Annotated in this window: 50 protein-coding genes and 1 other RNA gene (1 of these 51 cut by a window edge); 9 read left to right on the forward strand and 42 right to left on the reverse strand. The window is 40.8% G+C overall.

The window, feature by feature from the left end; translation table 11 throughout:
* Window positions 1-45 precede the first annotated feature (45 nt).
* Complete coding sequence (locus tag M3182_RS05675; protein ID WP_251557348.1) at window positions 46-1,374, forward strand: hypothetical protein; 1,329 nt, start codon at window positions 46-48, stop codon at window positions 1,372-1,374.
* 62 nt (window positions 1,375-1,436) lie between these two features.
* Here the strand turns inward: M3182_RS05675 and hutG are convergent, their stop codons facing one another.
* The 4 genes from hutG to M3182_RS05695 form a co-directional block, all read right to left on the reverse strand.
* On the reverse strand, window positions 1,437-2,399 hold the full coding sequence (hutG, locus tag M3182_RS05680; RefSeq protein WP_251557349.1) for a formimidoylglutamase: 963 nt from the start codon (window positions 2,397-2,399) through the stop codon (window positions 1,437-1,439).
* 825 nt (window positions 2,400-3,224) lie between these two features.
* Window positions 3,225-3,542: an antibiotic biosynthesis monooxygenase family protein gene (locus tag M3182_RS05685; RefSeq protein ID WP_251426331.1), complete on the reverse strand. Its 318-nt coding sequence runs from the start codon at window positions 3,540-3,542 to the stop codon at window positions 3,225-3,227.
* Between the two features lie 257 nt (window positions 3,543-3,799).
* Window positions 3,800-4,312 (reverse strand): DoxX family membrane protein, encoded by a 513-nt coding sequence (locus M3182_RS05690; protein ID WP_251557350.1) that lies wholly within the window; start codon window positions 4,310-4,312, stop codon window positions 3,800-3,802.
* Between the two features lie 248 nt (window positions 4,313-4,560).
* The gene (locus M3182_RS05695; protein ID WP_251557351.1) at window positions 4,561-5,067 is read right to left on the reverse strand and encodes a DoxX family membrane protein; all 507 of its coding nucleotides are present in this window, start codon (window positions 5,065-5,067) and stop codon (window positions 4,561-4,563) included.
* A gap of 308 nt (window positions 5,068-5,375) precedes the next feature.
* Between M3182_RS05695 and M3182_RS05700 the strand changes: the two genes are divergently transcribed.
* Window positions 5,376-6,371, forward strand: a complete 996-nt coding sequence (locus tag M3182_RS05700) for a zinc-binding dehydrogenase (RefSeq protein WP_251557352.1) — start codon at window positions 5,376-5,378, stop codon at window positions 6,369-6,371.
* Between the two features lie 216 nt (window positions 6,372-6,587).
* Here the strand turns inward: M3182_RS05700 and M3182_RS05705 are convergent, their stop codons facing one another.
* From M3182_RS05705 to M3182_RS05725, 5 genes are all read right to left on the reverse strand, one after another.
* Window positions 6,588-7,157 (reverse strand): transposase, encoded by a 570-nt coding sequence (locus tag M3182_RS05705; RefSeq protein WP_251557353.1) that lies wholly within the window; start codon window positions 7,155-7,157, stop codon window positions 6,588-6,590.
* 394 nt (window positions 7,158-7,551) lie between these two features.
* Window positions 7,552-8,313 (reverse strand): ABC transporter permease, encoded by a 762-nt coding sequence (locus M3182_RS05710; protein WP_251426336.1) that lies wholly within the window; start codon window positions 8,311-8,313, stop codon window positions 7,552-7,554.
* The gene (locus M3182_RS05715) at window positions 8,310-9,041 is read right to left on the reverse strand and encodes an ABC transporter ATP-binding protein (protein ID WP_251557354.1); all 732 of its coding nucleotides are present in this window, start codon (window positions 9,039-9,041) and stop codon (window positions 8,310-8,312) included. Before M3182_RS05715 ends, M3182_RS05710 begins: the two co-directional genes overlap by 4 nt.
* Window positions 9,042-9,335: 294 nt before the next feature.
* Entirely contained in the window at window positions 9,336-9,848 is a 513-nt protein-coding gene (locus tag M3182_RS05720) for a DoxX family protein (protein WP_251426338.1), read from the reverse strand.
* Between the two features lie 257 nt (window positions 9,849-10,105).
* The gene (locus M3182_RS05725; protein WP_251426339.1) at window positions 10,106-11,629 is read right to left on the reverse strand and encodes a DHA2 family efflux MFS transporter permease subunit; all 1,524 of its coding nucleotides are present in this window, start codon (window positions 11,627-11,629) and stop codon (window positions 10,106-10,108) included.
* A 188-nt stretch (window positions 11,630-11,817) separates the two neighbouring features.
* Between M3182_RS05725 and M3182_RS05730 the strand changes: the two genes are divergently transcribed.
* Window positions 11,818-12,699 (forward strand): TetR/AcrR family transcriptional regulator, encoded by an 882-nt coding sequence (locus tag M3182_RS05730; RefSeq protein WP_251557355.1) that lies wholly within the window; start codon window positions 11,818-11,820, stop codon window positions 12,697-12,699.
* A 51-nt stretch (window positions 12,700-12,750) separates the two neighbouring features.
* Here the strand turns inward: M3182_RS05730 and wecB are convergent, their stop codons facing one another.
* Entirely contained in the window at window positions 12,751-13,893 is a 1,143-nt protein-coding gene (gene wecB / locus M3182_RS05735; RefSeq protein WP_251557356.1) for a non-hydrolyzing UDP-N-acetylglucosamine 2-epimerase, read from the reverse strand.
* Between the two features lie 201 nt (window positions 13,894-14,094).
* Here wecB and M3182_RS05740 point away from each other — a divergent pair, with 201 nt between their 5' ends.
* The 4 genes from M3182_RS05740 to M3182_RS05755 all read left to right on the forward strand — a co-directional run bounded on the left by M3182_RS05740 (window position 14,095) and on the right by M3182_RS05755 (window position 16,529).
* On the forward strand, window positions 14,095-14,757 hold the full coding sequence (locus M3182_RS05740) for a spore coat protein (protein ID WP_251557357.1): 663 nt from the start codon (window positions 14,095-14,097) through the stop codon (window positions 14,755-14,757).
* A 215-nt stretch (window positions 14,758-14,972) separates the two neighbouring features.
* Complete coding sequence (locus tag M3182_RS05745; protein WP_251557358.1) at window positions 14,973-15,458, forward strand: YndM family protein; 486 nt, start codon at window positions 14,973-14,975, stop codon at window positions 15,456-15,458.
* A 15-nt stretch (window positions 15,459-15,473) separates the two neighbouring features.
* The gene (locus M3182_RS05750) at window positions 15,474-15,635 is read left to right on the forward strand and encodes a hypothetical protein (protein WP_251557359.1); all 162 of its coding nucleotides are present in this window, start codon (window positions 15,474-15,476) and stop codon (window positions 15,633-15,635) included.
* Window positions 15,636-15,863: 228 nt separating this feature from the next.
* Entirely contained in the window at window positions 15,864-16,529 is a 666-nt protein-coding gene (locus M3182_RS05755) for an oxidoreductase (RefSeq protein ID WP_251557360.1), read from the forward strand.
* Between the two features lie 116 nt (window positions 16,530-16,645).
* Here the strand turns inward: M3182_RS05755 and M3182_RS05760 are convergent, their stop codons facing one another.
* The 28 genes from M3182_RS05760 to M3182_RS05895 all read right to left on the reverse strand — a co-directional run bounded on the left by M3182_RS05760 (window position 16,646) and on the right by M3182_RS05895 (window position 52,217).
* Window positions 16,646-17,056, reverse strand: coding sequence for a hypothetical protein (locus tag M3182_RS05760; RefSeq protein ID WP_251557361.1), 411 nt, complete (start codon window positions 17,054-17,056; stop codon window positions 16,646-16,648).
* Between the two features lie 603 nt (window positions 17,057-17,659).
* Window positions 17,660-17,971: a hypothetical protein gene (locus tag M3182_RS05765; RefSeq protein ID WP_251557362.1), complete on the reverse strand. Its 312-nt coding sequence runs from the start codon at window positions 17,969-17,971 to the stop codon at window positions 17,660-17,662.
* On the reverse strand, window positions 17,968-18,177 hold the full coding sequence (locus tag M3182_RS05770) for a hypothetical protein (protein ID WP_251557363.1): 210 nt from the start codon (window positions 18,175-18,177) through the stop codon (window positions 17,968-17,970). Before M3182_RS05770 ends, M3182_RS05765 begins: the two co-directional genes overlap by 4 nt.
* Before the next feature lie 281 nt (window positions 18,178-18,458).
* Window positions 18,459-19,634 (reverse strand): teichuronic acid biosynthesis protein TuaH, encoded by a 1,176-nt coding sequence (gene tuaH, locus M3182_RS05775; RefSeq protein ID WP_251426563.1) that lies wholly within the window; start codon window positions 19,632-19,634, stop codon window positions 18,459-18,461.
* A 111-nt stretch (window positions 19,635-19,745) separates the two neighbouring features.
* On the reverse strand, window positions 19,746-20,504 hold the full coding sequence (gene tuaG / locus M3182_RS05780) for a teichuronic acid biosynthesis protein TuaG (protein WP_251426347.1): 759 nt from the start codon (window positions 20,502-20,504) through the stop codon (window positions 19,746-19,748).
* Window positions 20,505-20,716: 212 nt separating this feature from the next.
* The gene (locus M3182_RS05785) at window positions 20,717-21,403 is read right to left on the reverse strand and encodes a hypothetical protein (protein ID WP_251557364.1); all 687 of its coding nucleotides are present in this window, start codon (window positions 21,401-21,403) and stop codon (window positions 20,717-20,719) included.
* Between the two features lie 23 nt (window positions 21,404-21,426).
* Entirely contained in the window at window positions 21,427-22,701 is a 1,275-nt protein-coding gene (gene tuaE / locus M3182_RS05790; RefSeq protein ID WP_251557365.1) for a teichuronic acid biosynthesis protein TuaE, read from the reverse strand.
* Between the two features lie 32 nt (window positions 22,702-22,733).
* On the reverse strand, window positions 22,734-23,687 hold the full coding sequence (locus M3182_RS05795) for an NAD-dependent epimerase/dehydratase family protein (protein ID WP_251557366.1): 954 nt from the start codon (window positions 23,685-23,687) through the stop codon (window positions 22,734-22,736).
* A 65-nt stretch (window positions 23,688-23,752) separates the two neighbouring features.
* On the reverse strand, window positions 23,753-25,081 hold the full coding sequence (gene tuaD, locus M3182_RS05800) for a UDP-glucose 6-dehydrogenase TuaD (protein WP_251557367.1): 1,329 nt from the start codon (window positions 25,079-25,081) through the stop codon (window positions 23,753-23,755).
* Between the two features lie 108 nt (window positions 25,082-25,189).
* On the reverse strand, window positions 25,190-26,383 hold the full coding sequence (tuaC, locus tag M3182_RS05805) for a teichuronic acid biosynthesis protein TuaC (RefSeq protein ID WP_349775426.1): 1,194 nt from the start codon (window positions 26,381-26,383) through the stop codon (window positions 25,190-25,192).
* A 90-nt stretch (window positions 26,384-26,473) separates the two neighbouring features.
* The gene (gene tuaB, locus M3182_RS05810) at window positions 26,474-27,922 is read right to left on the reverse strand and encodes a teichuronic acid biosynthesis protein TuaB (RefSeq protein WP_251557369.1); all 1,449 of its coding nucleotides are present in this window, start codon (window positions 27,920-27,922) and stop codon (window positions 26,474-26,476) included.
* Between the two features lie 19 nt (window positions 27,923-27,941).
* Window positions 27,942-28,610, reverse strand: coding sequence for a sugar transferase (locus M3182_RS05815; protein ID WP_251426565.1), 669 nt, complete (start codon window positions 28,608-28,610; stop codon window positions 27,942-27,944).
* A gap of 459 nt (window positions 28,611-29,069) precedes the next feature.
* A complete protein-coding gene (locus M3182_RS05820) occupies window positions 29,070-29,801 on the reverse strand; it encodes a DUF421 domain-containing protein (protein WP_251557370.1) in 732 nt (243 codons plus the stop codon).
* Between the two features lie 30 nt (window positions 29,802-29,831).
* Window positions 29,832-30,554: a DUF421 domain-containing protein gene (locus M3182_RS05825; protein ID WP_251557371.1), complete on the reverse strand. Its 723-nt coding sequence runs from the start codon at window positions 30,552-30,554 to the stop codon at window positions 29,832-29,834.
* Window positions 30,555-30,672: 118 nt separating this feature from the next.
* Entirely contained in the window at window positions 30,673-32,145 is a 1,473-nt protein-coding gene (locus M3182_RS05830; RefSeq protein WP_251426356.1) for an alkaline phosphatase, read from the reverse strand.
* 218 nt (window positions 32,146-32,363) lie between these two features.
* Window positions 32,364-37,487 (reverse strand): Ig-like domain-containing protein, encoded by a 5,124-nt coding sequence (locus M3182_RS05835; protein ID WP_251557372.1) that lies wholly within the window; start codon window positions 37,485-37,487, stop codon window positions 32,364-32,366.
* A gap of 14 nt (window positions 37,488-37,501) precedes the next feature.
* The gene (locus M3182_RS05840; protein WP_251557373.1) at window positions 37,502-37,975 is read right to left on the reverse strand and encodes a hypothetical protein; all 474 of its coding nucleotides are present in this window, start codon (window positions 37,973-37,975) and stop codon (window positions 37,502-37,504) included.
* Window positions 37,976-38,919: 944 nt separating this feature from the next.
* Window positions 38,920-40,869: a serine/threonine-protein kinase gene (locus tag M3182_RS05845; protein ID WP_251557374.1), complete on the reverse strand. Its 1,950-nt coding sequence runs from the start codon at window positions 40,867-40,869 to the stop codon at window positions 38,920-38,922.
* A gap of 18 nt (window positions 40,870-40,887) precedes the next feature.
* Complete coding sequence (locus M3182_RS05850; RefSeq protein ID WP_251557375.1) at window positions 40,888-41,655, reverse strand: PP2C family protein-serine/threonine phosphatase; 768 nt, start codon at window positions 41,653-41,655, stop codon at window positions 40,888-40,890.
* 32 nt (window positions 41,656-41,687) lie between these two features.
* Entirely contained in the window at window positions 41,688-42,944 is a 1,257-nt protein-coding gene (locus M3182_RS05855) for an FHA domain-containing protein (protein ID WP_251557376.1), read from the reverse strand.
* A 160-nt stretch (window positions 42,945-43,104) separates the two neighbouring features.
* Window positions 43,105-43,407 (reverse strand): pore-forming ESAT-6 family protein, encoded by a 303-nt coding sequence (locus M3182_RS05860; RefSeq protein WP_251426362.1) that lies wholly within the window; start codon window positions 43,405-43,407, stop codon window positions 43,105-43,107.
* Window positions 43,408-43,444: 37 nt separating this feature from the next.
* Window positions 43,445-43,747, reverse strand: a complete 303-nt coding sequence (locus tag M3182_RS05865) for a WXG100 family type VII secretion target (protein WP_251426363.1) — start codon at window positions 43,745-43,747, stop codon at window positions 43,445-43,447.
* Window positions 43,748-43,877: 130 nt separating this feature from the next.
* A complete protein-coding gene (locus M3182_RS05870) occupies window positions 43,878-44,069 on the reverse strand; it encodes a hypothetical protein (RefSeq protein WP_251426364.1) in 192 nt (63 codons plus the stop codon).
* A gap of 20 nt (window positions 44,070-44,089) precedes the next feature.
* Entirely contained in the window at window positions 44,090-45,505 is a 1,416-nt protein-coding gene (locus tag M3182_RS05875) for an Mbeg1-like protein (protein ID WP_251557377.1), read from the reverse strand.
* A 7-nt stretch (window positions 45,506-45,512) separates the two neighbouring features.
* Window positions 45,513-46,298, reverse strand: coding sequence for a hypothetical protein (locus M3182_RS05880; RefSeq protein ID WP_251557378.1), 786 nt, complete (start codon window positions 46,296-46,298; stop codon window positions 45,513-45,515).
* A 118-nt stretch (window positions 46,299-46,416) separates the two neighbouring features.
* On the reverse strand, window positions 46,417-46,668 hold the full coding sequence (locus tag M3182_RS05885; RefSeq protein ID WP_251557379.1) for a methyltransferase: 252 nt from the start codon (window positions 46,666-46,668) through the stop codon (window positions 46,417-46,419).
* A complete protein-coding gene (gene essC, locus M3182_RS05890; protein ID WP_251557380.1) occupies window positions 46,661-51,361 on the reverse strand; it encodes a type VII secretion protein EssC in 4,701 nt (1,566 codons plus the stop codon). The genes M3182_RS05885 and essC overlap by 8 nt, the downstream gene beginning before the upstream one ends.
* 505 nt (window positions 51,362-51,866) lie before the next feature.
* Window positions 51,867-52,217 carry a WXG100 family type VII secretion target gene (locus M3182_RS05895; protein WP_251426369.1) on the reverse strand — a complete coding sequence of 117 codons (351 nt, stop codon included), beginning with the start codon at window positions 52,215-52,217 and terminating at the stop codon, window positions 51,867-51,869.
* Window positions 52,218-52,788: 571 nt separating this feature from the next.
* Here M3182_RS05895 and M3182_RS05900 point away from each other — a divergent pair.
* Window positions 52,789-54,234: an alkaline phosphatase PhoX gene (locus M3182_RS05900; RefSeq protein ID WP_251426370.1), complete on the forward strand. Its 1,446-nt coding sequence runs from the start codon at window positions 52,789-52,791 to the stop codon at window positions 54,232-54,234.
* A 108-nt stretch (window positions 54,235-54,342) separates the two neighbouring features.
* On the forward strand, window positions 54,343-54,570 hold the full coding sequence (locus tag M3182_RS05905) for a twin-arginine translocase TatA/TatE family subunit (RefSeq protein ID WP_251426371.1): 228 nt from the start codon (window positions 54,343-54,345) through the stop codon (window positions 54,568-54,570).
* A 588-nt stretch (window positions 54,571-55,158) separates the two neighbouring features.
* Here M3182_RS05905 and ssrS read toward each other — a convergent pair.
* The 4 genes from ssrS to pxpB form a co-directional block, all read right to left on the reverse strand.
* A non-coding RNA gene (ssrS, locus tag M3182_RS05910) (6S RNA) lies at window positions 55,159-55,355 on the reverse strand.
* 51 nt (window positions 55,356-55,406) lie between these two features.
* A complete protein-coding gene (locus M3182_RS05915) occupies window positions 55,407-56,279 on the reverse strand; it encodes a 5-oxoprolinase subunit C family protein (RefSeq protein ID WP_251557381.1) in 873 nt (290 codons plus the stop codon).
* 1 nt (window position 56,280) lies between these two features.
* Complete coding sequence (locus tag M3182_RS05920) at window positions 56,281-57,039, reverse strand: LamB/YcsF family protein (protein ID WP_251557382.1); 759 nt, start codon at window positions 57,037-57,039, stop codon at window positions 56,281-56,283.
* Between the two features lie 47 nt (window positions 57,040-57,086).
* Window positions 57,087-57,671 carry the 3' portion of a 5-oxoprolinase subunit PxpB gene (gene pxpB / locus M3182_RS05925; RefSeq protein ID WP_251426374.1) on the reverse strand. 183 nt of this gene lie beyond the right edge of the window, so 585 of the gene's 768 nt are visible here — the last part of the coding sequence; its start codon lies beyond the right edge, outside the window; the stop codon is at window positions 57,087-57,089.

Consider the following 57,671-nt stretch of genomic DNA (forward strand, 5'->3'; position numbering starts at 1 on the left):
TTACAAAATTATTACGATAACCGTTAAAAGGAGGGAAATATCTTAATGAAAAAAACAGTCTTAGCCGTTACATTAGGTGTGTCATTAATCTTTTCAGGAACCACTAGTTTTGCTGCACCATCGTCGAATGGATCTCTAAAAGCTCAAAACCAGTCGACTATCCCCTATTACGTGGATGAGTCAAAACTCCCTTTTGAAGCTTTACCAGGCTATGAAACCGATCGTTTTTGGGGTGTACTTAAGGGCGCAGGATATCGGATAGAGGTACCAAAAAACTGGAATGGAGAACTAGTGTTATACGCGCACGGTTTTCGTGGCACTGGGCTTGAGCTGACTGTAAGTAATCCTACTAATCTAAGAGAATATTTACTAGACAATGGGTATGCTTGGGCCGCTTCAAGTTATAGCACGAATGGTTATGATGTAGCTCAGGGAGCTAAGGATACTCATGCGCTGGGTTCTCTTTTTAATGGCAAGGTTGGAAAGCCCTCGCGCACTTATGTTACTGGACACTCAATGGGTGGTCATATTACAGCGGTTATGGCTGAACAGTATAAAAATTCGTATGATGGCGCCATGCCAATGTGTGGTGTAACGGGTGATACAGAGTTGTTTGATTTCTTTACGGACTACAATGTTGTTGCGCAATCCCTAATCGGAATTGAGAAGGATAAACAGAAGACCCTTTCAGATGAGGAGTATACTTCTAAAACTGTTCCGCAAATTATTTCTCAACTTGGGATTAACGGGAAATTAACCGAAAAAGGGGAAACTCTGAAAAGCGTAACCAAGAATCTAACTGGTGGCGAACGACCTTTATTTGACGCTGCCTTTGATAGCTACAAAACTTTCCTTTTAGGTCAGCTTCCAGATCGGAGTGATTATGGTGTAGCGGCCGGAAATGTTGTTAACACGACCGACTCAGTTTACCAGTTTGATGATGACATGAGTACATTATCAGCTGAAGAAAAGGCTCTGAATGATGCGGTTGTACGTGTCACTAGTGACCCGCAGACAAAACAACAAGGCTTAACAGGTGTGCCAAAGGTCAATGGAACACATAAGATCCCAATGGTGTCCTTGCATAATGTCGGAGATTTATTTGTTCCTTTTCATATGCAGCAGCTTCATGCTGAAAGAGCTGAAGAAAACGGCAATGGCGAGTTACTGGTTACCCGGGTTATTCGAGACGTTCAGCATTGTGGATTTAATCCTGCCGAAGAAAGTGAAGCCTTCGCTGACCTCGTTCAATGGGTAAAAGAAGGGAACAGACCAGAAGGAGATGATATTTTAAATCCTGAGGTTGTTGCGGGTAAGGAATTTGGTACGAAGTTTACTCGTGGTTATCGAAGCTATGACACAGAGATGAACTAGAAAGTCGTAGAAAAAGATGAAAGCTCCCTTCCTACGTCGGTTGGGAGCTCTTATTTTATATGTTAATTTGAATGAAAGTTCAATAATGCATCATGAATGAGATAAGCGGCTAGCTGAACAGTCTTGTTATTTTCATCGTAAAGCGGATTGACTTCTGAAACATCAAAGGACATAAGTTTCTTATTTGAAACAATGTAGCGAATTAAAGCTCGAACAAGCTTTGGTTCCAGTCCAAATGGAGACGGAGCACTGACGCCCGGTGCATAGGCAGAACTAAATGCATCCATACATAATGTGAGTATGATGTAGTCATGCCTTGCCGCAAATGCACAGATTTGACCCTTTATTCGTTCAAGTTCCGTCATCGATAACTCTTCTTCTAATAAAAATTGAACTCGGTGTTTTTTCGCCGTTTCAAAAAGAGCCAATGTATTTCCCTGATGTTGAATGCCAACCACCAAATATCCACAGTTTGAATCCTGCTCTAATATCTGTCTAAACATCGTACCAGAAGAGGATTGCTTATCGTATGGCCGTAGATCGAAGTGTGCATCAAGATTGATGATCCCAATTTTAGCTTCTGAACCTACCGCTTTCCTTCCCCCAAGATAGTGGCCGTAAAATGTTTCGTGCCCCCCACCAAGAATGACTGGGGTTGCATTATTTTTAAGTAGATGCTGAACAGCGTTCCCTAACTCTGCTTGAGCCTCTTCCATTCTCTCGTTCTCACATTTAATGTTTCCCACATCGTAAACCGTCGTGTTTTCAGGGAATGCCCATGGAAGCTTAGCTAAAGCGGAGCGAATTTTATCAGGAGCATCTGCTGCCCCCATTCGACCATTGTTGCGACGGACCCCTTCATCGCATTGAAAACCAAGGATTCCAAATGCTTTTGATGTATTTTTATCAGTGTTTAAATGAGGGATTTCTGCCAGGTTAACCTTTTGATGATACCGAAAAGAAAAGAAATCTGTATCTGAGTCAACTCTTCCTCGCCAATTCTTTTTAGATGGATGAATATACATGGCTCCTCCTTCACTAATCGGAGTTTTATCTTAAGTATAATCATGCGAAAAGGTTTTACCAATACCCTCATTACCCTGAATTTTATTTAATCAAACGTTTGATTAAATTCTTTTTATCATGCTTTTTTATCGCTTAAACACAAATTTGAAGTTTGGAGTGACTTTTTTAGCTTAGTCATCCTAATACTTTTGGCGATACTCGCTAGAGGTTTCACTTGTCCCCCTGCCCCTACATGGTGCTGTAATCTTTTTACTACTCAAATTGTTTGGTTTCAAAGTTACACTTACCGTATTTTATTGATCAGGAATCTTTAGAAGACAGCCTTTAGGTCAATTATGGTTTCTGGCATTTCACTGGGTTTCAGGTTATTTGTATTGTGAGCAAATTTTTATAACACCGAAAAAATAAATTAAACGCTAAAGTTTGTCCAGCTTTTCCAACCGTCACCAAAAATTCATTCCTGTATAAACTGGAATAAAGGTGTTAAAGGAGTGGAAGTGATGCTACTTGAGTTAACCCTTTATTTACTGATAGGTTTCGTTGTTTTGTTGTTTAAAGAAGCAACAACCCTCAGGGAAGTTGGGAGAAATACCTTATACGTTGTATTCTGGCCCTATTTTCTTCTATTAAAATATGTTTCCTATATTGACCAAGCTAAACAAAATAGTCGAAGGAGATGAACCCACGCCCCATGAATTCATTCCAAAGACAAAAAAAGAACACAATCTAATCAACATTAGGTCGTGTTCTTTTTATGCTCTGATTTAGCTCTATTTCTTAAGTCCTGGCTGGAAATTTATTGGATGGTGCCTGGCACCTGGAAATTACTTAGGAAGTTTTACGGCTTTTACTTCGTATTTAGCTCCTTCAGAACTAATAAGGTATTCTGGTTTTGGTTGACCCAATTTTGCTTTATGTCCTGCAATATGGGCGTCACTCTTCTCCCACTGCTTCCAATGCTCTTCAGACTCCCAGCGAGTTAATACAACAACTTCCTCATCGCCACGTCGAACCTTTTTCACCATTACAGTGGAATCAATAAATCCCTCTTGTTGCTGAACTAAGCCTTTCCCACTGAAACGTTCTACCACTTGATCTGAGAAGCCTTCTTTAACAACCATTTTTCTCATTTGAACAAACATTTTTGTTTTCGCTCCCTGTATATCTATTTTTAATAAGGTTCATTTCATTTTGCTATATTCCCAGTTTAAATGATATTGATTCTCATTACCAACTATTTTTTTAGATATTTACATCATTTACATTATCGCACGTCGCTTCATTTATATCCTCTTCCCTTTCCTATAAATAAAAGCCGAAATTAGTGGGGGAACTAACTTCGGCTTTATTGATATTTACAAATCCTGGATGGTGCCTGGCACCTGGTAATATTTAGGGGTTAAGCAGTTTCGCTTACAGTTTTGTCTAGCTTTTTATTGAATGTTTTGCGTAGGAATGGGATCACCCAGCGGTCTAAACCATAGCGGCCTGCGTTGTAACCTGCAAACAAGATGATGGCTCCTAAGAAGATGTCTGTTGGGTTATGAGATACTGTTCCTGCTAAGAAGAAGCTGAAGTTCATGACAAGTCCGAAGAACATTGCCGCTGTTGTTAAGCAACCTAGTAATAAGCCTAAACCTACTAGAAACTCACCTAATGGAACAATAAAGTTAAACAACTCAATGTTTGGTAACGCAAAGCTTTCTAGGAAATTAACGTACCAGCTGTAAACCGGCGCACCATCTGGACCCATTACAGGGTTAGCAATCGCATTTTGCAAAAAGCCTGATGCATCAAATCCTCCAGTTAATTTTCCCCAACCTGCTGTCATCCAGTTATATCCAAGCCAGATTCGAATAACGGCCAATAACCCTGCTACAATTTTGTTTTCTCTTAATAATGTTGCGAACATAACGATCGCTTCCTTCCATCTTCAATTTTTAAATGAATAAGTTCTTTAGTACATTTTGAATATATCAGATTCTTTTATATAAAAAGTGTTAGTGTGACAAAGTTCACATTTTGTTAAAAACATTATGGCTATTGTGTGAATGTAGCAAAGTAATCCACTTATGGAAATTTATTGGATGGTGCCTGGCACCTGGTAAGGAACTGGGAAAACCACAGGTGTTAAAGCCTCCAGGTGCCTTGGAACCACGTTTAGTTATTTATTGTTGCGTTTGTTTTCTTTTTGAAAGTTTTGTTTAGGAATGGGACTACCCAACGGTCTAAGCCGTAGCGACCTGCGTTGTATCCTGCGAACAGGATGATCCCGCCTAGGAAAATATCTGTTGGGTTATGAGATACTGTTCCAGCTAAGAAGAAGCTGAAGTTCATGACAAGTCCGAAGAACATTGCGGCTGTTGTTAAGCAACCTAGTAATAAGCCTAGACCTACGAGAAATTCACCTAGCGGAACGATGACATTAAACAACTCGATGTTTGGCAATGCAAAGCTTTCAAGGAAGTTAACATACCAGCTGTAAACAGGCGCACCATCTGGACCCATCACCGGGTTCGCAATGGCATTTTGTAAAAAGCCTGATGCATCGAATCCTCCCGTTAGTTTTCCCCAACCTGCTGTCATCCAGTTATATCCAAGCCATATCCGTATTACGGCTAAAAATCCGGCTGCAATTTTATTTTCTCTTAATACTGTTGCGAACATATTGATCGCTTCCTTTCAATCTCTTATTAAATTTGTTTTGTTTGTTTACACTCATAATATATCAGTTTCCAACTTAAAAATGGTGCTTATGTGAATAAGTTCACAATTTGTTAAAATCATTTTGTCTAAATTATGTCAAAGCATCATTTTGAGAGGATTTCCCCATCAAAATAGGTGTTATCAACCACATCGTGCCAACCTTCTAATGTAAAAAATCACTAAGAACGAATCATGTTTTAAGGCAGAATGGTTTTTTTATCAAAAAATTCAAAGTATGATGGAGATATACATAATTTAGGAGTGATTGGATGAAAGCATTGTTTCATGCAGAAAAGGCAGGAATTGAAGGATTATCCTATGGAGAATTGCCGGAAAGCGTTCCTGGTCCTGGTGAAGTACGTGTTAAATTGAAGACAGCAGGGTTAAACCATCGAGATTTATTTACCCTAAACCGCCATCAACCAACAGATCCTCCACTGATCATCGGATCAGATGGGGCTGGAATTATTGAGGCAGTTGGCGATGGTGTAACAGGTGTTACGATTGGTGACGAGGTGATTATTAATCCTGGGCTTGGTTGGAAGGAATTGAGTGATGCTCCTCCAGAAGGTTTTGAAATTGTCGGGTTACCCGATCATGGCACCTTTGCGGAAAAAATCATTGTACCTGCCGAAAATGCAGTCGCTAAACCTGCCCATTTATCTTGGGATGAAGCTGGAGTTTTATCTTTGGCGGCCTTAACTGCTTATCGAGCATTATTCACTAGAGGCAAGCTTCAATCAGGTATGAAGGTGCTGATCCCAGGTATCGGTGGCGGAGTTGCAACATTTTTATTACAGTTTGCTCTTGCTGCCGGGGCGGATGTTTATGTTACTTCACGTTCTGAAGAAAAACGTGCGAAGGCTCTTGACCTAGGGGCTAAAATGGCAATTGACAGCAGTGAGAATTGGGAACAAGCACTAGGCGGTGTGAAAATGGACCTTGTCATTGAATCCGTCGGAGCTGCTACAATTAATCAATCTTTAAAGCAACTCCGTAAAGGCGGTACCATCGTCACATTTGGCTCGTCTACTGGGGACATGGTAAATCTGAATTTACGGGAGTTTTTCTACGGCCAATTTAATTTGCTAGGTTCTACTATGGGAAGTGCTGAAGAATTTGAGGAAATGATTCAATTTATTAGCAAACATGAAATCAAGCCTGTTATGGATCAAATGTATTCACTTGACCAATACCAAGAAGCCTTTCAGCGACTTGACGAGGCTAAGCAATTAGGTAAAATCGGATTTTATATTGAAGAATAGTTAATTGTGCCATTGTGGCCATCATAAATAAGGCATCACCCGTTAATACTGGGTGATGCCTTCCCACTTTCCTTGGAATTATGTCCTTCCTAATTACTAGAAAAAGTCACTTTCCAATTTTCTGGATGGTGCCTGGCACCTTCCAGTTAACTTCCAAACCCGCCTATCCGCACGCCAGCTGAATCTGCTGTGCTTACACTGCTATATGAATTGGAGCTACCACGAAAGTTTAAATCCCCTGTCTGGGCTTTCTGCGTATTCGCAATAATATTGGAGGTTTGCGCCTGGTAGGAGTTCAGCAATGGAGTGAAGGTTGATGAAGTCATATGGTGGTACAGTTCCGGTTTTATAAAATTGATAACTGCTATATGGATAGTCTTCCATTTTTTTGACCATTGGATATTTGGTGTTGATTGGGTTTTGGTGAATGTAACGGCTAACTTGAAGAAGTCCAAACGTATCGTCTATTGGGGAACTGTTAAATCGTTGCTGAAACACATGTCCAATGCAATCATATCTACGATTATAATAATCTGTATAACGTTTATTAAAGGCTCCCATCACCTTAGAAATGGTTTCATTCTCGGATTTTATCATAAAATGGTAATGGTTGGACATAAAGCAGTATGCGGCAAGATCAATCGGGGTTTCGTTGTGGATCATGTTCAATAAGCGATAGGCTTGGCTGATATCTGTTTCATCGTAGAAAATCTGTTTGCGATTGTTCCCTCTGGCATACACATGATGATAAGCATTAGGAACATTTTCTCTTCGTTTTCGTCCCAAGGAAAACCATCCTTCCTTATTTTGTTGAGGAGAATTTGAGGCAATCATTCAATTCTCGGGGTTAAGTACTACGTTTGGGTTAATTGTTTTAAATTTAATTAAAGCTCGCCGTGGACTTTCATCTAACGATCTTAAAATAAGTGTACAAAACAAGAGAACGGTACTGTAAATCAATCGAACAGGTAAACGACCGTAGTGTGGGATAAAGATTTAAAGCGCATTATTTGAAGGGTTGAGAGAAGAAGTAGGATTGAAGCTAATACAAATTTTTCTGGCTCACCTCCTATGAATGGGTACAATCCTCCGTCCACTTTCTATTATAACCTAGCATCTATAAGTAGAGTTAGTATAAACCTAGATGGAAAATAAATGGATGGTGCCAGGCACCATCCATTTATTTTCCATTTTTCGTCTTAAGTACTTGCATGCGTTCGTTGAAGAGAGTCGGATAGGATAGATATCCGAGCATTACGCTGGTAACTGCGGCATTTGTTAAGATTAGAAATAAGATGAGCAACTGGAATTGGACGGCTTGTACTGGGGAAGCCCCCGCAATGATTTGTCCGCTCATCATCCCAGGCAATTGGACAAGCCCTACTGTTTTCTGACTCTCAATCGTAGGAATCATGCTCGCCTTTATTGCTTGTGTCAGCTGGTTATGAATTGCTTGCTTCGGTGTCCCCCCAAGAGAGAGAATCAGTTCTGTCTCCTCTCCCCTAGCCTCCACCTCTGATGTAAAGCGGTTCAGGAATAGAATCGCTAGGACCATCGAGTTCCCTATCACCATCCCACTGATGGAAATGATGTATTGTGCTGTCGGCGGGGTGATTCCAAACCCTAATAATATGCCTTGTGTGAGAAGCTCGACAAAAATAAGGGTGACAGCTACCTTCCAAGTGATCCCCCGGATAGCTGCTCCTTTTTTACGCACATTCAATGTCGCGGTGACAATCATAAGCGTAACCATTAAAAAAATGAAAAGGTAGTTCTCTGTATCAAAAACAAATTGAAGAACATAACCAATCGCGAGCAACTGAACGATTGAACGAACAGTGGCAATCATTGTGTCTTTTTCTAACCCTAGCTTCAGTGTCTTTGATAAGACAAGTGGAATCAGAACAAAAATTAAGGTGATAGATAAGGATAGGTAAGTCATTCTCCTTCCCCCTTTACAAAGCGCTGAACCCTTTCATTCTCTGGCGTTTTTAGCAGTTCGCTCTCTCCAGTTTCAACCACTTCCCCTTCCATCATGACCCACGTATAATCGCCTACATCAATTGCTTGTTTAAGGTTATGAGTAATCCAAATCATGGTTGTCCCATATTTGCGATTAATTTTTACAATCAACTCTTCAATATCTTGGGTCGACGTCCGGTCTAGTGACGAGGTGATTTCATCAAGTAATAAGATTGGCGGACGATTCACGAGCGTACGCGCAATTGAGACCTTTTGACGTTGCCCTCCAGATAAATCCTGTGTGTTCCGATGTAAAAGTTCTTTTTTAAGTCCAACATCTTCTAATAAATCAGCTGCTTCAGCCTCAGATAAGGTTTTTCCTTGAAGACTCATCGGCAATGAAAGATTTTGAAAAATAGTGCCTCTCACCATTGGAGCACTTTGAAGAGCAATTCCAACTTTTCTCCTTAGCTCAACCGGTTCATATTCGTTAATATTTTTATCTTGGATAAAAATATCCCCTGAATCAGCTGACAATAACCCATTACAAAGCTTTAACAACGTAGATTTACCCGCCCCCGAAGGCCCTACTAAAGTGGTAATTCTCCCTTCAGGGAACGAGCCAGTGACATTTTTTAGAATATGTAAATTCTCCACCGAGTACTGTACTTGGTGAAAGTGAATCGCTGGCTTATAATGTTCATTCAATTTAATAACACATCCTTTTTGCAAAACCCTTTTTTTACAAAATTCTCCGGCTTATAGCTACATTACACTGTGAGAAGCTTGCAAAATCATTTACATGACGACTAAAATTTTTTAACGGATTAACAATCCATTCTTACAAACATCCTTATCTTTAAAAACTAAATAGCACACCTGGTACCCAGTGTGCTGGAGTATGTTCTTTCTTATTCTAATTTCCCCCTCGTTAGGATGCAAACTTAAGCTCAACAGAAAAAGCTTGCAGATTTTTATGTCTGCAAGCTTTTCTTATTTTCTTTAAGCAGCTGTGTTTGCTTCCGGTGCTGTTTTTTTATTGAAAGTTTTACGTAAGAACGGAATCACCCAACGATCTAAGCCATAGCGGCCTGCATTGTAGCCCGCAAACAAGATGATGAATCCAAAGAAAATGTCAGTAGGGTTATGAGATACCGTTCCAGCTAAGAAGAAACTGAAGTTCATGACAAGTCCGAAGAACATCGCGGCAGTTGTTAAGCATCCAAGGATTAGGCCAAGACCTACAAGGAACTCACCAAGTGGAACGATGAAGTTGAATAACTCGATGTTTGGTAACGCAAAACTTTCAAGGAAGTTCACGTACCAGCTGTAAACAGCTGCTCCATCTGGACCTGTAACAGGATTTGCTATCGCATTTTGTAAGTACCCTGAAGCATCGAATCCTCCCGTTAATTTTCCCCAACCTGCCGTCATCCAAGCATATCCAAGCCAAATTCGTAAAACAGCTAAAATTCCTGCTACAATTTTGTTTTCTCTTAAAAATGTGGCGAACATAGACGATCGCTCCCTTTCACTTTTAAAATTTTTATAAGTTATTTAGTACACTTAAAATATAGCAGAAATCCCCTAAGAAGGATTATCATTGTGAATGAATTCACAATTTGTTAAAAACATTATGGCAAACATGTGAATCGGATATAGATGGGAAATCGAAAGACGGGAAAGTCGCCGTCTTTCGTATCTTTTTGGTAAACCGTGGTTGGGGATATTAACCAAAAAATGGATGGTGCCAGGCACCATCCATTTTTTACCTATACCAATTTAGCTGTGGTTACTTTTTTTTTCACTTGCTTTTCTTCTAACGGGTCTTCAGCTTGTGTTGCCCGTTTAATAAAGAAGGCAAGGATTAGAGCCACTGCCGCGATAAATGTTGCGACAAAGAAGGAGTCGTTAATTCCAGCTAGCATGGCCTGCATTTGAATTTGTTGTTCCATTTCTGCCATGGCCGCAGCTGTTGGTTGCGCTGTTGCATTTTTCATTGCTTCTGCAGCCAACTCTGTGGCATGTGTTTCCGTACGCATTGACATTACGGTTACCAATAAGGCCGTACCAATTGCACCAGAAACTTGGTTTAATGTATTGTTCATAGCCGTACCATGAGGGTAAAAACGTCTTGGCAATTGATTTAAACCATTTGTTGAAACGGGCATCATGACCATCGACATTCCAAACATCCGCACCGAATATAAAACCATTAAGTGACCATACGTCGTTTCCAACGTTAATTGACTAAATAGGTAAGTGGTAATCACTGTAATCGATAACCCAATGATGGCAAGAATTCGACCACCAAATTTGTCGAACAATTTCCCCGTTATTGGTGACATCACAGCCATCAATAAAGCACCTGGTAGCATTAATATTCCAGCTTCAAGCGGAGAAATCCCCCTAATGGTCTGAACATAGATTGGCAAGAGCAACATTCCTGAAAACAACGCCATGTTGACAACCATTGTGATCGTAGCTGATAAAGCAAACATTGGGAAGCGAAAGACTCCAAAGTTTAACATTGGTCGTTCCGCCTTATTCTGGCGAGTGATAAAAATAACTAATCCAATGACTCCAATGATAATTGGCAAATAAACATGTGGACTTCCCCACCCTTTATCCCCCGCAGAACTAAACCCGTAAAGCAAACCACCAAAACCAATTGTTGATAGCAACAAGGATGCAAAATCAAGACGGATATCGACTTTTGCTTTCTTATCCTTAAGCAAGAAGAAACCGAGCACAAAAACCGTCACAGCGATTGGAGTTACAAAATGAAAGAGCATACGCCAATCATAATGTTCCACAATCCAACCTGATAACGTCGGCCCAATTGATGGTGCGGCCATCATGATCAAGCCAAAGAATCCCATTGCCGTTCCACGTTTTTCAATCGGGAAACTGACCAACATGACGTTCATCAATAACGGCATCATGATCGCCGTACCAGCTGCCTGAACCATTCGACCGGAGAGAAGGAGCGGAAATACATGTGCTGTTCCCGCAAGTATGGTTCCCAGTGTAAATAATCCCATCGCTGCTAAAAACAGACGCCGAACAGAATACTTTTCAATAAGAAAAGCAGTTGCTGGGATCAAAACCCCACTAACCAACTGGAATCCTGTAGTCATCCACTGAACAGTAGACGCCCCAACATGTAAATCCTCCATAATAGAAGGAAGTGCAATATTTAATAACGTATTATTCAAAAATGCAATAAAAGCTCCGACCATGAGAACCGCTATAATCCCATAAGGCGGTTTCGTCGCATCGATCTTTTGGTCCATTATTTTTCCCCCTTAGACGTTGAGTTCAAATTAATGAACTCCCATTTCACATAAACAATATCTTATACTACAGGTTCAAATTTTGCAATTCTAAAATATCCCTATTTTTAATGCATGTTTGTAACAAAAATAAATTTCAGGTACTATGAAATTAGACTGATAGTCCAAACCAAAACATAGGTGATGAAATGAACGATAGAAAGCAACAGGTCCTTCACAAGGCCCATGAATTGTTTATCAATAAAGGATTTCAGAATACATCCATTCAAGACATATTGGATTATAGTAGAATATCCAAAGGAACGTTTTATAATTATTTTTCATCTAAAAACGAACTTTTAATCGCCATCTTTAAATCCATTTACTTAAAAATGGAAAAAGAACGCAACGAGTTACTAATTGGGCAAAATCCAGCCAATCTGGATATCTTTATTAAACAAGTTGAATTGCAGTTAATAACAAATCGAACAAATAACTTATTGGCTTTATTTGAAGAAGTCATTGTATCCAATGACACTGATCTAAAAGAATTCATTCAAAAAGGGCAGCTTCGTTATATTCATTGGGTTTACCAACGGTTTGTTCAGCTATTCGGCGAAGAGCGTGAGCCTTTTCTATTGGATTGTGCCATCATGTTTTCGGCTATCCTACAACAAAACTTAAAGTTTCGATCTTTAGCCTCTCCATCAAGCAATAGCTTACATGAAGTTGTTCAATACTGTACCAACCGAATTGTAAAAATGGTAGAAGAGGTATCACTAACTGGTGAACAACTGATTCATCCGAAACAATTTGCTGAGTGGCTCCCTGAACAGAAAGGGCAAGATAAACAAGCTGTTGACCAACTACAAACATTCATTTTAAAAATGAAACAAACTTTGTCGAATCAAGAGGAATCAATGAAATACAATGAATTGCTGGACTTCCTCTTAGAAGAACTCCATCATCCAAAAGGTCCGCGGAAATATCTCATCAAAAGTACCGTAGAGACATTAGAAAAAGAACCTGGTCCATTCCAAAGTGAGGAAGTCAACGACCTCAAAAAACTTATTACAGCAATAATCAATTAAAAGAGGTGCCAGGCAACATCCAAAAACTGGATGGTGCCTGGCACCTGTCATTTATTTTCCAAATTCAGTTGGTCGTTGGTTGGTTATCTCGTAAAAATGCAAAATCGCTTGAACGATTCGCTGAGATGCTTTCCCATCTCCATACGGATTTGAGGCTTTTGACATTTTTTCATATTCTTCGGCATCAGTGAGTAATTGTTTCGCCAAACTGTAAATGGTTTCTTCATCGGTACCGGCCAGTTTTAATGTGCCTGCTTCAATTCCCTCTGGTCTCTCAGTTGTATCCCGCAGGACGAGGACCGGTACTCCTAACGACGGCGCCTCTTCTTGAACTCCCCCTGAATCAGTTAGAATGAGATAGGCTCTTGAAGCAAAGTTATGAAAATCAACTACTCCAAGCGGTTCAATTAAATGGATTCGTGGATTTTTTCCAAGAATTTCGTCAGCCACTTCTCGAACAGCTGGGTTTAAGTGTACAGGATAAACGACTTGAACATCTTCGTGTTCACTAACCAAGCGCTTAATGGCTTTAAACATCTGACGCATTGGCTCACCGAGGTTTTCACGTCGATGAGCTGTAAGTAAAATCAATTTACTATCTCCTAATTTTTCAAATATAGGATGATGGTATGTATCATCGACGGTTGTTTTTAGTGCGTCAATCGCTGTATTTCCGGTAACGAAGATGGTATCTGGGTGTTTATTTTCATCTAGTAAGTTTTGTTTGGATTGAACGGTTGGTGAAAAATGAAGATCCGCAATTACACCGGTTAACTGTCGGTTCATTTCTTCTGGAAATGGTGAGTACTTATTCCATGTCCGCAATCCAGCTTCTACATGACCTACAGAAATTTGGTTGTAATAAGCAGCAAGACTTGCGACAAAGGTCGTTGAAGTGTCTCCATGAACAAGCACTAAATCAGGTTTCACTTCTTTCATGATTTTATCCAAGCCTTCTAATGCCCGTGTTGTTACATCGACTAACGTCTGACGACTTTTCATGATATTTAAATCATGATCTGGAGTTACTTTGAACACTTTTAAAACTTGATCAAGCATTTCCCGGTGCTGAGCTGTGACAGTCACGACTGATTCAATTTGTGCAGAATGTTTTTCTAATTCTAAAACTAACGGAGCCATTTTAATTGCCTCGGGTCTTGTGCCAAAGATGGTCATGACTTTAATTTTCCCCATGCTAACGCCTCGTTTCTTTCGATTTCCTATTCCTTCGACCATTTTATCATGAGAGCACTGTTTCTCCATAATTTTCCGTGTATAACCACTTGTTTAAGTCTCTTACTTTTAAAAAACTCATCTGCATGAAACGAACTTAGTCGCAAATACTACCACAGGGGCAAATCCCAAATCCTAACTATAATAACGGAGGTTATATTAATGAACCTTGCAGCACATGAACTTTTAGAATCCGCTGAAGCTCTTAGAACCAAGGCAGCAGAAATTGAACAGCATTCTTTATTCGCAACCATGTGTAAGGACCCTCAGCTCAAAACCATCCTAACAAAGCATCAACAAACTATGATGGCCGCTTATCAACAAGGGATATCTTTTCTACAAGGTAAAGGAGTTCAGGTGACGCACCAAGCACCTACATTCCATGATCATCAAGCCAATTTCAACCTGAGTGAACAAGCACCAATGGCACCCACTCAATCTAGAAATAGCCTTTCAGATCAAACAATTGCGACTTTAGCGCTAAACGCTCACAAAACAGGTAGTATGATGGCAATGCAGTGGGCGAATGAGTGTGCGGACCATAATCTAAGAATGTATCATGTAAATGGTGCTAATCTTTGTCAAGAAATGGCCTATGAAATTTGGGGCTGGATGAACTATAACGGATATTATCAGCCGCCAACCTTTACTTCTCAACAAATGACTCAAATGAGCGGAATGTTCCAACCAATGAACCAAACTGGGAACATGGGAATGGTCGGTAAACCAATGCCATCGATGGGACAAATGCAACATACCATGAACCAATCCCCACCTCCAGTGCAGCAAATGAATCCATACCAAGGAAATCACAATCTTCAATAAAAACCTTAAACCTAGTCCGCCAACCAGCGACTAGGTTTTTTCCAAATTCCTGGATGGTGCCTGGCACCTGGAAATTAATTTACTGAAAAATTACTGGGTGGTGCCTGGCACCTTACTTTTTTTGGATGGTGTGGTGGGAGAGCTTTATGGGCAATTTATGAGTGAACCTTCCTGTTTATAGGATGGGGGATTTTGGATTATTGGAGGGAACGGAAATGAAGCACGTTTGGGCATTATTGATTAAATTCACTGCGATTGGAACGATGCTGTTTCCTTTTTTAAGTATTTTCAATAACGCCTCCTTGATGACGATCTTGTTTATCACGGTGGTTACCACTGTTGTTTCCTATTTTTTAGGTGATTTGTACCTACTCCCAAAGCTCGGGAACTTCAAATCCACTCTAGCGGACTTTGGTTTAAGTTTCTTACTGATTTGGATTATCAGTGCCGTTTTCATAAATTCAACATCAGACATGCTCCTTACCACCCTCTTCTCTGCTTTACTAGTAGCCGGTGTGGAACCGCTGTTTCATCTTTATATGAAGACTCACATTTTTTCTGATTCTGCGGAAAGTGTGATTCCAGGGGTTTATAAGGGAGACCTAATGATGACAGAGTACTCAGAGGAACTTGATGATCAAAACTTCAAAAAAGAAGCAAAGAATCCTGATAACCAGGGAGAATCGAATCAGTCGAAATAAGGAGGTCGTTCAAGTATGCCGCGTGGAAAGGAACTCGAACAGTTGCCAATGGCCAATACGCTACCTGGAATGGGAGAAGATCGAAGTAAGTACAATCGGACAGTACTTGGAAGCATCGTATCAGGAGAGCAACCTCAACCTGCTAAAGTAAAGAATGAAAAGAATCAACAGAAATAAATGCTGAAAGCACCCTAATCTTTGGGTGCTTTTCTCTGCGATATCCTTGTCCCAAAGTAGTTAAGGTTCTTCAAATAATTTGTAACACAGCGTTAATCTATTTTTAGAATAAGAACTGACATCCTTATTGGCCACTAATATTACGAAAACTTCCTAATCTAAAAATAGAGTTCTTTCTCTCCCTACGTTAAAATAGTAGGAAATGTGGAATAAGGACAGGTGGCAAAAATGCAGAATACCGCTTTAGTGGTGGGAGCAACTGGCTTGGTTGGAAATGAACTAGTAACTCTCTTACTTACTGAATCAAAGTATGAAAAAGTAAAAGTACTCACTCGAAGGACACTCCCTCTTACCCATCCGAAACTTGAGCAATTTGTTGTAGATTTTGATCAATTAGCTAGTTATCAAGATGAAATGCAGGTTGAAGATGTTTATTGTTGTTTAGGGACAACCATCAAGAAAGCTGGAACCCAGGAGGCTTTCAAAAAAGTGGATTTTACATATCCTGTTGAACTCGCGAAGCTAACTCGAGAAAAAGGAGCACAAAAGTTCTTTATCATAACGGCCATGGGGGCGACAAAAGATACTAAGGTATTTTATAGTCGTGTCAAAGGAGAAGTCGAGGAAGATGTGAAAAAGCTTGGATTCCACTCCCTTCATATTTTCCGGCCATCGCTCTTACTCGGAGAGCGCAAAGAGTTTCGCTTTGGTGAAAAAATAGGCGTCCTTTTAAGCCCGTTATTCTCATTCTTGCTTGTAGGTTCTTTAAAAAAATTCAAACCGATTCATGCGAGAGACGTGGCAAAAGCAATGTATCAGGCAAGTTTAACCGCTCAACATGGTCAATTTATTCACGAAAACGATGAAATACATCAAATGAGTCAAAAATTATAAGCTCCTCACCTATTGGAAATAAATATCCAGGTACCAGGCACTTGGAAGTATACTGGAAACTTCCGAACAAAAAAGGAACCCATCAAGGTTCCTTTTTTGTTGCTATTTATTTAAAATCAGTGCTCATGGTCATGGTCTTCATCAATGGGAAAAACTTCTCCTGAATATTGCATTTCTCCCATTATATTGAAGAATGCCGCGCCTTGTAGACTGCCATCTTGATCTACAAATACTACTTGGTACACTAATACTGCGGCAGGGTATCCTTCAACCTCTCCGAAATCGCGCACCTCAATCGCGCCGGCACCTGCCCATGTATATCCTTCTTCCTTCATTAACTGCTTCTTAGCTGCCTTAAATTCATCACTCTTTAATAAATCTGCTACGAGTTTATTTCTTTCGGCACCGGTAATGACTGTACCAGGGCATTGACAATCATTTTCTTCTGCCAGTACCGCATTCCCAGGCACTACAAACATCATCAATAAAACAAGACATCCACAAACAATTGAAACCAAACGCTTCATTTTCCTCCGCCTCCTCATGACTGATAACCTCTAATCTATTCGAATAGGTGACGACATTTTCCTGCAAAATTTTTAAAAGTCTATTTATTTGTCAAAAAAATTTTTTAGTGAGGGTAAAACTTGGGGAGAAACAATGGGGACCAAAAAAGGGGGACTACCTTTTCTCTTTTCGTTCCTTGAAAAAAGAGTAATAAAAAATGGAGATAAACGCGTAGGTTATTCCGATTAAATAGATTGTATTAAGAATACTGTCCATGCCATTTCCCTCCAAAATCGTTTTGACTTTTCAATGCCGAAGATGACCGAGCAGCTTTTATTCTCCTTTATCTTAACTGGCAAATACTAAGCCAAGATAAAGTGATTATAATATTTTTGTAAAATTCCTATTTGTATTAAATTTATTCAAGTATTATACCCATGATTTTTGATTAACAATTTTCAGATCCGGGCCTGCTATTTTCAAAAAACCCTTCCTATTTTCACTTTCGGCAGTTCTATTTTCACATCGAATTTCTATTATCATATTTCTTTTTTCTATTTTCAGATTTGGCCCTGCTATTTTCAAAAAACCTCTTCCTATTTTCACTCTCGACGGTTCTATTTTCACGCCACTCCTCTATTATCAAATTTCTTATTTCTATTTTCAGATCTGGCCCTGCTATTTTCAAAAAACCCCTTCCTATTTTCACTTTCGGCAGTTCTATTTTCACATCGAATTTCTATTATCATATTTCTTTTTTCTATTTTCAGATCCTGACCTGCTATTTTCAAAAAACCCCTTCCTATTTCACTTTCGACAGTTCTATTTTCACATCGAATTTCTATTATCATATTTCTTTTTTCTATTTTCAGATTTGGCCCTGCTATTTTCAAAAAACCTCTTCCTATTTTCACTTTCGACAGTTCTATTTTCATATCGAACCTCTATTATCATATTTCTTTTTTCTATTTTCAGTTCCGGCCCTGCTATTTTCAAAAAACCCCTTCCTATTTTCACTTTCGACAGTTCTATTTTCATATCGAATTTCTATTATCATATTTCTTTTTTCTATTTTCAGATCTGGCCCTGCTATTTTCAAAAAACCCCTTCCTATTTTCACTTTCGACAGTTCTATTTTCACATCGAACCTCTATTATCAAATACCCTTTTTCTATTTTCAGATCCGGCTCTGCTATTTTCAGAAAACCCCTTACTATTTTCACTTTCGACAGTTCTATTTTCTCGCCGAACCTCTATTATCGAATTTCTTTTTTCTATTTTCAGATCCGGCTCTGCTATTTTCAGAAAACCCCTTACTATTTTCACTTTCTACCATTCTATTTTCACGCGGCCCCTCTCCTTCTATTATCAGAATCACCAAATCCCACCAAAAAAGAAACGTCGGCCCTACCAAGGTCATCTTCAACCTCTAGCCGACGTGTCTCTCTCCTCCCCATATTGGTGGGACGTTTCCATCATTCTCGTAAAAATCACATGCCAATCTCTTTCTCTAGCAATGTTTTGACGCTCGACAATCCGCTTTGGTTCGTTCTCTTTTTCAAATTGGTCACATGCTTCCACAAACTCAACCGCCTGATTTCCTTCTAGATGGGTATAGATGCCTTCCGCTATACAGTTCTTAGTCGAAGGCAGATTACTTCCTACAACTGGCTTTCCCGCAGCAAGAAACTCAAATAATTTCAATGGGAATACTGCTTCATTATAGGGGGAATCTTTATAAGGCATGATGCCAATGTCGATCGTATTCATATATTTGGGAACTTCCGCCGAGGGTACGCTGCCAATCCAAAGAACATTTTTATTGGATAATAGCTCTTGAAATTCACTGCTTTGTCCCGTACCATCTGGCCCTACAAATAAAAGCAACCAATCTGGGCGGAGGCGCGCTACTTCTGAAACCAACTCGAAGTCTAGTTTGGGTTTAATCCCGCCGATAAATCCTACTATCTTGCCGGTAAAATCAACCGGGCGAATGCCTACTGCCGTTTCTGTTTCTTCAGCAAAACTCAGGTACTCCACCCCATTTTCAAACACATACACATGCTCTGCATTGCCACGCATTTCAACCACTTTATCCCGCAAATAAGTAGACGTACAAAAGACAACATCTGCATTCTCTATAATCCGCTTTTCCGCGTTTGCAATTAAGGTTTGACGAATGGAAGATAATACTGTTTTCTTCCCATCAATCGGGGAGGACCATAAATCACTGCAATCGTAAATAACTTGATCCCACGGGAAAAGGTCAGCGAGTAACGGAAAACCAGGAAAGGTAAACCATAACTGAATTCGATGCTCCAGCTGTTCTTTTTTTAAATAAAACAGCAATGAACGAAGTTTGCTTTGATAAAACAAATCCATATACCGACCGAACCGGAAGAGTTTATGCGGCATAATATCCGTGATTGGAAACTGTCGGATCCCGTTTGGCAAACTCGAATACGCATCTTCGGTTATATGCGGAGTCGGGCATAACCAGATGACTTCTGCCGTTTCAGGTTGATTTTTCAAAAACTCCGCCAAGCGGTGGCGCCGATACCTGAGACCATCCATTCCCCATTCACTTGCGGCCACCATCACATGCACCGTTTTCTTAATTGGGTTTGGAGCTATCCGCTCCTCCCGATTGATTTCTTCATTCTTCCTATAAGCAGCGTTCATCTCCCATACCCCCTTTATTGATTGTGTTCAAAGCCGTTTGGCAACTGCATGAACGGCATAGTGTGAAAAACACCAAAACGCCTTAACCAAATTTAATTTTTCAACCTTCCGATAAACAAACCAGTTCATTTTAAGTGCTTTCCATTTATTTTTCGAAATGGAAGGATTTCCAGTTCTATATTCTGCTAGCTCCTCGTTTAATCCGTACGCGGTAAACCCTTTTTTCAACAGCAACAGCCAAGTGGCTAGATCTTGGCGGGTACGAATATTGGGCATCTGGAAAGAACCGGTCTGTTGTCGGTCAACCATGACCGTCAAACAACCAATGATCGTATTTTTTAACAAGTCGTGATACTGTATTTTTGCTGGGGCAGCCACAATTTTGTTTAACCTCTTTCCTTCATGGCTCATCAACTCGTAAGCGGTAAACGTAAAAGCATAGCCGTTTTCTTGCATAAACTGAAGCTGTTTTTCCAATTTTTCAGGTTTCCAACAATCATCGCTATCCAAGAATGCGACGAACCTTCCTGTCGCAAAGTCGAGCGCATGGTTCCTTGCGACCGCAGCCCCACTGTTTTCCTCGAGCTCGAGTAAATGAATTCGCCCGTCTTTGGCTGCATGACTTTTTACTCTTTCACGGGTATCATCTGTTGAACAGTCGTCGACAATAACCATCTCCCAATTTTGAAACGTTTGACTCATCACAGATTCAATGGTTCGGTCGATGTAGGGCCCTGCATTAAAACACGGAGTTATGATGGAAACTAGGGGCTGCTGTTGATCCATAATGCTATCTCCTCCATTTTTATTAGGCTCTTTTCTCAAACTTTGTTGCTTCTGATAGATATAAATAGAAAAGTATAAGCTGTGTTTTCACTGATTAGCATCTTTACATCAGGAGAAAAGAGCCAGTAGCCTTAGTACGAACGCACAAAATGGCTTATCCACGTTAAAATCGGCTTTAGGATTTTAACAACAAACTTTACGAAAATAGCCTTTTAGTATGAACGTTTGTGATTGCTTACGAGCTTAGGCAAGATCAGCCATAAAAACGAAAGACTCACTCCAATCAGTCCGCCTACAATCGCTCGCTCCTTTGAACCAAGTGTCTTCTGTTCGATTGCCACTTCGTCGACGTTCGCAGCTTCTAAAAGCACTGCTGGCTCCATACTGAATTGCAATGTTTTTAATTCATTTAGTAAACGTACTTGCTCTACTTTTGCCTCCGGGCTTACTTCCTCATCTTCCAATGCAGTAATCGAATCCTGAACGATGCGCTCTTTTTTATCAAATTTCTCCTGGTCCATTTGAAGAAAAGCAGAGGCGACATCATTCACCACTTGAGAAGCTTCCTCACTTGAACTACTTGAATAGGCGAGTCTTACCGTCGTTTCATTGATAGCGGTAACCGTTAATTCTGGAGGTACCATATTTTCAACTAATACGGACGGCAAATGTTCCTCATAAAAAGGAGCATGGGATAGCATCTTCACTACATGATTTGCATGATTAAGCTTTTGATGTTGATAATTCCCGAGAGAAATCGTTGCTTCTGCGGTAACAATCGAAGGTTCTTTTCCAACTGGTAAAACCCAACCGATTCCAGCTAAAAGAACGGGAAGGATTAGCAGAAGCAGCCAGTGCTTGCTCCGTTTCTCCGGCTTCCTTTGTGTCATGACTTCCATACAACTAAGTTCTCCTTCATCTGTTAATAGGGTTTTTCTTGAATTCCCTGCATCTCTTCTCTTTTAAAAACAGATACGGCAGAGAGAACGAACCCTAGGTATACCCAGTGAAAATAAAGATTGCTCACTGAACTTGGACTGATACTCGCTACTAAGAAAGCAATCAATGTGATCATTAGTCCTTCTAAAAGTGCTTTATGCTGCGTACGATTGCGATATATTCGATATAAAGAGCTGAAAAGATAGCCATACATGGTGACATATCCTAACAGCACGAGAATCCCGAAGTTCCCGGCGATTTCTGCAAGCCAATTGTGAACTTCAAGAATCGCGTGTGTTTCATAAACTGGTTGATATTCTAAATAGACTGGGAGATTCCCAGCGCCAACTCCAAATCCATAGGTATTAACCACATAATGAAACGTATTTTTTAACAAGTTGAGTCGGACGGCATTTGATGAAGCATCAATAGGCTCATTTCCGATTATGCTCGGTACAATAAGTACCGCTGCCCCAATCACCGCGATTGTCCCAGTCGCTAGCATAATTTTTTTTATGATTGGTGGTACTAACAAAAACAGATAAGATAAGAGGCCAACAACGACTGCCAACACCCCTGCTCGTGACTCCGTCAGACTAATAATGTAGAAAGTTAACCCGCTTAACACAAGACAAATTGTTTTTAGCCACATTTGTTTGCCGTTTCTCGCGACGGCAAGGTAAAAGAAGAATGAGATCGTTAAAAACGTGGCAAAATCATTTTGATTAAAAAAAACCGCTGTTGGATACCCAAGTTTATGATCAGATGCTCCGTATAAGCTAGAAGTAGGCAGCTGAAATTGCAGATAATGGTTAATCAGTCCAATTCCTAGTAAAAGAAGTGTCATCCCCATCCAAATCGCGTAAAAGAAATACAACCGTGGCATAGTTGTAAACGTAAAGACTGCCAAAAAAACGAATACAACGCCTAGCCCTAGTAAAAAGAGGTATTTGATTGCATCCACAAACGAATAGGCCCAAACAAGTGAAGCGAATCCGTAACTTAGCCAGAGTAATAGAAAAATCAACGGTCCTTTTACATGCACATGTTCCCAGTAGTCTGCGAGATTTCGATTTGCGACTAAGTGGACAAGGAATACAGTCGCTGCCAAAATCAACATGATTCTGTATAAAAACAAGCTAAAGAAGCCAATATCCAACTGTATAACAGATTGATTTAGAAACGTAGTTACCACTAACACATACACCATTACGTGAAAGCGGCGATCACTATTTTGTAAAAGTGTTATGAACCCCATAACCATCTAACCCCATCGTTGTCATAAAATTTCTATTGATTTGAGACCATATCAAACGTATGGTTCTTCACTTTCGCCGCATGATGAAACGTTTCTTGCAAGCCTTCATGGAGGTCATAAACCGGTTCCCAATTGATTTCTGTTTTTGCTTCATCATTGTTTAATAAACTATCGCGTATATCTCCTAACCGCTCTGGTCGATAAATCACTTGTACATGCGAGTGCGCAACTTTTCTCATCGCTTCAAAAAGTTGATTGATGGTAATGGAGGTACCAGAAGAAATATTGACACAAAGATTCTGCTCCGCAAGCATTGCTTTTACATTGGCTTTCGCGACGTCTTTTACATAAACAAAATCACGTGTCTGCTCCCCATCTCCGAAAATGACTGGCGCTACCTGATTGATGAGCTTGTCGGTGAAAATCGCCACCACTCCGCCTTCGCCGTTTGCATCTTGCCTTGGTCCATACACATTGCTATAACGTAAAATACTGTACGGCAGTTGGTTCAGTTGACTGTTAAGCTTCAAGTAGTTCTCAACCGTTAACTTTGTTAGCCCATACGGAGAGGTTGGTCGAGTCGGATGATGAATCGAGATCGGCAAGCTCAATGGATTTCCATAAACAGCAGCAGATGACGCGAACACCAACTTTTTCACTCTTGCTTTTACAGCGGCTTCGATAACATGAAGCGATCCTTTGATATTGATGTGTTCATCATGTACAGGGTTCTTTACCGATTCGGCCACACTTACTTGAGCTGCTTGGTGAATAATATAATCCGGGCATAAAGAAGTAATCATCTCTACCACATTTGGATCCGTGATATCCCATTGATGTACTTCAATATGGCGATGTCGAACATTTTCTACCTTTCCAGTTGAAAGATTATCAAGCACGACCACATGGAAGTTTTGTTTGACTAGTTCATCAACAATATGGGAACCAATAAATCCTGCTCCTCCGGTAACGAGCACTCGTTTCATTCGAAATCCTCCTCTTGTATCTAAAAATACAGCTGTTGTTTCACTGAAAAATCTTTGCTTCGTACTTACATCGCTCGCGGCGAAAAGCTTGGTTGATTCACCATAGGGCGTCCCACAGAAAGATACGTAAACCCTGCTTGCTTCATTGTTTCTAAATCAAAAAGATTACGGCCGTCGACTACTATTGGGTGCTTCATCAGCTCTTTCATTTTTCCGAAATCTAGTTTTTTCACTTGCTGCCAATCAGTGAGAATAAGGCAAGCATCCGCATTTTCAATCGTTTGATAGAGGTCTGTAGAATAAGTGCATTTATACCCAAGTTTTTTCTTCGCTTCTTGTATTGCTATTGGGTCATAAGCGCGAACATTGGCCCCTAGATTGACAAGATGTGGAATGATATCTAAAGCCGGAGCTGAGCGAACATCATCGGTGTCTGGTTTAAACGCCAACCCGAGTATGCTGATGGTTTTACCATCCAAATCCCCGAGTACTGAAGTTAATTTTCCGACCATTTGTAAGCGTTGCTGTTCATTTGTCTCCATAACGGCCTCAATCAACTTAAAGTCATAGCCGACTTCTTTCGAAATGTGAAGCAGTGCAGCTGTATCTTTTGGAAAACAAGAGCCACCAAAGCCAACTCCCGCTTGTAAAAAGCGCGGTCCAATCCGACTATCGAGTCCAATTCCTTCTGATACTTTTGTGACATCGGCTCCGACTCGCTCACAAATATTGGCGATATCATTAATAAACGAGATTTTTGTTGCCAAAAAGGCATTAGCGGCATACTTGATCATTTCCGCTGTCTCGACGGACGTTTTGACCATTTTCGTTGTAAACGGTTTGTACAGCTCGGCGATGACTTGATAAGCTGTTTCGCTTGTTGCCCCAATGACCGCCCGCTCCATATTCATGCAATCTTTGATTGCGACTCCTTCTCGTAAAAACTCTGGATTGGACACAAGATCAAACTTGGTTGCTGTCTGCTCTTTGATAATCGAACTGATGATTTTACCGGTTCCAACTGGGACCGTACTTTTCGTGACAATGATTTTATAACTGTTTAAATTCTCGCCAATTGTTTTGGCCACTTGTTTGATATACATTAAATCCGCTTCACCCGTGACCGTCATCGGAGTGCCGACCGCAATATAAATGATTTCTGCTTGTTGAATAGCGTTAGGAATATCTGTTGAAAATTGAAGAGTTTCTCGTTTTTGATTTTTAGCAACAAGCTCTTCTAAACCTGGTTCATAAATCGGCATAACTCCGTTAAGAAGGTTGGTAATTTTCTGGCTATCAATATCACAGCAAATCACTCGATTTCCTGTCTCCGCAAAACATGTGCCAGTTACAAGTCCAACATATCCGGTTCCAATTACGGCGATTTTCCTCATGTTCTCCACTCCTTTTTCAATTGGTGCTCTCTCGTTACATTTTGCTATTATTTAGTGCTTCTAGTATTTATCGTTCTGTTTAGTCCGTGCTTCTTCGTTTACGACTCGCTATCCTAATACACTCTTTTTCTCTTGAATGAACTGATAATATCGCAGCAACTCGCGCGCGTTTTGGTCGACATGATAGTTTTGCTGTATTCGCTGATAGAGTTCTTGTCTTACGTTTTCGGGATAAGTGTTTTCATATAAAACCTCATGTACTCTTTTGGCGAGCTGTGAAACGGATTTCGGCTCAATCAGCAAGTTTTGATGATTGCCGAATAAATCTGGGACACTGCCGACATTTGTACAAATTACGGGAAGTTTCAATGCTAGTGCTTCGATAACTACCGTCGGCATCCCCTCGGTATAAGATGGAAGTACAAAAGCATCGCTCGCTCCCAAGTAATCTTTGACTCTCGCATTTTCAATTGCCCCAGGTAAAAATAACCGGACATTCAGCTCAGGATGCTGCTTTAGTTTTTCCTTTGCTGGACCATCGCCGACGAATACGACACCGACCTCTTCTGGTAAGTGCTGAAGAGCTTCCGCTAATTCAAACACGCCTTTTGCTTCTGTTAACCTGCCAACAAACGTGAGCAGTTTTTTCTCTTGAGGAAGCTCCAGAAGTTTTCGCAGCAATCTTTTAGACTGTTCTGGTGGTCGAAATTTGGACAAGTCCACTCCAATTGGAAGAACGGTGGGCACTCTTCCGGTCATGGTATTTGTTTGGCTGGCTAGCGATTTTCCTACCGCAAACACTTGATCAGCTGCCTGTACGGATTGGAGAAAAGAACGCTTCGCCATTGGACTGTAGTGTGGATACACATTTACATCGCTTCCATGCAGTGTTAATACCCACGGCAAATTTTTTTCTTTTGCTACCCTTTTCGCCGCTCCTCCTGAGGGCATTGCAAAATGGGCATGAAGCAAATCAGTCTGTATGTTTTCCTTCTCCATTGTCTCGAGGACAACGGCAGCAATGCGTTTATCTGGTTGGAACCACCTTAGTTGTCCAGGCAGTGCCGTGTAACGTGGTCGATGGACAACGACTCCTTTTCGGTTGTAGCGTAGGGGCAGATCCTCTTGGAGTTGGTATTGTTTTTTTAACGTTCGAAACAAAGCTGGATTACGCGGTACTGGGCAAATCACGGTCACTTCTACTCCCAAACGTTTTAAGGCGTGAACTTGCGTCTCGTGAAACACGCCGTTACTCGGCTGAAGCTCACTTGGATAAGCACTCGTGATCCAGACCACTCGCAACTTGTCATCTTTGATTGTCGTATTTTCCATGTTCCGAACCTGAGCGTGCATAGCATCGTTGCCCCTTTGCTGTTTAGTTATAAGTTTCAATTAAGCTAGTTTCCTAAGCCCTTTTTTGACTAGCAGCGGGTAAGCGAGACTTACTAACCCTAGATAAACGACCGCTCCTCCTCCAACTGAAAGCAACATCGTCCAAAACGCTTCATCTGTTAGATAGCGAGCGCTGATTTCTTTTATCCAAAACGCGCCCACCATCATTGTGATGGAGAGAATAAACGGCTTGGATAACGCTTGTAGATAGTCTTTAAGTGATAACTGAATCAACCAAGCAAGCAGCCATCTGCCGATGAAGAAGTTCACTAAGCTGACGGTGACATAAGTCCAGGTAACAGTCTCGAGATTCTGACTTTGGACCGCAACCCATAACGCCAATCCGTATAAAAGAAGAACGCCCGTGTCCCAGTAAAAGCTGAGATTAGCCTTTCCTTTCGCAAGGAGAACCGAGCCGTTGGGATTCATCAGAACGCGCAGCAGCCCAACGATTGCCATAATTTGCAGAATTTCCGTAGCTGGTAACCATTGCTTACCAAACACCGTGACAATGAAAACGTCAGCGACCGCAATGACCCCCAATAACAACGGAAAGCTAACCAGCGCCAGCAATTTGGACATATGGAGAAAGCCTTCTTTTAACGAGTTGTGGTCATGTTGATTTTTTGAAAATAACGGAAATGCCACGCGCGTTAAAATTGGGTTGATTTTCAACACTGGAATGGTGACCACTTGGTAAGCTAAATGGTAGAAACCTAGTGCTTCCGCTCCCATAAACCGACCAATAAGCAGGACATCTAGATTGGAACCAATGCGATTGACCAGTCTAGATGCAAGCTGAAAGCCTCCAAAAGAAAGGATTTCTTTGCATTCGGCTAACCGAAAAACAAAACCTGGCCGCCATGTTTTTAGATAAACACTGAAATAAAGAACTCCTTTTAATGCATAAAATAAAACTTGAGAAATGACGTATGCATAAATTGGACTCATCACAAACAAAAGTCCAATTAAGGTAAAAAACGATAAGAACGTGGCGATGATTTCAACAACAGCGAGTGCATTGAATCGCAGTTCTTTTTGAAGCATGTATTGGCTTTGTTGGCCAATTGGTGCAATAAGAAACATGATGGCTAATAGGCGAACCAACGGCACGAGCTCTTCTTCATGGAAGAAACTTGCGATCAAAGGGCTCGCTACCATTAGGACTACAAAAAGAAGGATCCCAACGAGCATATTCAGCCAAAATAGTGTGGACAACATTCTGTTTGTCACCCGCTCTTTTTGAATAACAGCCGAGCCTAATCCTAGATCAATCAGGATTTGTGCAAAAACAACGATCGTTGTAATCATGCCAACGAGGCCAAATTCAGCTGCCCCCATCACATTTGCAAGAAGCGCAAATTGGACAATTTGAATGATGGTAATGAACAGCGACGATGCTCCTGTCCACTTCACTCCTTTATGTAATTGGTTTCGAATGGTTGACACAAAATTTCCCTGCCTTTTGTTAACGAGCTCCTTCTCCGGTTAACACCACTTTTACTGTTTTAAGTAAGATTTTTACTTCCAATAAAAATGAAAGATTTTCGATATATCGAAGGTCGTATTTCAATTTTTCTGCTGGTGTAATATCATAACCGCCACTCACTTGTGCTAATCCAGTCAAACCTGGTTTTACAAGGAGTCGGTTTTTAAATCCTTGAATTTCTTTATCAAATTGCTCGGTAAACATCGGTCTTTCCGGTCTCGGACCGATGATTGACATGTCTCCTTTCAAGACCGATATAAATTGTGGTAACTCATCAATTCTTGTTTTCCGAATAAATGCTCCTACTCTTGTCACCCGAGAATCATTCACTTCCGCCCATTTGGCTCCACCCTTCTCGGCATCCTGCCTCATGGAGCGAAGTTTAACGATTCGAAAACAAACGCCATTTTTCCCGACCCTCTCCTGAACATAAAACGGGGATCCAGGGGTCTCTATCACAATCAAACATGCAAACACCAATATAATTGGGGCCGCAAACAGAAGTCCGATACAGGACAATAAAAGGTCCATCATTCTTTTGAAAAAGAGATATTGCTCTGCTTGCTTCGAAAGTGTAAGGGTAGTGGGTTTGGTAGCCTTGACAATCGGGTAATCCTGGTAGAAATTCGCGCTCTTTCCAGCATTCAGAACAAACCACCTCCTAGGTTGTAGTATAAGGACGAACTTTGAAGGCTGTGTTGAAGTACCATAAAGAAAACGTTAACTTTATGAAGGTTCAGTAAATTTAGTTAATTATTGTAAACTTTTTTACAAAAAACAGGAAAAAGGACACCCCTTCGTGAAAAGAGTGTCCTAGATAAATGGAAGAAAACTGGATGGTGCCAGGCACCATCCAGTTTTCTTCCACCTTATTTTTACCGAACCTTACTATCTTCTTAATATTTTCCTTACAAAACGATGGTAAGCTGTGATTATAGATGGAGAAAAGACATTCTTAACGATAGGATGTGTTGTGCGATGACCACTAAAGTCTGCATTCAATTTCTTCTCATCATGGCGCATTTATACTTAAGTTAATTCTTTCTGTAATCCCTGTCCCTTTTATAGGGATTTTTTTATGTTCATGAAAGGGGATAAGAAGAAACGTTAATGAAAGATTGGGGGAGGCTGTTGTTGGGCTGAGCTGTGGTTCTTTAACGTAATACTCCATTCGCCTTTCTTATTTAATTCGGCGTAGAAAACTTCCGCTACCTGGTCAATATTGTGCTTTTCATTCAATTCATGAAGTAACCACTCTTTGTCTTTGTTCAGACCTTTGAGGACTTTTCTATCGATTTTGCCGTCCAAGATGAGAGGAATACTTCCTTCAGCCTCTTGGGAAGAGAGATTGAGATCCCCTCCTGTCACTGGGCGTTTGTTCATTTTTAGAGTTACCGAGAGCCTACCGCTCGCTTCGACAATTGCCATTTCCACATCGTTGATTTGGAAGATATCCTTCTCTCTTAGCATTTGAAGGATATTATCCATGGAATAATTGATTTTTTTCATGTTTCGTGGGAGAAACTCCCCTTTATATACGATAACCGTTGGTTCAAATGTCATTATACGCCTCAGGTTATGATTGTTTAATTTTATATAGATGATGAAACGGTGTAGTAGGCCAATTGAAATGACAGCAACAAAGGTATGAATATGGTCAATTCTCAGGTCAGCAATGTCCGCACCCAAAACTGTTCCAAAAACTAAAATAACCAATATATCAAAAACGGGAAGTTCCCCGATTGAGCGCCTTCCCATAAAGAGTCCAATCATAAGCATCAAGGGCAGAACCGTTACAATTCGTCCAATCACTTTTATGCTGTCTATTAAAATATCCATCCTCTACTCACCTCTACGCCTCAGACATTCTTAGTGAAAAATCGGAGGAACTCCTGTTTTCAAATGTCCTTTTAATGTCAGGTTTACTTCTCCTTTAGTGTTGACCCCCGCATAAAAGACGGTGGATTGATCTTTTACATGCTTTGCGGATAACACTTTTTGAAGCCATTCATCATCTTTTTTAAGCTGTTGTAAAGCCTCTTCTTGAATGACACCATCTAAAATAATTGGGATTTCGTATTCTGCCTTTCCGGCAGGTAAATTAAAGTCCTTGAGGGTAGCGGGGGTTTTTTCTGATGCTAAACGAACGGACATACGGCCATTTGCTTCAATAATTGCTAGCTCCACATCACTCATCTGAAATACGTCTTTTTCCCGGAGCATTTGCAGGACATTATCAATCGTATAATTGATTCTTTGTAGATTGGCAGGCAATAATTCCCCTTTGTATATGACAACTGTTGGTTCAAACGTAATGAGATGCCCAAATTTTCGGTAGTTCAATTTAAGATAAATGATCAGTTTTTGCAATAGAAGAATCGCTAACATAGCTACAACTGTGTGGATATGGTCAATCTCTGGGTCGGCGATATCGGCTCCTACCACTGACCCTAGAACTAGCATGACAAGGAAATCAAAAACGGGAAGTTCTCCAATCGAACGTTTTCCCATATAGATTCCGATAAATAATAATAACGGCAAAATGGTCGCAATTCTCCCAATAACCTTCAAACTGTCCATCAGTACATCCATTATCCAACCACCCCGTCTACCAAAATTTCGTTTGGCCATTTTCCCCTTCTGGACGAATGAATGATGGAAATTAACTGGATGGTGCCAGGCACCATCCAGTTTTCTTCCAATCCCAGAGTTAGTCCTCCATTCGATATCCCATGAGGTCAGCGATTGTTTTAGGGATATCGGTATTATTAAGCACTCCCTCAAATTTGTCTGAGCCGACGCCATAGGCAAACACTGGAACAAGGTTCCCTGTGTGGCCACCAGTACTACTTAAAGACCTGGTTGCACTGCTCACAATGCCTCCGTGATAATGTTCCGTTATCATACTTCCGATTTCCCACCCCACCCGGCGATGAGAATACACTTTATCTCTAACATTTTTAATTTTCTCGTTAAATTTAACAATCTCCTCATCGGAAATATCCATATTCGCGTAGGTTTTAAACACGTCTCGAATGCTGTCAGCTGTATAATCTCCTGTCCGTTCAATTTTTTTTAGCTGTTTTGCCATGAATTCATGAGAAACTTCAATCTGTTTCAAGGCTTTAATATCCATTGCCTCTGTTGCTGAAATCCCCATTGTTTCATGGTCTGCCAGCACGACAACCAATGTGTCGCCTCGTTCTTTTGCCCAGTTTGTTACATACTCGACTGTATGATCAAATTCAATTGTTTCTTTCCAAACACTTGGTAAGTCCGCTGCGTGCGAAGCGTGATCGATGCGCCCTCCTTCAACCATTAAGAAAAAACCGCTATCCCCTTCTGATAAAAACTCTAGTCCCTTCTCAGTCATTTCCTTCAGAGACGGTTCTTCGCTTTTCAATTCTTCTCTGTCTAATTTAAAAGACAAATGATCTTTATTAAATAGCCCTAGAAGCTTTTCCCCAGTTGCTTTAGATAAATCTGCTCGGTTATTAACGAATGTATAGCCATTGCTTTTAAACTTTTCAATTAAATTTACTCCATTCTGCTGCTCAGGCTCAAAGTCTGATTTTCCACCACCAAGGACTACATCAAGCCCATCATTTAACTGCTGCTTTGCGATTTCCGTTTGATCAGACCAGCGGTTTTTTACACTAGCTGTAAAGGTTGCAGGGGTAGCATCTGTTACTTTATTCGTCGTAATAATGCCGACCTTTTTTCCACCTTTTTTAACTTTTTTCAGAATACTTTCAACTGGTTTATTGTCAGGGGTTCGAGCAATCATTTCATTATTGGTTTTTTTCCCTGTTGCCAAAGCCGTCCCTGCTGCAGCTGAATCGGTCACCGTATTGTTTTCCGAATAAGTATGAGCAAGTGCTACGTTCGGAAGGGTTTCCATAAATAATCGACCATTCTTTCCATGCTCAAAAAGACGAGCAATCTCCAACTGACCAATCCCCATTCCATCTCCAATCATTAACACAACATTTTTAGGTGTTTTTGCGACACTTCCCGGATGATCTTTTTCTTGGAATGGCGGATCGGGATTCGGAAACAACGCCAATGAATCTAACTCTATTTTCTCTTTTGTCTGGCCATGAACCACGCTTATATTTAAGAAAGATCCTGGTAAATACAGAATAAGAGCAACTAAAACCATCCAAATCAAACGTTTATGCATTGTTTTCTTCCTCCTTAAACAGGTTCCATTTCCTATTATTTGAAGGGAAATCGTAAGAAACACAGGGAAAGTTTTCCACTGTAATAAAACAAAAAAAGATGCCCTGTTTTATTTGGACATCTTTTTAAGATCACTTCATAATTCATAATTATTACAGACTATGATTTCCAATAAACTGGATGGTGCCAGGCACCATCCAGTTTATTTCCACCCACCACTTATTCTTCTTCAGCTGTGGCTGTTTTTCTTCTTCTTACCAGCAGTGCTACGGCTAGTCCTAGCGCGGCGATGACGCCGATAATGGATCCGGCGAATACTGGTTTGTTTTCATATAGCTTCACAATTGCAGATTTCTCAGCAATTTCGAACGGTAATACTGTCTTTGATTCATTTCCTGCGTCATCTTCCGCGATGACTTCAATTTCATATGAGCCGAAATCCGCTAGTGTCGTTGAATAAACGGTAAAGCCGTTTGCATCTTCGGTTGTATTAAAATCATATAACTCTCCGTTGATTAGCACAGCTTTCACTTTATCAGTCGGACTATCAAGACGAATCGCAACCTTAACTGGTTCGTAGTACGTACCGTCCTTCTCGACTCCGTCAAAGACCACTTTCGGCGGTGTTTTATCAATCATAAACTCGACGCTTAATTGCTGAACATTCCCAGCTTTGTCTTTGACCTCGAAGTAGAGCACATGCTTTCCTTCAGAAGTAATTGGATCTCCTAACTGATAATCCTGACCATTTAACGTCATGGTAATCACGTCATAAGCACTGAAGTCCTCAATCAGAAGGTCTGGAATTAAATCACTATTAAAATACTTCTCTGAAATTGGCTCTTTAAACGTAATAACCGGCTTAGATTTATCAATTGAGAATACAATCGTCCTTGTAGTCACATTATTAGCCAAATCAGCAACCGTCGCTTTTAACACATAATCTCCTTCTTGATCAAGCTTCGTGTTATTGCGATAAGGTTGTCCATTTAATGTAATTGAAACTTTCTTTCGGTCTAAATGAACATCAGAATAAGTGACAACTGGTGCAATATTTTCATTAAAATAGCCATCAATAACACCTGTTATCGATACTTTAGGGCTTGTCGTATCTAACGTAAAACTTATCTTTAGCGTCGACTCATTTCCCGCTTTATCTCTTGCTAACACTTGATATTCATAGTCCATTTCCTTTGATGCCGTTGGAGATACTTTGCCCACGCTCTTTCCATTTAAGGTAACCGACACAATGGAATCATCTTGGTGGCCAAGAGCAAATTCAGGTGTGAATATTTCATTGATATACTCGCCATCTTTAATCACTCGACTTTGTCCTTTAAACTTAGGCGTGATCACCGGATCTGTTTTATCAATTGTAAACTGAACTTCTCTTGAGAAAGAGTTTCCTGCTTGGTCCGTTGCATCGACAACGATATGATATTCACCTTCACCACTAAAATTATGACTGAAAGATGCAAGTTGGCCATTTACAGAAAAGCCACCAGCATTGTATCTAGCTCCATTTCGAGTCACAGTGACTTTATTGACATCCAAGTTTACATCACGAATCGCTATTTGAACTGGTTTATCTACATTATAATAGGCACCGTTTTCGACTCCAGTGATTTCAATAGCTGGATTTGTTTTATCAATGGTAAATGTCCGTTTAACGGAAACCGGTCCATTGCCAGCCTTATCAATTGATGAGGCGGAAATGGTATACAAGCCGTCTTGAGTAAAGTTATGGCTTAGCTGTGAGTAGGCCTGTTTCGTTGTGACAAACTTTCCGATATTAAATGGTGCTCCATTTTTTGTAACATTTAATTCCACATCATTGGTTGCGTAGTTTTTCTCGTTAACCGAAATCGTTACCTTTTTGCTACTTGGGTTAAACGAGTCTTGTTCTACGCCATCAACTTTCACGACCGGGTTGGTGTGGTCGATAATAAACGCAATCGGCTTATGAGTCGTTTTTCGTCCCGCTTTATCCGTAGAATTCAAGAACACTTCGTAGTTCCCTTCTTCGGTAAAATCAAATGTGCGTGACCCGACAGTTTTACCTGAAGCTGTTAGCTTTCCTACTGGATAAGCTTGTCCATTACGAAGAACTTTTAAGTTCGTTTTATTTAAATCAATATTGGTATCATCTACCCGGAAAGTTGCTTTTTTCCGTTTATAATGCTCGCCATCTTCAATTCCACTGATTTCTAGTTCTGGGTTTGTATGGTCGACCGTGAATATTACTGTTTGAGCGTCCGCTTCGTTCTTTGCTTTATCCTTCGAAGTGACAGAAATCTTGTATTCAAATTCTTCTTCGAATTTCATTTTAAGCTTGGAAGTTTCATTCCAAACATCCCAATCTCCGACTGAGACCTTTTTTCTCTCATTTGTTACAGTGTTAGTCGCAGTAACTTCAATGTTTACTTGGTTATTTGCGAAATTATGTTCATCCACTACAATCGAAACCACTTTATTTTCAGCATCATAGTCCTTGTTTTTCACAGCAGAACCCGTTTTCGCATCTAAAATTTGAATCTTTGGTTTGATCGTATCGATTGTGAACGTACGAGTTAGGGTTGATTTTTCTACCGTAGCCTTATTTCCAGCTTCGTCTTCCGCAGCTACGGTAATTTTATAATCACCGTCTTCTTTAAAGTCACCATCTTTGTCAAATACAAGTTCTAGTTTCGAATGCTCTTCTTTATTTTCAAACGGTACTTCTTTAGCAACGCCTTCTTTTTCAACAACGACTTTAACATCATTGCTGTCATGATAATATTCGGTTACTCCTACAATGACTTCACCCTTTTGAACAAAGTCTCCCTCAGCAATTCCTTTCATGGTTACAACAGGAGCTGTTCGATCAATTGTAAATTCATGCGTAGCTGTATTTTTCACTCCGAATTTATCTTCTGAAGTAACGGTGATCTGATAATCGCCTTCTTCTTTAAAAGAAAGATCCATTTGGCCGCCGAAGCGCCACTTCAATTCTTTTAAAATCGTCCATTTTTCAGGCTTCAACTCTGTCACTTCATCGCGGTTTGTCCGTGTTATTTCAACGGTCGTCTTGTTTTTATTAAACGTAAAGTCATGAACGCTTAGCGTCACATCTACTTTTTCCGCATTGGTATGCTTACCGTTTTTAATGCCTGAGAATTGAATATCAGGTGCATCGGTATCAATCGTAAACGTTTTGGTCAATGCAACTTGATTTTTCGCTTTATCTTGGCCCGTTACGGTAATTTCATAAACGCCATCTTCCTTGAACAGATGCTTTGTTTTTGCAGTATCTTCTTCAAGTTTTAATGGCTCAACTTCGTACGCTTCGCCATTTTTCTTTACTTCAACTTGATATTGGTCCAAGTGTAGGTCGCTTACCGAAATCGTAATTTCTTGGTCGGCATTGTATTCTGCCTCAGCGTCAATTGTTGAGATGTTCGCAACTGGTGCAGTTTGATCCAGTGTAAAATTGCGTTTGATCTCTTTTGCTTGTTGGCCGAGACGGTCTGTTGCAGTTAACTTCAGTTGATACGTTCCATCCTCTTTAAAAGTATGTTCGAGCGCTGCTTTTGTATCTTCTATACTTTTAAACTTCAATTCTTCTGAATACGGTTCATCATCTTTTGTTACTTGTAGGTTTGTTTTTTCTAAATCTAGCGTTCGATCTTCAGCAGTTGCAGCAATTTTTACCTCTTTATTATAAAAACCGCTAACTTCCGATAATACAAGTACAGGAACTGATGAATCAATCGTGAAAGATAGCTGTTTGCTGCTAATATTTCCTGCTCTATCCATACTTTTTGCTTCCAGGGTATAGTCCCCTTCAGCCGAAAGGTTCAGTTTTTCAAAAGCCTCTTCGCCCTTATAGGTTTTCATATCTTCCTTTTCTTTATATTCATGAGTAACCCACAGGCGAGTTGAATTTTTGTCAAGGTTCAGATCAGTCGCTTTCAACGCAACTTCGACTGCTTCCTTGTATTCGCCTTTATCTTTAACACCATTTACACTGATTTCTGGAGCTACTTTATCAATCGTAAATGAAGTGCTTTCTAGCACGAGTCCATCTCGATTTCGGCTATCCTTCACCGTCACAGTGACTTTGTAATCTCCATCTTTTTCTAATTCAAGAGCATATTTCTTTGCTTTTTCTCTAGTAAAGGATTTTACTTCCTCTGTTGTTTCGCCATCGACCGTTTTCTCAATCTTTGCTGAAGCTTCATGAATTGGAAGATCACCGTTTACGATTAACTTCACTTCTTCACGATAATGGCTATTTTCTGTCGCATTTTCAATCGTCAATGTCGGACCTTGGTTATAGATTCCAAACGACGTTTTGACAGGCTTGCTCTCGTTCCCAAACGAATCTCGTCCATTAACTTCAATATCATAGTATCCAGTTTGATCGAAACTTAAGTTCGCTGTATAACCAGTACCATCCTTCTTTTCTTTCCACTCGATTTTCGGTGTTAAAGAGAGTTCATCCTTTGTAATCGAAACGTCTGTTTGTTTTTCATCAAAATGTTTGTCATCTACTTCAATTGACACGTAGACGGTATCTTTTGTAAAAAAGCCATCCGTAAAATATTCCGTTCCTACCCTTGTGCTCAGTTTCACTTCTGGAGCCGTTGCATCACGGTCAATTGTGAAACGATTAGACTGAGCAGGAATCTTCCATTCATTCCCTTTCGTAAATACTACATTCGCTTTGAATTCCGCGTCCGGGCTATCTGCGGGTAGCTTAACGGTAACCAGATACTCCCCTTTAAAATTGTCACCACCAACTGGCTGGATTTCTGGTGTAACTCCCTTGCCATTATAAGAAGTCGCGATTTTAAATGGTCGTTCTGCTGCGTAATCAGTCACAGGAGTTGGTTGTTCAACTGGTTGTTCTGGCTGCTCTATTTTATCTTCGGTTGAATCGCTAGAGTCACCTTCCTCTTCAGTTGGAGGGGTGGTCTCGGAATCCGCTGGAGCATCTTGATTTGCTTCAGCCTCTTGTTTTGCTTTTAATTCTTCGGCTGCTTTCTTTGCTTCAGCTTCCTGCTTTGCTTTTAATTCTTCAGCTGCTTTCTTTGCTGCTTCTTCATCAGCTTGAATATTCTTTTGGTAATCTTCTTTTAAGTCGACTGTAAAGCTGATTGTCGCTTCATTCGTTTGCCAATTGGGATCCTGCTCATTGGCTAGATTCCAACTATCTTCTTTAAAAACAATGAATCGCTTCGCACTGTCGAATGAAAAAGCGTTCGTCGTAAAGAAGAGAACAGACAGAAGCAACAGACTACCTGCTAATATCCAAATCAACGACTTATTCTTGTTATACTTTTTTGATATGATTTCCGTCATAATTCTAACTCCTCTTAAATTTTCGTGTCTGAATGAACGACAACAATATCTAGTTCGTTTTGAAAATACGGCGCTTCAGTCAGGAGCGTGGTTTCGTCCATCTCTTCTGATAAAACCGTTGTTTCGTCTGCATCAGATGTTAACAAAGTCGTTTCTTCGATTTCCTCCGGCCCAAGCAAGGCCGTTTCTTCCGTCGCTGCTGCCATGAGCGCTGTCTCATAATGCCTACTATCTCCATCATGATTTAGCCCTTCCTTAGCAGCCGCAACTTGACTGTACTGCTTTTTGATCATAATTTCTTTAGTGAATTTCTTTTCTGCTGCTTCTTCGTCTGAATTTTGTCTTGATGCTTTCTTTTTACGAAGGCGAATGCCAAATAAATCTTCCACCACTTGGGCGATCCCCATTTTAAAATAAAAAATGATGGAGAGAATGAGCGTTATAATTGCGCCCGCCATGCCTCCGTAATACATGATTTGATATTCCATTTCCCCCCACCTTGCGATTGTGATCAAATTGCTTTATATAGACTGCTAGAATGCAGTTTTATAAACTTGGGTTGTATTCCTATACTAGTCTCTGAAGGTTAACGAGAGAGTCAACTCTCTTTTACCACTTGTTGCTTTTTCTAATGTGGATGGGCTTTGATAGTGTCTCTCGGTTACCGTATGTCACTTTATTTATTGGCTACGGGCACTGAGTGACTCCCTCGGTTACCATTCACTACTTTTTTTATCGGCTACGGGCACTGAGAGACTCCCTCAGTTACCATTCACTACTTTTTTTATCAGCTATGGGCATCGAGAGCTTTCCTCGGTTACCATTCACTACTTTTTTTATCGGCTACGGGCACTGAGAGACTCCCTCAGTTACCATTCACTACTTTTTTTACCGGCTACGGGCACTGAGAGACTCCCTCAGTTACCATTCACTACTTTTTTTATTGGCTACGGGCACTGAGAGACTCCCTCGGTTACCATTCACTACTTTTTTTATCAGCTATGGGCATCGAGAGCTTTCCTCGTTTACCATTCACTACTTTTTTTATCGGCTACGGGCACTGAGTGACTCCCTCATTTACCATTCACTACTTTTTTTATCAGCTATGGGCATCGAGAGCTTTCCTCGTTTACCATTCACTACTTTTTTTATCGGCCACGGGCACTGAGAGACTCCCTCATTTACCATTCACTACTTTTTTTACCGGCTACGGGCATCGAGAGCTTTCCTCGGTTACCATTCACCTCTTTTTTTACCGGCTACGGGCACTGAGTGACTCCCTCAGTTACCATTCACTACTTTTTTTACCGGCTATGGGCACTGAGAACTCTTATACGTGACCAATCTCCCTCTTTTCAAACAAGTTCGGGCACGTAGAACTGCCTTTGTGACTGTTTCTCATAAACGATCATATAAACTCAAGTTTCCTATTTTAATAGGAATCAACATCAATATTGAGGTTGTCGAATCGCCTTGTTAGTTTTTTAAAGGCGTCGTTGTCTTGTGCACCTGTTAAGGAGCGAGCTTCATCGTAAATTTTAACGGCTTGTTTATAGTTTCGTTTGCCTTCGGCTTTGCTTTGTTCAATATCTAGCAATAAGTTTCCGAGTTTGATATGGGCATCGATGCTTTCTGGGAATTCTTTTAACGCTAAATCAAACTGCTCGACCGCACGAGCCGCCTCGCCCATTTCTTGATAAATGGTCCCAATTCGAATCAATACATCTTCTTGATCCACATTCAAGTCAAGCAGCGTATGGTAATGTTCAATCGCCTTTTCATAATCTTCGCGAGCTGCTACTTGATCTTTCGAGTTCACTCCGCGGCTGTAATAGGCTTGAGCCAACTTCTGCTCGAAATCTATTTCATAGCTTAAAAGAATATTTTCACTATTAACCAGCTCTAGAACCTCGTACGCCTTGTCAACAATAGCAATCGTTTTTGTATTCGCATCCGGAATTTGCCCTTTGTAAGAAATGTAAATATTCGACAAAGAATGGTAATTATCGATTTTGTTACGATCATTTGGCAGCCCATCATTATACTTCTCGAACGCTAGCAAAGCATCAGCAAACTTGTCGTAGTCAATATTCATTGAGCTCATCGTCGTCGCAAGCGATTTGTAGTACTGAACATCGGGGATGACTTCCTCATCAACGGCATTAAAGTGACGCAATGCCTCTGAATAATGTCGCTTAAGATCAAAATATGTCATCCCCATTTTAAAGCGGACTTCATTATTTTTATGAATGTCACCGTACTTATCTTCAATATAGGTTTCCACTTGGGTAAGCCCGGTGTCGACTTCGTTTCGGTCCACATACAAATCAATTAAATTGATATACGCTTCCGACCTTGATGGAGCAACCGTCGTCGCTCGTTCCAGCGTTTCAATCGCTTTGGTATCTTCATCATCAATGCTATAAACAGTCGCTTCATTCACCAGGCGCATATAATCCTCAAACTCAGTGTTTTTAACGCCTTTATAGCCGTAAACAGCGGTACCAGTAAAAGCAAGACACAAGACAGCAGGAACAAGAAAGAATGCTAGCTTTTTCTTGAGCTTATTTTTATATCCCTTTGTTAACTTGTTGATATTCTCAAAATCGTATAACAGCTCAGCGCTCGTTTGATAGCGATTGTTAGGCTCAGCTTGCGTCGCTTTCACGATAATATGCTCAAGCCCCTCTGGGAGAGTGGAATCCCAGTGACGAATCGGTTTTAGTTCAAACGGTGGCTCATTGATGCTTTTTCCGGTAACAAGATGATAAAGTGTGACACCTAAACTATAGATATCGGTACGGGCATCGGTTTGTTTGCCGGAAAGCTGTTCTGGGGCAGCATACGATTTCGTTCCTAAATTCGTTGTATCGGTAACATTCTCCGATTTAAATTCACGCGCAATCCCAAAATCAATGAGTTTGATTTTCCCTTCCGGAGTGAGCATGATGTTATCTGGCTTCATATCACGATAGATAATCGGGTACGGCTTTCTTGTATGCAGATAGTCTAAAACAGCCGCCAGCTGCTTGGCCCACTCAATGACTTCGTCCGCTGGTATTTTCTGATCTCGCTTTAGCCTCTCTTTGAGCGACTCCCCTTCGATATAATCCATGACCACATAAATATCACCTTCAGAATCGATGATGTCATAGATTTTCGGCAAGGCACCGTGGTCCAATTTTTTCAGCATATTCGCTTCAACAATTAAGCTGTTAATGAGCAGCTCATTGTTGCTATGCTGCCGTTTGCGAATATCCTTGACCACCAATGATTTATTCAGGCGGTTGTCCATCGCTAGATAGACAATACTCATTCCACCGCGCCCGATTTCTTTTAAAATTTCATATCTGTCATCAATAACGGATCCTATTTGTATCAAAAATAACGCCTCCGGTGCTTAACTTACTTTTACAACGATAACGGAGATGTTATCGATTTCGTCTCGTGCTTTTACTGTCTCGATTGACTCGACGATGTTGTTTTTTATTTGTGAAGCTTCAGTTAGCTTGTCCACATGAAATTGCTTGGTAAGTTCGTTTGCTGTAATTTCATGATAAAAACCATCGGAACATAGTAAAAACACAGAGTTCTCGTCTACATTGCCTGTTAAAAATTTAATGTCAATTTCCGGCGTGGCCCCGACACATTGCAATAACACATTTCGGCGGGGATCGATCTTCGCTTGTTCTGCCGTAATATTGCCTCTGGCGACTTCACGCGCGACTAAGGTTTGATCTTCCGTCAACTGAGCAAAGGTCGGCCATAGGCGGTAAGCGCGACTATCTCCTACATGTGCAATAAAATACTGGCCATAAACCATGACGAGCGCGGTCAAAGTGGTGCCCAATTTTACCGACGACGCGTCGCCATATTGAAAGATTTTCTCATTCAATTGCTGAATACAGCTTTCTAGTTCTGCACAGATTTCTTCTCCAAGTCTGTCCGAGTCTACCAATCTAGGCATTTGCGTATCAAACCACTCGGACAAGCCTCTGATGACTGTGGCACTTGCCAGTTCCCCTTGAGCTAGACCGCCCATGCCATCACATATTGCGAACAAGCCGACATCTCCTTTAGGGGTCTTGGCTGTTTTCAACAACAATGCATCTTGATTTGCCTTCTTTTTAATTCCAACATCTGTATGGTATGACGTAACAATGGTCATTTTTCTACCCTCTGTCTTTTTTAAAATTACCTTTAAAACACTTTAAACATGAACTCTTCGTTCGCGAGTTTGATCACATCTTCATGCTTAATCTTGAACTTTTCATTCGGAATCAACTTAACGCCATTCAGATAGCTTCCGTTCCGCGACTGTTTATCGATTAAGAAATATTCTCCATCGATTGTCAGCAGTTCTGCATGAACACGGCCAACAACTTTGTTTTGCGTCGCATAGTCAGCCTGTGACGGGTCACGGCCGATTTTAAATACTGCTTTCGATAGCGTAATCTTCTCTTTCGTTGACTGACAAAGCAGGAAGGGACGATTTAATGAGGCGCCTTGTACTCCAAGCGTCGTTGTTCCTTCTTCTTCTAGATTTTGATTAGCCCCAAGGACCGTTGTCCCTTCTTCTTCAGCAATATCAGTTGGGCCTAGATTTGGGGCAATATTAATTGACGTACCTCCAAGTGATGTGGCTCCTTTTAAAAGCGAATCCCCATTATCTAACTCAGTGCGCGTTATTCGCTTATATTGGACTTCTTCTTCGATTTCCAGTTTTCGACTAGTTTTCTTGTCTTTTTTCTTAGAGGTATATTCGGAAGTTAGAATGCCATTTTCAATGGAAGTAGCGGTTTCACTCATTACACTTCCTGGACGATAAAAGTGAGCAGAGGCGTCATCCTCCTTTGTCTCTGTAGCTGACGAACTTTCATTTTCAAAGAGTTGACTCCCTTGCCATTCACGAAGCTTTTCTTGGAGTGCTTCCACCTCAACCTCTTCAACACTCGCTAAATAGTTATGTAGTTTTACATAAAACCGTCCATCCTCTGTTTCATCAAATTGAATTGAGGCAAACCAGCTTTGTAAAAATTGTTTTAATGATCCTTTTTTAAAAACATGATCCTTTATCGGGATATAGATAAACACAAGTCGTTTTGAAAAATGATCAAGGAAAATGTATTTAGGATCTAGTAAAAGATGCTTGAAGTGTAACCCGCTATTCTGGATGTCTAGCAGGCTTTGAAGCAGTCTCGTTAAAAAGTCGCGAAACTCTTTTTGTGTGAGCGATTGGGCGGTTAGTCTCCCTAAGTGGATATCCGAGATTTGCTCATAGCGTAGATATACTGTCTCCTCTTTTTTGAGCACTGCCCATGGTAATAAACAAGCAAATTTCCGCTCGCTTATGGCCTCTAATTCCGCTCTATCTAGCTCTTTCCCATCGGGAACTTCATAAAATAAGAACGTTGATATTCCATAGTTTTCTGTTTGTAGTTCCAAATTGTTTAACATTGCCTCTCTCTCCATTTTCACAGGACATTTTCTTCTCTCATGTCAAGCTTGGTTTGCCTCAATTAAATTAGGTAAAATCGTACTTCTGTTAGGATGATGTTCCTAACGCTCCATAGTTGAAGAACGTTAGGAACAACAACTCTGTAACGCGAAACAACTCTTACTTAAACGCACTTGCGTTGTTATTGATGGCTGTTTCTGTCGCGTTGTATGAATCAACCGTTTGATCCAAGAATTTTGCATAACTCTCAACGATTTCACGGAAGTTTTCAAATTTTGGTTGCAATGCATTGAAGTTGCCACGAATGGTGTTCGAAGCATCAGAATTCCATGTGCTGCTTAGGTTGTTCATTTCGCGCTTCATGTCGTCAAGACGAGCGGCTAGGTTTTGGTTTAGGTTACGGATTTGGCTGGCCGTAGCACTAACCTCATTAAGGGAAATTTTAATTCCTTCAGCTGCCATTTAGTCCACCTCCTATTGAATTGGGTTTTTAGTTTGATTAGTTTGTTAAGCGTCTTGCTGCGTTCACGACTTCACCTTGAGTGTTGCGGTAAGTTTTTGCACTCATTTTCAAGAAGTCAGAGTATTGTCTCATAAGCTGGGACATTTGTTGGAAATCGTCCATAAATCCTTTGATTTGAGTGACGTATGCAACGTTATCTTGTCCTTGCCATGCTGCTTGCATTGCTTCCACTTCATTAAATAAAGCTTTGTACAATCTTTCATACTCAGCTGTTTGCTGATCCATTTTGTTAGAAGCCTCTTCTAAACGAGCTGGATCGACCATAATTGATCTTGCCATTCCTTTCACCTCCTCACACATGAACACCAAGTAAAGCTACCATTGGCTGGTAGTTTTCTGGATGGTGCCTGTCACCTACCAATTTATTGGTAGGTGACAGGCACCATCCAGTTATTTTCCAGTAGAAGTTCTATAGTTTTCGAAGTTCATAGCCTACGCGGCGGTATTTATTGGCTACGCTCTGGAGGCTGTTGGCACTTTTTGATGAACCAATTCCTTTAAACTCTTTGCCCAATCCATTTGCAATGTCTTCTAGTTCTCTAGCAATGGAGTTGATTTCGTAAATGATGCTATTCACTTTATGTTGAACATTTTTATCCATCAGTTCGTTCCTCCATCCACTTAAGTAATGGACCTGGCTTTGCCTACTAATAGTGATTCCGCTCTCTCTACTAGGGCTGCCGTTTTGTTTAAATAGTCGATGTTTTGCTTAATCTGCCAATCAAATGTCGTGAGCATATCGGCGCGGAACACATTGTCGATTCCACGCAGTCCGACCTCTAAATATAATTCATCAATTCGCCGATTGAGTTGATCCGTTTTTCGTTTAATCGTTTGCAAGCGACTTGAATAATACGCTAATCGTTGGACATCTACTTTTAAATAAGGCTCGACTGAAAAGTTGTTACCTGTAATCGAACCTATGAAACTAGAAAACATTAATCTAGTATTAGTTACGACATGATCAAAATAGTTACGTAATCCTTGAATCGCCTGACCCGTTACCTGGCGCACACTCTCAACAAAGCCAACTACACTGTTGATGACGGCATTGGCTGCCGCTGTCAACCCTCTGACTGTCGAATGAATGACGCTTAAGGTTGCATTTCGAATCGCGGCGATTTGCTCAGATACCCAATCACGAGCTTTGCCGACTAAGCCCCCAGCAAACATCCCGATGATCGATCCAAAATCAGCGATGTCGCTGTACCACTTCTTCCCGTCATAAGCACCGACAAAGTCCCCGTTTTCGCCAAACGTGACACTTGTTTCGTAGTGAGGGTAAAACGGATCATCATAGTCGTTTTCAGTCAACTTCACCGATTTATCCACATATGGGGCGTAGCCGAGTTGATGAACAATATCCCCTTCGTAGACGATAAAGGTGTTGCGGTCGCCTTTTAAAATTTCTCTCTGTTCATCCTCTAACATCCACCATGCTAAAGGTGCTCCATTGATAATGTAGGATTGTAGCTCACTATTTTCTTGATAATTATGTACAAGGACATAGGCAGCTAGGTTTCCTCCCTTTGAATGGCCAAAAACCAACTGGTCTCCCTCTAAACCCTGGATAAAATCCTGATAAAATTGGTTCGCCTCCAGTTGTTGTTCAATTTCCATCCCTAAACCAGCCTGGAAATTAGATAGCCAATCTGTCTTTAAATGGGCTGAGTCACCTGGGTTTTCACTTCCTCGGTAGATAGCAGCCCCGTTGCCTTGTGAATCCTTAAAAGCATATCCAACGAAACCAGATTCAGCCGTCCCACCAGTTGTGTTTCCAGCGTTAGGATTGTGATTTCGGTACCCAACCAATTGGAGGTCCTTTAAAGCTGAATTTGGGGAATGTGTTAAATAGTTGGATATCGCCTGATACCGGTCCTTTGCATCCCCCGGTAATGTATCAACGTCAATAGTAGCAATTGTATCCTCAAAGGAAATTGGCTTTTTCCCATTCACTTTTGTTTCAGGTGGCAAATCTAGATACGAAAGTTGTAGCAAGAGATTTTTTTCCTGTTCAGTTAAATCCGTGAGTGACATGGCTCAATCACTCCCCAAACGCTTCATAGTTTTCTGCAATATTTGCAGGGCTATGAAGGATTAAACTGTCATCAATCATGTCGCTTGGTTGGTCTGGATTTAATCTCTCATCTACATTTACTTCTCCGTACACCTTGGCATCTAAATTGGACCAAGTTATGTTATTCACATACGACGTCCGAATAAAATCAGAAATGTCCTCTGATTCATCCACTAGTCCTACAGAAACAACATACTTTTTTACCTCTAGATTTTTTACTAAGTTGTAAATGTTGTAGATCCCTTGACTGTATTGATCAACATCAGGTTTACCTTCTGTTTTAATCCCAATGATGACACTAACTGTGACATTTTTGTTTTCTGCAAGAAATTCATCTACGGATAGTTCGGACATGGATTCATTAAAATTAGTATTCCGTAAATTCACCTTAAACTCTGCTCCCTCTGGAAGTTCTTTGCTGATGTCTTCTTCAAGCATCGTTTGTAGTTCACTGGCCCATTTTGCTGGTATATAGGTTTCAACAAAGTCCTGACCGTCTTTTTGAATCGTAAATACCACCTCAGGATTCTCCTTTGGATGAACTGTTAGCTTCTCTTCACCGTAAAGATTGGCGAAAACATCACTTCCCTCTTTCACCCACTCTTTTTCAAATTCACGATCATATTTGTCTTCTATATAAGCTAACGCTCGCTCTTCAAAATTTGAGTCATTGCCAGCATTCATACAACCAGTTCCTCCTATTCCAATCATCAACAGAAGCAGTATCAAAAGGACTCTTTTTTTGTCATTCATCTGTGTATCACCTTTTTCCTGTGCAAGGCACCTACTATATCCAATTTCTGGATGGTGCCTGGCACCATCCAGTTTTCACCATTCAACGTTCACTACCGAGGTTCCTCTCCACTCCGCATCACAACAACATCAACTTAGAACCATTCTTCAACCCTAGTTCCTCAACAGTTTGGTTGATATCAAAAATTTCGCCTGTATAGCGGTCACATAGCACGGTTTGATCAGAAGCTTGATAATAACCCTCAGATAGTTCGGAGATCGCGTTCGATAACAAAAAGCTCACTTCATACAATTTGCTTTTTAACGGAATAAACACATCATAGGACTTCTCCGCTGCAGGGTTGTAAATTTCAACAAGGATTTTATGCATATTGCACAGCCTCCTCTTCTTGCATAACTGTGGTCAACAGCTTCACTTTCTTGACTTTGCCTTTTTGAATGATATAACCAAAGCCATCTGGAAGCTCCCCGTACATATCATTCGTGATTTTCGTGATTTTCAATGTGTATTGATCGGTAATGCCATTGCCAATCCAAATCGCATCGCTTAACGACGCTTGCTTTTGGAACCAAGGCTCAAATGTGAAACTATTCCATTTATCCACTGCATCTGCCAACACAATCGTAACGTTTAGCTTATCTCCATGTTCTAAGAACACTTTCACTTTATCCTGACCATCTGCGGATAACTCACTATTCAACGCCGTAAATGACGGAATTAGATAAGTGACTTGTTCAAATTCTGGCGGCTTTTCCCCAGCTTCTTCCGCTTCTTTCGTCGTGTTGTTTCGATACACCAATGTATTGAACAACTCGACAACTTTCGCTTCTAATAAGTTCGCACCAGTGACATAGTGGTATCCTCGCTGTTCATCAAAAACAAAGTTTTCTTCCGCATCAAGCACGATGACTTCACCATTTGCTTTCGCTGATAAAACTTCTGCCAATCCTTGCATAAATGGCGCACAATCTTCAGCAGTTGTGGCTGTGACAAGGTGAACAAACTCATCATAAAAATCGTGATAATGTGTTGCTAACGTTTCTTTTTCGACTCCCATTGGAACTCGTATAGACGTTTTAAACGCCGCATCTTCTTGTAAATAATTAAGATCAACCTGTTCAGGAAGAATTGGGATTCGCTTCGCTCCCCCTCGATTCCAATCCTGACGTTTTGTTCGGCTATATTCGGTAATAAAGCGATAACGATCTGTCGCCTGCTTCGATATATTTGCAATTTGGAATTCATACACATCGTCCGTTTTAAAAATTCCTCGTCCTTTAAACTTCGAAGGATACACACCATCTACATTTCCTAACACTCCGGAATACTCCGATTGGTCATTCAACTGCAACACATAAAGTTGCTTAAAGTTTTGCAACAAGCGATAACGAATATCCCCTGTGTTCAGCGCTGTTACCACAAAATAAATGCCATACTTGGTACCTTCACGCGTCAAGAACGAGACGGTTTCTTCATAGCGATCAAACATTTCGGAGAATGCCGCATAATTGTGAATCACAATCACCCATGCCGGAACTGGCTCCGATGCCACCCGATTATAGGTCGTAAAGTCGCCTCCATAAGCAGAGAATTTCTTTTTACGCATTGCGATTTCTTTCTGCATCATTTTAAACAGATGGTCAATCTTCTCTGCATCATGCGATAACAATACATCCCCGACATGTGGCGCTTCTTTATACCAGTTCAATGTTTCTGCCCCGAAATCAAGCAAATACAAATTCACTTCTTCCGGCGTATGCTCTTCCATCAAAGAATGTATCATCGTCATCAGGAATGTGGTTTTTCCGCTTCCTGCCACACCATACACGACTGTGTTGCCTTCCGCGGTAATCGGTAAATGCAACGGCAACTGACGTTGATTCGCAGGATCATCATATTCACCAATCAGCGGACGAAGCTCAAACTGCTCTCTTTGCTCACCAGCATATTTTGCTTTTAATTTATCTACATAAATGAACGCTGGAATTGGCTCCAGCCATAGTGGCTTCACGGATATATTTTCCTGATCAGCAAGCGCCGCTAAGTATTTCGTGACTTCATCGATTTGTTTTGCTGGATTTTTCATCATGTTTTTATGCTTATCAATCCGCGCGCTCTTTTGCACACGACCAAGATGATCAATGACCACAATGCCATCATCTTCACGCTTTTCAACTTTGTCCGTTGGATAATAAGGCGCTCCAGCCCAAGCGGACTGCCCCAATTCAAACAGCTCATTATACCCAACTTGCAAGTAAAATCGCCCAGTTTGCTTTAATTCTGCGGCATCTGGTCGTTTAATCACTTCCATACTGTCAGCCTTTTCCTGCACTTTTAAGCTAATGCGGAATTTACTGTTACTCCAAATTTGGTCATCAACAACTCCGGATGGCTTTTGGGTTGCTAAAATTAAATGAACACCCAAACTTCGGCCAATTCGCGCGGCACTGACAAGTTGGTCCATAAACTCTGGCTGCTGCGTTTTTAATTCCGCGAACTCATCGGAAATCATGAACAAATGCTGCAACGGCTCAGTTACAACACCTTCACGATACAATTTTTGATATTTATAAATATCGATATTGCTTTCACCAAGGCGGCGGCTTGTTTCGCTAAAAATCGCTTGGCGTCGTTTCAATTCACTTTGAATCGAAATCAACGAACGCTTTACAGCTGCACCGTCTAAGTTCGTGATTGTTCCAGCTAAATGCGGCAACTCAAGAAAGGCGTTCGCCATTCCGCCACCTTTATAATCGATTAAAATAAACGCGACTTCGTCGGGATGGTAGTTGACTGCTAATGAAAGAATGAAAGTCATAATAAATTCACTTTTCCCTGAACCTGTCATCCCAGCAATCAAGCCGTGCGGACCGTGAAATTTTTCATGCAAATCAATCATGAATGGTTCACCCATTTGATTCACACCAATTTGCGTCTGAATCGACAGGGTTGGATTGTTTTCCTTCCATCTTGTCGGAGCGTTTAAATGCTCGACTTTGCCAACATGGAACATTTCGAGGAACGTCAGCATATCCGGCAGCGTATAAGCCTCAACGGAAGAGGCAAGCTGGATGTTGGCTAACTTACGCGCCACTTCTTCAGCGTCTTCCCGCATGTAGATATCAGCATGGAAAGCCTGGTACTTTCCTGAAATATCGTCTTTGTCGTAGATTTTGCTGATGTCGGTGCCAAGTTCTATGACATTCGAACATTCTTTTGGCAACATTTCCAGCGAATCGTACATCGTTACTAAACTGAAGCCAATTTGGTTTTTCTCTTTTAACAGCATGTTGATCATTTCCGCTTTCGCTGCAAGGTCTTTGCTCATTGAAAACACAACATAATGCTGGGTGATTTCCTCTGGATCATCCAGCTCTTGGCGAAAGGCTATTTCTTTTTCAAAATAAGCGGATAGCTCTTTTACTTCATTTGCATCGGTCGCAATGAAGCGAACACTTTTGTCTTCATTCCAAACATGTGGCAACCATTTAGCGAACTGCCAAATTTCTTGCTCGTGTTTGTCATATAAAAACACAAATTTGAGCTCATCATAACTATGAAGGGCCGCTAACTGAAACATGATGCCTTTGGCAAAATCCGCAACCTCTTTGCGATTGCCGATAATTCCACTTACTTGCTCTTCGATTAAAGACACCGTCACAGGCACTTGTTTTAAGACAGGAGGCGTTTCAACCAGCTGATACAACGCTTCTTGAAGGTCATCATCTTCAAGCGTAAACTTCTTTTCCTGGAATTTGATTTCTGCATCTAAAGGCAAATCGCCAATTCCAACTCTGAGTTTGAGAAAATCATTTTGCCCAATCCCGCGTTCCCAAAGAGTTCGGTCGCGCTGATGGATTCGTTTTAAACAGTTATGAAGCGAAATATGATTTTCGTGAAGAATGGTTCTTTGATGTTCACACTCATCTTCAATCACTTGTTTCATTTCAACTAAATACGCACGGTACTTTTCTTGACGTTTTTTCTCGTTAGCAATTCTTTTCTTTTTTTCATACCGTTTCGTTAAAATTGGCCAAAGCACCATCCCGATTAACATCGAAATGCTCATCATCAACGTCGGCATCGCGTACATGATATCGCCATTATTACGCATCACGTTTTGCACAGCAAATAACCCGGCAAATAATGACGCCATCCCCATCGTAATCGACGGTCCTAACATCAGCATCAACGGAGTCTCTTCTAAATTCCCTTGTGATGGTGGTGGGTCAATTTTAATGGTCTTGCGCTCTATATCTCGTTTGAATCGTGGCGAACGGTAGAAAAGGTCCGGATTTTCTTCTTTGATTAGAAAATCATCAAGCTCTTCTTCTTCTTGAACAACCGGTTTCTCGCCAACAAATGGCTGAAACACATTTCGGTCCAACAACACGGCATGGTGTGGATTATTTAAGGCCAGCATTTTCCCGTTATAAATCACCCGCAAGCCCATAATCGAAATAACGTCGCCGACTTTCAAAGCCTTCTCTGTCACACGCTCGCCGTTCACATATGTACCATTTGAACTTTGTTGGTCACGAATCTTCGCTTTTCCGTTTGCAGCATACTCAATTTGGCAATGTGCACTTGAAACTAAGCGATTATCAAAACAAATATGACTGTTTTTCGCGCGGCCAATTTGAACAAGATTCGTCGTAACAATATGTTTCGTAAATTCGTTACGACCAGCACTTAGGGGCTCAACATACAAAAGAGCTGTCGAGTCCTCTTGGCGATGAACAGTGTACGTTTGGAAAGGATCCATTTTTACTTTGTATTGTTTTTCGTTCTGTGGTCCTTTTAGATAGGCGTATTGGTTCGACTTGATAAACCACGCGCCGTTTTCCGCTTCGACCGCCATTAAGTCAACTTTATTTCCTGTTTTATCTTCTGTCGTGAGAATATATCTCCCCGTAATTTTCTCCGGCAACACTAGATGAAAAATTTTCTCTCGATCAAAAAGCGTGATTATCAAAACCATTCTCTCCCTAGCAAACAAAAAATAAATCGTATTGACCGCATAAACGACCTTTACGATAGTGACTTTTCGTTTGTGTTTCATCAACTATACCCTCACCGGTACAGGACTATCATCCTACTAATCTGGTAACAAAATAACTTAAACACTATTATAAAGTAGCCATTTGGCTTTTGAGGGATTTTGTCGTAAATTTACCAAAAATGGGAAAAACGTAACGACAGGTTTTGCAAACTTCTTTAAAAAACAGGACTTTTTATCCAATAAGTAGTCAGGATGAAAGTCCTTGTTAATAACCATGTGTTGACAGAAAATAAAGAAAACTCGCTGACTAGCGAGTCTTATGGCGTGGTTATTAACGACAAAAAATGATAGGAATCCATCATCCAAAAGTAGTGTACGTATAAATTAAAACTGCAGACTCTTTCATTTTCTTACAGACTGTTTCCCCTATCAGTTCGTTTTTTATCATAAAAGATATGAAAAGTGCCTTTCCTGAAAATAATAGAAGAAGCGAACCATTTTAATCATTACGGAAATGCTCTTCCGTATAAATTGAAATGATTCAACCTCTTCTACCTGGTTCTTCTTAATCTTCTTTCTTGGCCGCTGCTTCCGCTTTTGCCTTCGCCTCTGCTTCTGCTCGTGCTCGTGCTTCTGCTTCTGCTTCTGCCCGTGCCTTCGCTTCTTCTTCGCGTTTGATTTGCTGTGCAGTCGCGACAATATCGCTACCAATGTTCTCTAATTTTGTAGATAAGTTGGCGATTTCTCTATTGATGCTATCAATGGTTTCGTTGATATACATCATTTCTTTCGCTTGCCAGCCCTGATTTAAACTTCCTTTTACTCCGTTTAGTTGATTTTTCACATCATGAAGCGTTGCCGCATAACGACTCAACTTCCCTGCCTGTGCTTGCGCTAGGCCCACATTGATCCCCATATGTACACCTTCTTTTTTCCAATTAAACTAGTTATTTACTATTTATATCTTAACGATTATAACAATGATTCAGTGTGAAAATAAAGAACTTGGGGAGTCGTTCTTCAGGGGAAAATGGGTGTATGAAGATATTCAAACATAATTATTTAGGTTTAAAGAACTAGATCTATCGAAGGTGACAAGGTATTAAGACTTAACTTTTTCACTGATAAACAATAATCCCTCGCAAAAATTAGGCTTTTTTACCCCTTTTTATCAAGTAATAAGTTTTTACCATTTATATAAAATCAATACTAAATCCACAAAATCTTCAAATAAAAATAGCCCTTCTACCTATTTCTAATTTCTTGTTTGGGATATCACTTTTTAATTCTATGACTATTGACTACTAAAATTAACTTAATCTGTAAGTTTCACAAGTAGAAAACAGGATACAGAGCTTGTTCAGCTAGTTTTAACAAAGTATTACAAAGCTTTAACGTTCCGTTAAGAATAGTCTGATAACTTTTAATAGGGAGATGGGACAAAGGACAAGTGCATCCCATAATACTAGGAGCTGGAGGAATGGAGAATGAATTCTAGCAATAACGGAATGAACAGACGTGATTTTTTAAAAGTTGGCGGAGCTAGTACATTAGCGCTGGCACTCGGAACTACTGGAATTTCATCACTCGGGGGAATCGCTACGGCATCTGCAGCAACACCAACCAATCCAACGAGTGGTTTTGGTGGATATGGTCCTCTCGTAAAGGACCCAAATGGGATACTTGACCTTCCAAAAGGATTTCATTACAAGATTATTTCAAAAACAGGCGATCCCATGTCCAATGGAGACTTAGTTCCTGCGATGTTAGATGGTATGGCTGCGTATAAGGGAGAGAAAAACACAACGATTCTTGTCCGCAACCATGAAAATAGTACAAACTCGCAATATCCTGTTAACGGGAAAAACCCTTGGAGTAAAGGCGCAGCTGGTGGTACAACTGCATTAATTGTTGGCCCTAACCGTGAAGTCATTAAAGAGTACGTCACAAGTTCCGGTACAATTCGGAACTGTGCCGGCGGAGCAACTACTTGGGGAACGTGGTTAACTTGTGAGGAAACACGTAATATGGGACACGGTTTTGTGTTTGAAGTCAATCCACTTGACCCTGAAAATGAAATGTCACGTACTCCGATTCGTGACATGGGTTATTTTTCACATGAAGCATGTGCTGTTGATCCGGAAACAGGCGTCTGGTATTTAACAGAAGACGCAAGTCCAAGCTTCCTTTATCGCTTTACTCCAAATGATCGAAGCCAGACGCTTGGCTCACTGCAAAAAGGCGGCAAATTAGAAGCATTAGCCATTGATGAACTTCCTGCATCTAAAGCGAGCACGTTTGAAAGAGGCCAACAGTTTGGTGTCGTATGGAAAGAAGTCAATCCTGAGCGCGCCCAACAAGATGCGAAAGATAAAGGTTGTATTCAGTTTAGCCGCTTAGAGGGGGCTTTCTTTTCCGCAGGTGTGTTCTGGTTTGATGATACAAGTGCGGGAGATGGAAGTCTTGGCCGAGTATACCGCTACTTTCCTGCCACGAATACACTAGAGCTTTTCTATGAATCGACAGATAAGAACGACTTAGAGATGCCAGACAATATTTGTATGACGCCATGGGGCGACCTTTGGATCGCGGAAGATGGCGGTGGCAACGACAGAATCATCGGGATGACCCCTGAAGGAAATGTGTATACCTTCGCTGAAAACACGTTGAACGGATCGGAGTTTGCTGGCCCTACTTTCTCTACCGATGGCAACACATTCTTTGTGAACGTTCAAACTCCAGGGATTACGTTTGCGATTTGGGGACCATTCGCCCGCCGCAACGCTGCCCGCCAACGAGCCATGGGATATGCAGCACCTCCTGCAAACCTTGGACCAGTCGTCTCTGATAAGCTTGCAGCTTTCGCTGAAGACCAAGGCATGAGCCTACTCGAAGCCGCTGCATTAGAGCGCCACGGCATGCCAATCCTTTAACAGTTGGTAAATTCCTGGAAGGTGCCTGGCACCTTCCAGAGAACTCCCACTTAATTCCCATAAAAATGGATGGTGCCAGGCACCATCCAAAAATTAGGAGGTTAAATGATGTTGCAGAATATTGGGGTTCCTGGGTTGATTTTGATTTTGGTGCTGGCGTTGATTATTTTTGGTCCTTCGAAGTTGCCTGAAATTGGGAGAGCTTTTGGAAATACCTTAAAAGAGTTTAAAAAAGCCACACGTGACTTAGTGAATAACGAGGAAGAACAGAAACCTACGAAGGAAAAAGTGGTTTTATCCGCTGTAGATGGTTCGGACGTTCAGAAGCAGGCTTAAACCCAACCAAATTAGGAATGGTCATTGTCTGACCATTCCGCTATAAAAAAATACATATTTAATGTCTTCACAATGGAAAGGAGAATAAACATGACCGTAAAAATTGCGTACAAACAAAAAGGAGAAAAGAAAGAACAAAAACAGTGTCAGAAATGCGCAAAGTGCCGTCTTTGTGCGCAGAAAGTAGCAAAATAATCACCTCAATGGTCCTTGCAGACGATTCAAACCCCCGATTACTTTCAGCGTAACAAATGCTTAGCCCTGAACATAAATTTCATTTTTTACATAAAAAGGGTGCTTACCTTTTAAAGAAGCATTCTTTTTTTATAACGCTCTTTTCTCAAACTTTTTTGCTTTTAAATATAAAGAATAAGAGAATTAGCTGTGTTTTCACTGGACAGCAACTTTAAATTCAGGAGAAAAGAGCCAGTAAACTTAGTATGAACGCATAAAATGGCTTATCCCACGTTAAAATCGGCTATAGGATTTTAACAACAATCTTTACGAAAATAGCCTTTTATGAACTCAAGCTAAGCAACATAAAAAACCAGCTTCCGATTGGAAACTGGTTTGTGAGTTCTACCATTATGTACAGCCGCATTTGCCGTAATGTTAGATAAGAAAGTTTTAAACCACCACTCCTCAAAGTGGGTGTTCGCAGAAACCTTCCTGCCTGTCCTCTTTGTCATATAGACGGAGGCCTGTCAATTCAGTTTCGATGTAAAACTCCCTATTACAGCTTAAAGGTTAAAACTTAAATACGATTACGAACAACGCAGCTTATGTTTATATAATACCCAATGTTGGGTAGAGAATCAATGGAAATAGGTGGTGAATTAAAAAATATTTTCATCTTCCCACTCAAATGTGATCTCTCCACCTATTTGTAGTTGTGCAACTTTCCATAAATCATCCTCAGCAATCTTTCCAATCGTAGCATAGCCACCAACCGTTTGCGCATCTGTCATTAATATAATCGGCTGACCGCTATTAGGTACTTGAACGGTTCCAAATTGAGTCGCTTCTGACAACAAGTCACTACTTTTACGAAATTCCAACTTTGGGCCATCTAAAAGATACCCCATCCGGTCACCAGCTTTTAGCGTATAGGAAGACCGGATAAATTGGTCAAGCGCATCTTTCGTAAAATAATCCAAATGTGGGCTTCTCCAAACACTTACATTTATGTTTTGTTGGTATTTTGGAATTTTCGCAGGTGAAAGTCCTCTTTTAAATGTACTTTGTGCAGCTTGATTTGCATATAAGATCTGCTCTTTTGTTAATATGGTTCCAAGCTTGCCTTTTGGATAAACCGAAGCACTCCCTAGAAATCTTTTAGCACGGAAGCCCCCTTCTGGGATTAAATAAGCAATGCTTCCTTCAACCATCCTCGTAAATTCTAAAACCTGCCCTTTATAGATAGGAACCGTTTTCCACCTTGGACATGGTTCTCCATCCAATTTTGCGCCTAGATCTGCACCAACTAGAACAATCCGATGGTCGCTCAATACTTCAAACTTTTGGCCTCCGAAAAAAAGTTCAAGAGCTGGCGGTTTATCTTTGTTTCCAAGAATATAATGGCCCAAATTAAACGCTTTTTTATCCATTGCTCCTGAAGCAGGAACACCATATCGCTGGTAGCCAAACCTACCTGAATCTTGAATCGAACTGTAGGTACCGGGGCTATTCACTTTTAACAGTGGAATCATTTTAAATTCCCACCCTAAGAACTTTGATTTCTTCGTTTTCCAATGCCTGGCGGATTTGCGCAGTATGCTCAGCCACATTTGCACCATCGCCGTGAAAACAGATCGTATCTGCCTGTAACCGGCACCATTGACCTGACTCTGTTTGAACCCGTTGATGAAGAAGGATTTGTTTTACTTGCTCAAGAATTTCAGCAAATGTAGGTAAAACCGCATGAGGTTGTTGCCGCGAGACTAACTTTCCTTCATCCGTATACCGCCGATCAGCAAAAGCCTCTGCAGCCGTTTTTAACCCTCGCTGTTTTCCTGCCAAAATCAATTCACTGTTGCATAATCCAAATAGAATTGATTCCGGCGCCACATCATATACTGCTTCCGCTATCGCCTCCGCAATCTTTCTGTTTACAGCTGCTGCATTGTATAAAGCTCCATGTGGCTTTACATGTTGTAAGGGGACATCGTAAATTTTACAAAACCCCTGCAAAGCACCAATCTGATATATAACCATTTCGTAAATTTCTTGTGGTGTCATCACTAGCTCTCGTCTTCCAAACCCTTGAATGTCCGGGTAACCTGGATGAGCTCCTACTCCAACGCCTTTTTCCTTCGCAAGCTTTACTGTTCGACTCATCACATGAAAATCCCCAGCATGAAAGCCGCACGCAATATTGGCCGAAGTGATATGAGATAGCAACTTGTCATCTTCCCCAATTTTATAGGCACCAAAGCTTTCACCGATATCCGCATTTAAATCAATTCGCATAAAACTCCTCCTCTTCCCGTTTATCTTTTCTTAACCTGCAGTAGGGTTCAGTTAATGAAATCGTTAATCAACATAGGCTGCTGCTTAAGTTGTTTCTCCATGGTGTAAAATTCGTGCTCGCTAATTGGTTGAAAAGTCAGTTGGTCGCCCGTTTGTAGCAAAAATGGTTCCTTCCTGTCGGGGTGAAATAAATCTAGCGGTGTTTTCCCAATAATGTTCCAACCTCCCGGGCTTTCTAATGGGTAGATTCCTGTTTGCTGCCCCCCAATTCCAACCGTCCCTTTTGCAACTCTTCGTCTTGGGCTTTCGAGTCGCGGTGTCGCAAGCTTTTTATTTAACTCGCCTAAATAAGGAAAACCAGGTAAAAAACCGATCATATAAACGGTATATACAGTCTCAGCATGCATGTTTATGATTTCTTGCCTATTTAAGTTCGTATGGTTGCTGATTCGTTCCATATCCAAACTAAATTCTTCATCATAACAGACCGGAATGCTAACCTTTCTAGATATGCTTAATGGTTTATTTGTCTTTATGCACATTGTTCGATCGACTTCCAGCCATTTGGTTAAATAATGGTCAATAACCTTGTTTATGTTTTGGGGAGCTTTTTTAAAATAAAGTGTTACGGT

The organism is Mesobacillus maritimus (assembly GCF_023715205.1).
Classification (GTDB): domain Bacteria; phylum Bacillota; class Bacilli; order Bacillales; family Cytobacillaceae; genus Mesobacillus_B; species Mesobacillus_B maritimus_C.

What these genes read in the sequence shown, in the direction of transcription:
- M3182_RS05675 (WP_251557348.1), top strand. Translation starts at nt 46, where the DNA reads ATGAAAAAAACAGTCTTAGCCGTTACATTAGGTGTGTCATTAATCTTT.
- hutG (WP_251557349.1), bottom strand. Translation starts at nt 2,399, where the DNA reads ATGTATATTCATCCATCTAAAAAGAATTGGCGAGGAAGAGTTGACTCA.
- M3182_RS05685 (WP_251426331.1), bottom strand. Translation starts at nt 3,542, where the DNA reads ATGTTTGTTCAAATGAGAAAAATGGTTGTTAAAGAAGGCTTCTCAGAT.
- M3182_RS05690 (WP_251557350.1), bottom strand. Translation starts at nt 4,312, where the DNA reads ATGTTCGCAACATTATTAAGAGAAAACAAAATTGTAGCAGGGTTATTG.
- M3182_RS05695 (WP_251557351.1), bottom strand. Translation starts at nt 5,067, where the DNA reads ATGTTCGCAACAGTATTAAGAGAAAATAAAATTGCAGCCGGATTTTTA.
- M3182_RS05700 (WP_251557352.1), top strand. Translation starts at nt 5,376, where the DNA reads ATGAAAGCATTGTTTCATGCAGAAAAGGCAGGAATTGAAGGATTATCC.
- M3182_RS05710 (WP_251426336.1), bottom strand. Translation starts at nt 8,313, where the DNA reads ATGACTTACCTATCCTTATCTATCACCTTAATTTTTGTTCTGATTCCA.
- M3182_RS05720 (WP_251426338.1), bottom strand. Translation starts at nt 9,848, where the DNA reads ATGTTCGCCACATTTTTAAGAGAAAACAAAATTGTAGCAGGAATTTTA.
- M3182_RS05725 (WP_251426339.1), bottom strand. Translation starts at nt 11,629, where the DNA reads ATGGACCAAAAGATCGATGCGACGAAACCGCCTTATGGGATTATAGCG.
- M3182_RS05730 (WP_251557355.1), top strand. Translation starts at nt 11,818, where the DNA reads ATGAACGATAGAAAGCAACAGGTCCTTCACAAGGCCCATGAATTGTTT.
- wecB (WP_251557356.1), bottom strand. Translation starts at nt 13,893, where the DNA reads ATGGGGAAAATTAAAGTCATGACCATCTTTGGCACAAGACCCGAGGCA.
- M3182_RS05740 (WP_251557357.1), top strand. Translation starts at nt 14,095, where the DNA reads ATGAACCTTGCAGCACATGAACTTTTAGAATCCGCTGAAGCTCTTAGA.
- M3182_RS05745 (WP_251557358.1), top strand. Translation starts at nt 14,973, where the DNA reads ATGAAGCACGTTTGGGCATTATTGATTAAATTCACTGCGATTGGAACG.
- M3182_RS05750 (WP_251557359.1), top strand. Translation starts at nt 15,474, where the DNA reads ATGCCGCGTGGAAAGGAACTCGAACAGTTGCCAATGGCCAATACGCTA.
- M3182_RS05755 (WP_251557360.1), top strand. Translation starts at nt 15,864, where the DNA reads ATGCAGAATACCGCTTTAGTGGTGGGAGCAACTGGCTTGGTTGGAAAT.
- M3182_RS05760 (WP_251557361.1), bottom strand. Translation starts at nt 17,056, where the DNA reads ATGAAGCGTTTGGTTTCAATTGTTTGTGGATGTCTTGTTTTATTGATG.
- M3182_RS05765 (WP_251557362.1), bottom strand. Translation starts at nt 17,971, where the DNA reads ATGAAAATAGAACTGTCGAAAGTGAAAATAGGAAGAGGTTTTTTGAAA.
- tuaH (WP_251426563.1), bottom strand. Translation starts at nt 19,634, where the DNA reads ATGGTGGCCGCAAGTGAATGGGGAATGGATGGTCTCAGGTATCGGCGC.
- tuaG (WP_251426347.1), bottom strand. Translation starts at nt 20,504, where the DNA reads ATGGATCAACAGCAGCCCCTAGTTTCCATCATAACTCCGTGTTTTAAT.
- M3182_RS05785 (WP_251557364.1), bottom strand. Translation starts at nt 21,403, where the DNA reads ATGGAAGTCATGACACAAAGGAAGCCGGAGAAACGGAGCAAGCACTGG.
- tuaE (WP_251557365.1), bottom strand. Translation starts at nt 22,701, where the DNA reads ATGGGGTTCATAACACTTTTACAAAATAGTGATCGCCGCTTTCACGTA.
- M3182_RS05795 (WP_251557366.1), bottom strand. Translation starts at nt 23,687, where the DNA reads ATGAAACGAGTGCTCGTTACCGGAGGAGCAGGATTTATTGGTTCCCAT.
- tuaD (WP_251557367.1), bottom strand. Translation starts at nt 25,081, where the DNA reads ATGAGGAAAATCGCCGTAATTGGAACCGGATATGTTGGACTTGTAACT.
- M3182_RS05820 (WP_251557370.1), bottom strand. Translation starts at nt 29,801, where the DNA reads ATGGATATTTTAATAGACAGCATAAAAGTGATTGGACGAATTGTAACG.
- M3182_RS05825 (WP_251557371.1), bottom strand. Translation starts at nt 30,554, where the DNA reads ATGGATGTACTGATGGACAGTTTGAAGGTTATTGGGAGAATTGCGACC.
- M3182_RS05830 (WP_251426356.1), bottom strand. Translation starts at nt 32,145, where the DNA reads ATGCATAAACGTTTGATTTGGATGGTTTTAGTTGCTCTTATTCTGTAT.
- M3182_RS05835 (WP_251557372.1), bottom strand. Translation starts at nt 37,487, where the DNA reads ATGACGGAAATCATATCAAAAAAGTATAACAAGAATAAGTCGTTGATT.
- M3182_RS05840 (WP_251557373.1), bottom strand. Translation starts at nt 37,975, where the DNA reads ATGGAATATCAAATCATGTATTACGGAGGCATGGCGGGCGCAATTATA.
- M3182_RS05850 (WP_251557375.1), bottom strand. Translation starts at nt 41,655, where the DNA reads ATGACCATTGTTACGTCATACCATACAGATGTTGGAATTAAAAAGAAG.
- M3182_RS05855 (WP_251557376.1), bottom strand. Translation starts at nt 42,944, where the DNA reads ATGTTAAACAATTTGGAACTACAAACAGAAAACTATGGAATATCAACG.
- M3182_RS05860 (WP_251426362.1), bottom strand. Translation starts at nt 43,407, where the DNA reads ATGGCAGCTGAAGGAATTAAAATTTCCCTTAATGAGGTTAGTGCTACG.
- M3182_RS05865 (WP_251426363.1), bottom strand. Translation starts at nt 43,747, where the DNA reads ATGGCAAGATCAATTATGGTCGATCCAGCTCGTTTAGAAGAGGCTTCT.
- M3182_RS05870 (WP_251426364.1), bottom strand. Translation starts at nt 44,069, where the DNA reads ATGGATAAAAATGTTCAACATAAAGTGAATAGCATCATTTACGAAATC.
- M3182_RS05875 (WP_251557377.1), bottom strand. Translation starts at nt 45,505, where the DNA reads ATGTCACTCACGGATTTAACTGAACAGGAAAAAAATCTCTTGCTACAA.
- M3182_RS05880 (WP_251557378.1), bottom strand. Translation starts at nt 46,298, where the DNA reads ATGAATGACAAAAAAAGAGTCCTTTTGATACTGCTTCTGTTGATGATT.
- M3182_RS05885 (WP_251557379.1), bottom strand. Translation starts at nt 46,668, where the DNA reads ATGCATAAAATCCTTGTTGAAATTTACAACCCTGCAGCGGAGAAGTCC.
- essC (WP_251557380.1), bottom strand. Translation starts at nt 51,361, where the DNA reads ATGAAACACAAACGAAAAGTCACTATCGTAAAGGTCGTTTATGCGGTC.
- M3182_RS05895 (WP_251426369.1), bottom strand. Translation starts at nt 52,217, where the DNA reads ATGGGGATCAATGTGGGCCTAGCGCAAGCACAGGCAGGGAAGTTGAGT.
- M3182_RS05900 (WP_251426370.1), top strand. Translation starts at nt 52,789, where the DNA reads ATGAATTCTAGCAATAACGGAATGAACAGACGTGATTTTTTAAAAGTT.
- M3182_RS05905 (WP_251426371.1), top strand. Translation starts at nt 54,343, where the DNA reads ATGTTGCAGAATATTGGGGTTCCTGGGTTGATTTTGATTTTGGTGCTG.
- M3182_RS05915 (WP_251557381.1), bottom strand. Translation starts at nt 56,279, where the DNA reads ATGATTCCACTGTTAAAAGTGAATAGCCCCGGTACCTACAGTTCGATT.
- M3182_RS05920 (WP_251557382.1), bottom strand. Translation starts at nt 57,039, where the DNA reads ATGCGAATTGATTTAAATGCGGATATCGGTGAAAGCTTTGGTGCCTAT.